This window comes from Streptomyces uncialis (genome assembly GCF_001905345.1).
Classification (GTDB): Bacteria; Actinomycetota; Actinomycetes; order Streptomycetales; family Streptomycetaceae; genus Streptomyces; species Streptomyces uncialis.
This window is the reverse complement of the sequence record NZ_LFBV01000008.1, coordinates 230,687-287,250: the sequence shown is the minus strand read 5'-3', so window position 1 is coordinate 287,250 and position 56,564 is coordinate 230,687. Positions and strand designations below refer to the sequence as shown.

The following is a 56,564-nucleotide window of genomic DNA, read 5'->3' as shown; positions in this document are numbered from 1 at the left end:
TCCTCTTCACAGTCGGCCCGTTGACCCCCGGAGCATCCGTATTCTCGGGATCATGGCCGCACTCGCATACTCGCTCATCGCCACCGACCTCGACGGCACGCTGCTGCGCGCCGACGATTCGCTCTCGCCGCGTACCCGCGCGGCCCTGACCCGCGCGGTCGCTGCGGGCGCGGCCCACATCGTGGCCACCGGGCGGCCCGTCCCGCAGGTCGTCCCCGTGCTGCGGGAGCTGGGACACCGGGGGCTCGCGGTGTGCGGGCAGGGCGCGCAGCTGTACGACGCCGGATCGGGCCGGATCGTGTGGTCGGTGACCCTGGACCGGGAGATCGCCGAGGTCGCGCTGGGCAAGGTGGAGGCCGAGGTGGGCAGCGTCCTCGCGGCGGTGAACCAGGACGGCACCGACGGGCTGATGCTGATGGAGCCCGGGTTCACCGTCCGTCATCCGACGCTGTCCGGGGAGCGCGCGGGGCATCGTGACGAGCTGTGGGACCGGCCGCTGACCAAGGTGCTGATCCACCACCCCGAGCTGGCCGAGGACGAGCTGGCGGCGGCGGCCCGGACCGTTGTCGGCGATCTGGTGACCGTCACCATGGCCGGTCCCGGCGCGGTCGAGCTCCAGCCGCTGGGCATCACCAAGGCCACCGCCCTCGCGAGGGCCGCCGATCTGCTCGGCACCGGGCCCCGGGACACCCTCGCCTTCGGGGACATGCCCAACGACATCCCCATGTTCCTGTGGTCCGCCCACGGAGTGGCGATGGCCAACGCCCATGACGAGCTGAAGGCCGTCTCCGACGAGATCACCGGCTCCAACGAGGACGACGGCGTGGCGGCGGTGCTGGAACGGCTCTACGGGGCCGCGCCCGTACGGACCTGATCCGGCCGGAATCCGATACGCCGGGTGACACGTGTGCGGTCCCGGCGGGCGCCGGTCCGCGCGGGACCGGGACCCCGGGGCGGGGCGGGTCGCGGTTGCGGTGCCCACCGGACGGACGGGGGCGGTGACCAGGGACTCCGGTGCGGATGGGAACCTTGTCCCCGGGTCGGCGGTTCCCGTCTTTCCCTGGGTTTCGTGTGTGTCTCCGGTGAAATCGGATGAGCTGATCAAAAACCTACCGGCATTGATCGCGTGGTGCCCCGCACGGTCGGGCGGGGGCTCACAGTGATCGAAAGGGGACCGGATACGCTGACTTGAGTGATAGCGGCGACACATCGACAAACCGTGTGTACGACCTCGTGACCGTCAGCAGACAGGAGACCCCCTCGTGACCGTCGTCGGGCCTTTCGGGCTGAGCGTGCGGGACCAGGCTCTCGAAGCCGATGTCCAGGCCGGATTGGCTGCTGTCGAGGAGGGGCTGCTCGAAGCCACCAAGAGCGAGGTGCCCTTCATCACCGGGGCCGCCCAGCACCTGGTGCGTGCCGGGGGCAAGCGCTTCCGGCCCCTGCTGGCGATGCTCGCGGCGCAGTTCGGTGACCCGTACGCGCCGGGTGTGGTGCCCTCGGCCGTGGTCGTGGAGCTGACGCATCTGGCGACGCTCTACCACGACGACGTGATGGACGAGGCGGACGTACGGCGCGGGGTGCCCAGCGCCAACAGCCGCTGGGACAACTCGGTGGCCGTGCTCACCGGCGACTTCCTGTTCGCCCGCGCGTCCCACATCCTGGCCGACCTCGGGCCCGAGGCCGTCCGTATCCAGGCCGAGGCGTTCGAACGCCTGGTCACCGGTCAGATCCTGGAGACGGCCGGCCCGCGCGACGGACGGGACCCCGTCGACCACTACCTCGATGTGATCGGCGGCAAGACCGGGTCGCTGATCGCGGTCGCCGGCCGCTTCGGGGCGATGATGTCGGGCGCCGACGACACGGTCGTCGACGTGCTCACGCAGTACGGGGAGCGGCTCGGGGTCGCGTTCCAGCTCGCGGACGACGTCCTCGACATCGCGTCCGACTCCCATGAGTCGGGCAAGACGCCCGGCACGGATCTGCGGGAGGGCATTCCCACGCTGCCCGTGCTGCGGCTGCGGGAGCGGGCCGCGCGGCTCGGGCACGCGGAGGATCTCGCGCTGTGCGCGTTGCTGGACTCCGATCTGAGTGACGACGCGCGCCATCGTGAGGCGCTGACGCGGTTGCGGGCGCATCCCGCGCTGGAGCAGGCCCGGCGGGACACCGTGCGGTACGCGCAGGACGCTCGGGCCGCGCTCGGGCCCTTGCCGGAGTGTTACGCGAAGGCGGCGTTGGTGGAGCTGTGCGATGCGGTGGTCCACCGCGCGGGCTGAATCCCCTTCGCGGGTCGCCTTCGCTTGCGCTTCCGAGGTCCCTCCGGCTGGACGAACTTCGTTGCTGTGCCGTCGTTCGTCGTTTTCGCGCAGTTCCCCGCAGGTCGCCTTCGCTCGCGCCTCCCAGGTCTGTCCGGGTGGGCGTACTTGTTCCCTGTGCCGTCGCTCGTGGGGTGCGCAGTTCCCCGCGCCCCTGGATGCTGCCCCTGTTCGTCGTTCTTCGGGTGCGGGCCGGTTCTCGTTTTCGCGCAGTTCCCCGCGCCCCTTTGGGGCGCGTTCTGCTTGTTCTTCGGGTCGGTGCCGGTCGGGATTCTCCGTCCTCAATCCGACACGCTCGGTAACACGTCCAGTGGTCCTACTGAAGAGCATCGGAGTCTGCGGGCAGAGAGTCCCGCCCGCCCCCTCCCGCAGCAGCGCGACTGCGCGAGGAGAGGGGTGCCCCGTCAGGGGCGCGGGGAACTGCGCAAGGCGAGGGCAGACCCGCACTCGAAGAGCGACCGCGATGGGGCAGCACCTCAGGGGCGCGGGGAACTGCGCGAGCACCCAAGGGCCACCCGCAGCCGAACGGGAACCGCAAGGGGCGCGACCTAAGGGGCGCGGGGAACTGCGCACCCCACGAGCGACGGCGCAGGGGCAAGTACGTCCAGCACCGGAAACCTCGGGGGCGCGAGCGAAGGCGACCTGCGGGGAACTGCGCAAGAACGAGGGCGACCCGCACCGAAGAGCGACCGCGATGGGGCAGCACTTAAGGGGCGCGGGGAACTGCGCGAAACCACCGAGCGACGGCACCGGAACAAGTACGTCCAGCCGGACAGACCTGGGAAGCGCGAGCGAAGGGCGACCTGCGGGGAACTGCGCAAGAACGAGGGCGACCCGCACCGAAGAGCGACCGCGATGGGGCAGCACCTCAGGGGCGCGGGGAACTGCGCAACCCACGAGCGACGGCACCGGAACAAGTACGTCCAGCCGGACAGACCTGGGAAGCGCAAGCGAAGGCGACCTGCGGGGAACTGCGCGAGCAACCAAGGACCACCCGCAGCCGAACGGGAACCGTAAGGGGCGCGACCTCAGGGGCGCGGGGAACTGCGCGAAACCACCGAGCGACGGCACCGGGAACAAGTACGTCCAGCCGGACAGACCTGGGAAGCGCGAGCGAAGGCGACCCGCGGGGAACTGCGCACCCACCGAGCGACGGCACGGGGAACCGGGGTGAACCAGGTCCGGCGGAGCCACGTGTGAGGGGTGGGCGCGCTCAGCCGGGTGGATCTCCGCTTGGGCCGACCGTGAAGGGGGAACCGGTCCCTTCGCCACACGCCGCAGGCAGACGCCGCAGTCGTCAGCCTCGAACGGGGAGGTTTACTGATATGAACGTACTTGCCAATCGCCGCCGCACCGTGATCACGGTCGGCTCCCTCGCCGCCGCCACCGCGCTGGGCGTCACCGTCACGGTCCTGCCCGCGACAGCGGACAGCGGCGCCCGGGACACCGGGAGCCATGGCCTCACCCACGGCGACAGGCATGCCGTCGGCCACGGCAAGGGTGCCTCGTCAGGGGCGGGCACCACAGAAGGTACGGTTACCGCCGCCGGTACGAGTACCGTCCTCGCCGCGTCCCTGCGCGGGGCCAACGAGGTGCCGCCCGCCAGCGGCGCGGCCGTGGGCGACCCGGACGGAGGCGCCCTCCTGTTCCTGCGGGTCAAGGGCGACAAGGTGTCCGTCGCGGTGAAGTGGCACGGCGTCACCCCGCCCACCGCGCTGCACATCCACGACGGGGTCAAGGGCGTCAACGGAGCCATCGAGGTCGACTACACCCCGCTGCTCGGCGCCGCCAGGGGCAACAGCCTGACCGCCACCGTCACCGTCACGGACCGGACGGTGCTCCAGCGGCTGAGGGACGACCCGGCCGGCTTCTACGCGAATCTGCACACCGCCGAGTTCCCGGGCGGGGCGGTCCGGGGCCAGCTCCACAAGGTCACCGCCGGCGTCGACTTCCGGCACGCCCCGGACAGCTTCCAGGCGTCCGTCGTCAAGGGCGAGCAGATCTACCGTTGCGAGCGTAACCGCGCCGGTGGCCACAGCTTCGCGCAGCGCGATGTGCGGGCCGTGCTCGACGGCCGGATCGGCCACACCTTCACCCGGCCCGGCTCCGGGACCCCCCGGTGGGTCGCGCGCGACGGCAGCGCCGTCACCGGCGAGGTCGTCGGCCGGACGCCGAACGGCGCCGCGAACATCCCCGAACTGGACCTCAGGGCAAAGAAGTCGGGCAAGAAGCAGGGGCTGCTCGCCACCACCGCCGAGATCCTCCGGCTCAACACGACCGGCGGCGTCGCCCCGGCGGGGAGCTGCGTGCCCGGCACGGTCAAGGGGGTCCCGTACGGCGCGGACTACGTCTTCGTCCAGCGCTGACGGCGTCCCGGGAGCCGACGCGCGGCCCTGGGGCGGGCCTTGCACACGCACACGGGTGGTGTCATCCCCTACGGGAGAGTGAACGTGGTACCCGTGGATGTCATACCTCGGCAGTACGGGAAGTTGGCTCCGAGGTCTGACGCCCCGGGGCATGGGATTTGGTCTCATGGAGAGGAGCACTCCTGAGCACCCGGGTGAGAATGGCGGCGCGGGGTGGACCCATCAGGGGTACGGAAGGTCGTCGCCGGACCACGGAGGTAGGGCACACATGGCACCGTACGAATCCGAGAAGACTCCCGTCGAGGGCGCAGCAGGCTCCGCGCGGGCCGCACGACCCCGCGCGGGGCGCCGCCGGGCGGCACGGTACGCCGTCCCGGTGACGGTCGTGGGGGTGGCGGTGGCGACCATCGGCCTCGTCCCCGCGCTCGCCGACTCGGGCGACCCGGACCTGCCGGAGATCAGCGCGCAGCAGCTCATCGAGAAGATCGCCGCGTCGGAGACCGAGCAGCTCTCGGGCACGGTGAAGATCAGTACCGATCTCGGGCTGCCGAGCATCGCGTCCGGGGCCCTCGGCTCCTTCGCCCCCGAGGGCGAGGGGAGCTCGACGGCCGATCCGCAGGCCAAGCTGCTGGAGCTCGCGCAGGGCACCCACACCCTGCGGGTCGCGGCGGACGGCGCGGAGCGCGCCAAGCTGTCGGTGCTGGGCGAGGCGTCCGAGTACAGCCTCATCCGCAACGGCGGGGACGTATGGGCGTACGACAGCGGGTCGAACGAGGTGTTCCACGCCAAGGGCGGGGCCCATGAGAGCGCGGGGAAGGACCGCGCGCAGAAGGACAAGCGGCAGAGCAAGGCCGACGACCTCCCGGCCACGCCCAAGGCGTTCGCCGACGAGGTGCTGAAGGCCGCCGGGGACACCACCTCGGTCACCGTGGACGGCAGCACGCGTGTCGCGGGCCGGGACGCGTACAAGCTCGTCGTCAAGCCGAAGGCGTCGGGTTCGACCGTCGGGTCGATCCAGCTCGCGGTCGACGCGAAGAACGGCACCCCGCTGAAGTTCACACTGGTCCCCGCGGCCGGTGGCAGCGCGATCGTGGACGTCACCTTCACCAAGGTCGACTTCGCCAAGCCGGCGGCCTCGACCTTCGACTTCACCCCGCCCAAGGGCGCCGAGGTCACCGAGGCGGACGGCCTGGCGGACGCCAAGGACGCCCCCAAGGACAGGCCGAAGGGCGGGGACGCGCCGAAGTTCGACGGTCTCCCGCTGCCCGGCATCGGGGACGCGGCCACGGCCGACGGCGCCCGGACGAAGGTCATCGGCTCCGGGTGGAACGCCATAGCCGAGATCAGCACACCCGGCGGGGCGGCCCTGCCGTCCGGCGGGGAGGACGTGCCGGGCGCGGCGGGCCAGTTCCTCGACTCCCTCGGGGACAAGGTCTCCGGGAAGTTCGGTTCCGGCACGGTCTACTCGACCCGCCTGGTGAACGCCCTGGTCACCGACGACGGCAAGGTGTACGTCGGCGCGGTCACCAAGGACACGCTGCTGAAGGCGGCGGAGGGCGCCCGCTGACCCCTCCGGGGTCCGGGCGGATCTGATCGACCCGGAGGTCCGGGGCGGACCGTTCGCGGCCCGCCCCGCACCACCCGGCGAGCCCGCACGGCCGGGTCCGGGCGCCCGGCGGTTCCCGTCCCGGTACCCAGGACAGACGGGGGCGCACCGGCCCCGTACACACGGGGTCGGGGGCCCGAGGAGGTCGGGTAGCGTCGGCCGGGGGAGGTGGGCCACTGTGGCGGAAACCGACGACGGCCGGGCGGTCATCACGACCAAGGGGCTGACGAAGCGGTACGGCCGGGGACAGCTCGCGGTCGACGGACTGGACCTCAGCGTCCCCGAAGGCAGCGTCTTCGGCTTCCTCGGGCCCAACGGCTCCGGGAAGACCACCACCATCCGCATGCTGATGGGCCTGATCGAGCCGACCACGGGCACCGCCGAGGTGCTGGGCAGCCCGATGCCCCGCGCATCCCGCACGGTGCTCCCCCAGGTGGGCGCCCTGATCGAGGGCCCCGCGCTGTACGGATTCCTGACCGGCCGCGACAACCTCGTCCGCTACGACTCCGCCGACCCCACCGCCGACCCCCGCACCCGCCGCGCCCGGGTGGAGACCGCCCTTCAGCGGGTGGGACTCACCGCCGCCGCGGGGAAGAAGGCGCGTGCCTACAGCCTCGGGATGAAACAGCGGCTCGGGCTCGCGGCGGCCCTGCTGCGCCCCCGCCGGCTGCTCGTCCTCGACGAGCCGACCAACGGTCTCGACCCGCAGGGCATGCGGGAGATCCGCGCGCTGGTGCGGGAGCTGGCCTCGGACGGGACGACGGTGTTCCTGTCCTCCCATCTCCTCGACGAGATCGAGCAGGTGTGCACCCACGCGGCGGTGATGGCCCGGGGCCGGCTGATCGTCCAGGGCCCGGTGGCCGAGCTGGCCTCCGGTGTCCGGGGCAGACTCGTCGTCACCACCCCCGACCCGGCCGACGCCGCCCGGCTGCTGAAGGAGCGGGGCCTGGTCGATGTCGTCGTCACGGACAACCGCGTCACGGCCGAGCCTCCCGACGGTGAACTCGCCGAGGTGTCCCGGGCCCTGGTGGAGGCGGGCGTACGGGTACGGGGCTTCGCCGTGGAGCGGGCCTCGCTGGAGGACGCGTTCATGGCGCTGACGGGGGAGGGCTTCGATGTCGCGCAGTGAGACGGCCGGCGCGGGGGAAGCCCGTGCCGGAGCGGATGGCGTGGACGCGGGGACGGATGGCGTGGGAACGGGTCCCGTAGGGCCGGGTGCCGCCGGTGTGCCGTCCGCCGCCGGTCGTGAGCCGCGGTGGACCTGGACGTTCGGGCTGTTCCGGTCCGAGCTGGTGATGACGTTCCGGCGCTGGCGGACGGTCGCGCTGCTCGGGGTGCTCGCGGCCGTACCGCTCCTGGTGGGCATCGCCGTGCGGATCGAGACCGGCGGTGGTCCGGGCGGGGCGGGCGCGGGCCCGGCCTTCATCGCGCAGGTCACGAACAACGGGCTCTTCCTCGTCTTCACCGGGCTCGCCGCGACCCTGCCGTTCTTCCTGCCGATGGCCGTCGGGGTGGTGGCCGGGGACGCCGTCGCGGGCGAGTCCGGTGCGGGCACCCTGCGGTATCTGCTGGTGGCCCCGGCCGGCCGGACCAGACTGCTGCTGGTCAAGTACGCCGCGGTGCTCACGTTCTGCCTGGTCGCGACGCTGGTGGTGGTGGTGTCGGCGCTCACCGTGGGGGCGCTGCTGTTCCCGCTCGGTGATCTCACCACCATCTCCGGGACCCGGATCAGCTTCGGTGAGGGGCTGGTGCGGACCGCGCTGATCGCGGTCGCCGTCGCGCTGTCGCTGGTCGGGATCGCGGCGCTGGGGCTGTTCGTGTCCACGCTGACCCACAGCGGTATCGCCGCGATGGCGACGACGGTGGGGCTGCTGATCACGGTGCAGATCCTCGACCAGATACCCCAGTTGCACGCGATACAGCCGTACCTCTTCTCGCATCACTGGCTGTCGTTCGCGGATCTGATGCGGGAGCCGGTGTACTGGGACGACCTGGTCCGCAACGCGGGACTCCAGGCGGTGTACGCGGCGGTGTTCGGGTCGGCGGCCTGGGCGAGGTTCACGGCGAAGGACGTCACGGCGTAACGCCACACCCGACGCCCCCCGTTACGGCACCCGGCACACCGAACCACCCGGCACACCGAGCACCCGAACCGCACGCCCGCGACCCGCGACCCGCGCCCCGGGCGCCCCGTGCCCCTCAGCCCATCCCGCCTCAGACCATCCCGGCTTCCTTGAGCATCTCCTGGGTCTTCTTGAGCGAGTCCAGCCTGCCGAGGTCGATCTTCGGGGCGTCTAGGGACTTCAGCGACGGAAGGAGGTCCTTGACGGGGGAGGTGACGCCCTCGGCGAGCGGGTACTCCTTGGTCTTCCCGGCGAAGTACTTCTGCGCCTCCTTGCCGAGCAGATAGTCGACGGCCCGCCCGGCGGCCGCGTTCTGCCCGCCGTCCTTGAGGACACCCACGCCCGCCGTGTTGATCAGGGCGCCCGGGTCGCCGCCCGGCAGGAAGTGGATCTTCGAGTGGACCTTGCCGCCGCGTGCCTCGATCGCGGCGTGCTGCTCGTACCAGTAGTAGTGGTTGATCAGGCCGAGGGCGATCTCGCCGGATTCCACGCCGTTGAGGATCGCGTCGTTCTTCCCGTACGGGCGGGCGCCGTTGGCCTTGAGGTCCTTGAGCCACTTCAGGGTGGTCCTGTCGCCCTCCAGGACGCGCATCCCGGTGACGAACGACTGGAAGGACGCGTTGGTGGGCGCGTAGCCGACCTTGCCCTTCCACTTGGGCCCGGTCAGCTCCTTGACGCTGTCCGGGGCCGCGTCGGTCTGTCGTGCGTCGTACGCGATGACCCGCGACCGGCCGGAGACGCCGATCCAGTCGCCCCCGCTGCCGCGGAACGCGGAGTCGACCTTCTCCAGCGAGGCCCGGGGCAGTTCGGCGAGCATCCCGGCGCGCGACAGCGCGCCGAGCGCGCCCGCGTCCTGCGAGAAGAACAGTCCGGCCCGGGTCCGGTGGCCCTCCTTCAGGATGCGGGCGGCCAGTTCGGCGCTGTCGCCGTAGTGGATCTCGACCTTGGTGTTGGTGGCCTTCTCCAGCTTGGCGACGATCGGGGCGACCAGTTTCTCGTCGCGCCCGGAGTAGATGACCAGCTTCTCGGCGGCCCGCACCTTGGGGTCGGCCTTCCGCTCCTTCTTGTCGCCCGAACCGCTGCCGGACCCGCCGCAGGCGGCGAGCGCGGGCAGCAGCAGCGCGGACAGCGCGAGCGTGCTGCCGCGATGGGTGGGGGGACGGCGCATGAAGGACCTCCGGGCCGGCCCGGGGCCGGGGGTCTGGGCGGCCGCCGGGGGCGAGTTGGGACGTCCCATCAATAGGGTGAGCCTTGTTTAACTGTCAATTGCTGGCCAAGTAACAGTCAAATCACGACAGCGGTGCGCTCCCGAGCGGGGGAAGAGCAGGGGAAGTTGGACGCTGAGTTGTATCGACCCGGGCTCTGAGTGTGATTCGCGAGCCCTGGGGCTTGATAGTGGGGGCGCCCGCCCTGGCAGTTCCGCGAGGGTCACCCGGGGCGGCGATACGGAAATCTCCCACCGGACGGTGACACAAGGGTATCCCGTGCCCGAATCCCCGCCGTGCCCGAATCCCAGCCAGGGCCGACCGCCCCATCGGAGCCGACCGCCCCGCCGGAGCCGACCGCCCCGGTGGCGGACCGTCCTCCCGGACCCGAGGTCCCGCCAGGGGGCCGACCGCCCTGATGGACGGCCGGCCCCCGGCCGGGACGGCGGGGCGCCGCGTGTTCGCACGGCGCACCCCCGTCCACGTGGCCTGCGCCGCGGGCCGGGGGGCGGAGCCCTGCCCGGCCGGCGGGCCCGTGCCACGGGACCCGATGACGCCCTGACGCCCGACAGCCGGTGCCCGGCACCTGACGTCCGACCTCCGACGTCCGACGCCCGGGACCGGACATCCGGCGCCCGGCCGCCGCTGCTACGAGGAGAGCGTCCAGAGCGTGTGCGCGAGCGCGTCGCTGTTGCGGTCCAGGGCGGTCGTGGAGACGTTCGCCGTGGTGTCGCACGCGCGGTGGTAGCAGCGGTCGAACGCGACGCCGGAGGTCCCGCCCCACTTGGCGGCCTGGGCGGCCGACTTGACGTACCCGGCGCCCGTGAAGAGCCCGCCGACCGGGATGCCGACGTTCTTGAACGGGGCGTGGTCCGAGCGGCCGTCGCCCTCGGTCTCGATCTCGGTCGGGACGCCGAGCCCGGCGAAGTAGCCCTTGAACGTCTGCTCGATGACCGGGTCGTCGTCATAGACGAAGTAACCCGGGTTGGGGGAGCCGACCATGTCGAGGTTGAGGTAGCCCTTGATCCGGGTGCGGTCGGCCGCGGACAGCCCGTTCACGTAGTTGCGGGAGCCCACCAGGCCCAGCTCCTCGGCGCCCCACCACGCGAACCGCAGATGCTTCGTGGGCCGGAACTGCGCGCGGGACACGGCCAGCGCGGTCTCCAGGACCGCCGCCGAACCGGTCGCGTTGTCGTTGATCCCGGCACCCGCGGTCACACTGTCGAGATGGGCGCCCGCCATGATCACCTGGTTGGGGTCGCCGCCCGGCCAGTCGGCTATCAGGTTGTACCCGGCGCGCCCGCCGGAGGTGAAGGTGCGGATGCTCGTCGTGTACCCGGCCGCGTCCAGCTTGGCCTTGACGTAGTCGAGCGAGGCCCGGTAACCCGGCCTGCCGTGGGCGCGGTTGCCCCCGTTGGCCGTGGCGATGGACTGGAACTGGTTCAGATGACCCGTCAGGTTCGCCAGCGGGATGTCCGGGGCCGCCGCGACCTTCGGCGCGGCGGTCGGACCGGTGACGAACCCGCTGGTGAGAAGGGTGGCACCGGCGGCGAAGGCGGCTATGAGCGCCCGGCGTCGTACGGTGCGACGGGTGAGGGTGGCGGTCATGTGGGGGGCTCCGGATTCCGTGGGGGGAACTGAGGAGCCCGATGGTCAGCGGAACATGAGATTCCATCAAGAGCGCTATTTGGACACTGGTGTTCGGATAACGGGAATCGTTCGATAGTCGAACGTGCGGCGATCCGGTGCCGGGGCGCGGACCGTCAGCTCACGCAGAACTCGTTGCCCTCGGGATCGCTCATGACGACCCACTCACCTCCCGGTTCCTTCACCCGCGTCAGTACGGTGGCGCCGCGATCCGCCAGCCGGGCCACTTCCGCCTCGCGTTCACCGGCCGCCGGGTGCACGTCGATATGTAGCCGATTCTTGACGGTCTTCACCTCGGGCACCCGCTGGAACAGCAGTCGCCGTCCCAGCCCCGTCCCGCTCGCCTCGTCGTAGGGGTCGTCGGGGTGCCGCACCGCGACGAGGTCCCGCCAGGCCCGCCGCCCCCAGCGCTCGACGGTCAGCTCCTCGGGGGCGTGTCCGGCGGCCAGCAGCCCCTCGATGAGCGCGTTGTTGTCCTCGATCACGTAGCCGAGGGCGTCGGCCCAGAACTCCGCCTGTGCGTGCGGGTCCCCGGCGTCGATGACGAGCTTCCAGTGCAGGGTGCGTGAAGTCATGTAACCAGTTATAGAGGTTACGGTAGGGAGCCGCAAGCGCCTGACGGGTACGGGGTGTTGGAGCCGCCGCGGGAGTGTGGGGGTGGCCTGAGTGGCGCAGGTCACACGCGTCCATGTCACATCCTGACGCGCCGTTCCGTCGAAGAGGTGTAACCCGATGACGACGGCGCAAGGAGTGCACCATGAGTGCTCGTTTGAACCTCTTCGGCAACCAGCTCGCTGGCAAGTTCGTGCAGCAGCTCAGCGCGGCGGGGAAGGTGATAACGGACTCGACGCTGCCGGCCGCGACACAGGAACTGGTGAAGATCCGCGCCAGCCAGATCAACGGCTGCGGATTCTGCACCGACATGCACACCAAGGAGGCCACGCACGCGGGGGAGACCGCCACCCGCCTCCACCTGGTCGCGGCCTGGCGCGAGGCCACGGTGTTCACCGACGCCGAGCGCGCCGCGCTGGAGCTGGCGGAGGAGGGCACCCGTATCGCCGACGCGGCGGGCGGTGTCCCGGACGAGGTCTGGGCGAACGCCGCCAAGCACTATGACGAGGAGCAGCTGGCCGCGCTGGTGGCCCTCATCGCCATCATCAACGCCTTCAACCGCGCCAACGTCATCGTCCAGCAGCCCGCGGGCAGCTACCAGCCCGGCCAGTTCGGGTGACGGCGACCGCTTGAGAATTCCGGCACACGGTACCCGGCCGGGGGCGCACCCGCCTCCCGGCCGGGGCCCGCTCCCGCACGGGGCCCGCCTGTGCCCCGTGCGCGTACGGGGCCCGTGGTGCGGTGGGGCGGCGGTCGGGGCGCCGCACTCCGGGCGCCGCCGCAGGTCAGGGCCCGGCGTGGGACGAACATGCCGTCTCCAGGTATCTCCCCTTCGTGATCATGTCACCGGTCTGTGACAGCCGGGTTCTGGAACGAATACGCGGGGAGCCGTCCGGCTCACCGCCGCCTCATAGTGATCGAGCGACCACCGAGCGGCCGAGACCGATTCGGCCTCGACCACCGATCACCCAAGGGGATTTCATGTTCCGCGACCGTCGCAAGTCCTTCCTCGTCTCCGCGGCCCTCGTGGGCGGCGCCATGCTGCTGACGGCGTGCCAGGACACGGCCAAGGACAACGGCGCGCGGGATTCGTCGTCCGCCGCTTCGGCCGGGAGCGAGGCCGCCGAGTCCGGCTCGTCGGCCGCGGAGAGCGGTGCGGGCGGCGACAAGGGTGCCGACTCGACGGACAAGGGTGCCGAGGAAGCGCCGGGCTCCGGTGCCGACATGGGCGACGGGGAGCGGCAGCCGGTCACCGAGGACCAGGGCGGTTCCGGTGTCGACACCGGCGACGGGGAGCGGACGCCGGTCGGGCAGAGCTGCGGCACCAACGACATCTCCTGGAGCACCAGGGCCGAGAGCCAGGCCGGCGGATACATCCTGATCATCGCGAAGGCGAAGCCGGGGATCACCTGTGACCTGGCGGCCGCGCTCCCGGTCGTGGCGTTCGGTTCCGACGGCACCGAGGCGGGCCCCGCCGAGCAGTCCGCAGGCCGGCAGATCACGCTGACCGGGGGCACCACCGCCTACGCCGGGCTGAACCCGAAGACCACCACGGAGGACGGTGGCAAGGAGCTGGAGCACATCATCGTCAGCGCCGCCGACGACGACCCGAACCCGGTCTCCCTGCCGGTCGGCACCATCACCGTCGACAAGCCGGTCGTCACCAACTGGCACACCGCCCCGTCCGACGCCGTCCCCGTCAGCTGAACAGCCCCCGGCGCATGAAGCCCGCCCGCTCGCCCGCCCGAACGCGCGGCCCCGTCCCGTCCCGACGGGGGCAACGGCCGGTCCCGGAGCATCTGGCCTGATGACGGACCCGCCGACCGGACCGGCGGAACCGATGCCCGGCGGAACCGATCCGCGGCGGAGCCGGTTTCCGATCACGGGAACAGCTTTGCTAGCGTCCGGCCTCGTGAACGACAGCGTGTACGTGGGCAATGCGGGCAAGGATGCGGCACTGGACCGGGGATGGCTCCTCGGACACTTCAAGGATGTCGGTGACCCGCGCCACAGCGAGGCCGTGGAGATCAAATGGGGCGTCCACCCTCCGGGCGACGAGCGCTCCCAGTGGGTGGAGGGCGAGGAACGCGTCGCTCTTCTGGTGCTCATCAGCGGCCGGTTCCGGGTCGAGCTCCCCGGTCGCAGCGTGCTTCTGGAGCAGCAGGGTGACTACGTCGTGTGGGGGCGCGGAGTCGACCACTCCTGGATCGCGGAGGAGGAGTCGGTGGTGCTGACCGTCCGCTGGCCGTCGGTACCCGGCTACGCGGTGCCGGAGAAGCCCGAGGCCTAGGTCCGCGCTCCCGGCACGTGACGACTTCACCTGCCCGGACAGCTTGAGCGTCCGTACGCCCGCTGCGTACGCGGCTTCCAGGTCACGCCTGCTGCGGCCTGCGGCGCGGCCAGGTCCAGGCGGAGCGCAGGATGAAGGCCAGGAGCAGCACCTCCAGTCCGATGGAGAGGCCGTAGAAGTAGGAGTAGGTCCAGGACTCCCCTGCCGCGTTGAACAGCGAGACGGGGATGTAGAGCGCTGCTACGACGAGGTTGATGCCGCGGTTGACACGGGCGGGCAGTGTCACGGAGAGCAGGATCATGAGGATCGGGACGGCCATGAGCGTGAGCGCGACGGCGACAAAGGTCGGACCGGTGTCGAACTCGTGGACGGTGCCGGCCAGGAGGTCGTCGATGAAACCGGGCTTGTACAGGGCGAGGTAGTCGACGTAGATGTAGAGGAACATGAAGCTGGTCCATGCCGCCGCGAGCTTGGCCCGCACGGGCATGCGCGGATCTTCCAGCGTGCTCCGGGGCGGCGGATTCTCCGGTGCGGTACGGGATCGAGGCGTTCTCATCGCAATGCTCCCTTGCTCGATCGGGTGGTGCTTCCACCTTCACGGATGCCGGCGGCGGCCACATCAGCCGCGGAGCCTGATTCGACCTGGCCATCGGCACAGCCGGGCTCTTGTACTTTCGGCGGATACACCGAGCACGCGGGCCGCCTAGGCTGATCAGATGGCCACCAACGCACTCCGCTCGCTGTGGGCCGAACCCCGACCCGCGAATGCCCCGGGCCGGAGGCCGCGGGACTGGGCCCTGGTCGCGGTACTGAGCTGCTGGTCCCTGCTGGAAGCGGTGCTTCGCCAGGACCTGGCGCCACGCCCGCTGCTGCTGCTCGCGGTGCCCGCGGTCCTCGGACCCCTGCTGTGGCGGCGCACGCACCCGCTCGTCGCGGTCGCGGTCTCGTTCGGCACGCTGACGGTCGTCGACATCGTCAGAATCCTCACCGGGTCGCAAGGCGCCCTGCTGAACAGCATCTCCGCGGCGCTGATCCTGGCCTACGCCCTGTTCCGGTGGGGCTCCGGCCGGGAAGCCGCCGGCGGCCTCGGCGCCATCCTGCTCTGGCTGGCCCTCACCAACATCGCCGACACCACCAGCCTGGCGGATTCGGTCGCGGCATACGGGTTCTTCCTGTTCGCCGCAGCGCTCGGCGCCGCGATCCGCTACCACACGAAGATCCTCATCCGCGACATCGACCAGGCCAAGGCCCGCGAACGCGAACAGCTCGCCCGTGAACTCCACGACACCGTCGCCCACCACGTCTCGGGCATCGCCATCCAGGCCCAAGCGGGACGTGCCGTCGCGGCCTCCCGCCCCGAGCGTGCCGTCGAGGCCCTGGCTGTCATCGAGGACGCGGCGACCCGCACCCTCACCGAGCTGCGCGCCATCGTCGGCGTACTCCGCGACACACAGGACACCGAGTTCGCGCCGCAGCCCGGCATGGCCGAGGTCGAGCAGCTCGCCACCGATGGCCGGACGCGTCCCTGCGTCGAGGTGACGCTGTCCGGCGAGTTCGACGGCCTCAGCCCGGCGGTCGGGGCCGCGGTCTACCGCCTGGCCCAGGAGTCCGTCACCAACGCCCGACGGCACGCCCGCCAGGCGACCCAGGTCACCGTCGCCGTCACAGGCGACGCCGACCACGTACGGCTGACCATCGACGACGACGGCTCCGCCGCCGGCCGCCGCGCCCCGGCAGGCTACGGCCTCGTGGGCATGCGGGAGCGCGCCTCACTGCTCGGCGGCACCTTCCACGCGGGCCCCGCCGCCGAGCGGGGCTGGCGGGTGGAGGCGGTCCTGCCCCGAACCGGGACGCCACGATGAGCATCAGGGTCCTCATCGCCGACGACCAGCCCATCGTGCGCTCCGGGCTGACGATGCTGCTCGACGCCCAGCCCGACATCGAAGTGGTCGGCGCCGCCGCCGACGGGCGCGAGGCAGTCCGCCTGGCGCTCCAGCTGCGCCCCGACGTCGGCCTGTTCGACATCCGCATGCCGCTGATGGACGGCATCGAAGCCACCCGACGCCTCGCCGGCCCCGACGTCCCCGATCCCCTGCCGATCGTGGTCATCACCACCTTCGATCTCGACGAGTACGTCCACGGGGCGCTCAAAGCCGGCGCCCGCGGGTTCCTGCTCAAGGACGCCGGACCCGCCCTGCTGACCCAGGCCGTCCACGCCGCCGCCGACGGAGACGCACTGATCGCACCCAGCGTCACCGTCCGACTGCTCGCAGCGTTCGCCCGCGCACAGACCCCGCCACCCAGGCAGCCGATGGAACCGCTCACCGCCCGCGAGGAGGAAGTCCTCGTGCCGGTAGCCCAAGGCCGCACCAACAATGAGATCGCCGACGAGCTCCACATCACCCCGAGCACCGTCAAGGCCCACCTCGCCGCCCTCATGCGAAAGCTCGGCGCCCGAAACCGCGTCGAGGTCGCCATGTGGGCCCACGAGACCGGCCGCATCTGACGCCGCAAGGCTCCCGCCGCCGTTTGCCGCCCCCCACAGCGTCACCAAGCGGCTCGCGCCCATATCGACCAGCCTGGGTACGCCACTCCTCCGGTCCGTTGCTGTTCGAACGGCTCGGCCTGGAACACGCTGCGGGTTCGGGACCGTCCGGTATGGGGACACCGTCGGCGTCCCCGTTGCCCGCTCGTGAGGTGTGTGCCTCCCGCCGGGCCGGGGGAGCGGGTCTAGCCCCCGCTGCCGGACGGGCCTTCGACGGTCCGGTCGGTGACGTACGTGCCCCGGTGCGGCACGGTGAAGACGTATCCCTCGTCGCGCAGGAACCGGACCGCGTTGCGCGCCGTTTCGCGGGCCACGCCGTACTCCTGGACCATGTCCGACTCCGACGGGATCTTCCTGTTCACGGCCAGGGTGCCCCGCTCGATGTCGGCGATGATCCTCGCCGCGATCTGCCGGTAGACCGGAACCGGTGAGCCGTGGTCAATCGCGCCCTCTGTCATGCGCCAAACCATAGGTGAGGCGGTACGTACAGCTGTCGATGTGTACGCCTATGGCCAGAGGTAGACGAGTGCAGACAAGGGTGAGTACTGTCGGACATGAAAACGCCCCGGCAGCCGCTTAGGACCGGCTGCCGGGGCTCCGAACGACCAGCTTTCAAGGAGCTGACCGAACATGCGTGATGTTATCGCCCATGCCCTCGTGCGGGTGCTCGACCTCATCCTGTCGACGCGGCGTACCGGGCCGGGGCGGCACTCCGCCGCCCATTTCGCCGCGCGCGACGTACGCGATGTGGCGGAGGAGGTGGCCGCCGACCCTGGATCGGTGTGGCGGCGTCCTTGGCCCGGACCCTCCTCCGCCCAGGCACGGGCCGTCTTCCGGGCGGAGGAGGCGCGCGGCCTCGACCCCGAGCGCCGGGAACGCTTCTTCGCGACCGCCTGGGCCGAACTCGGCTACGACTACCCGTATGCGGCCGACGGGGTGCACCAGGTCCGGACGGGGGTGGCTGCGTGACGCGTGACGCGCTGACCGGCCGGGTTTCCGAGCCCCCGCGCGAACAGTGCTGTGTATGCGGGCGCTGGACGGCGGCCCCCGTGGTGATCGGGTACGGGAGGGTGGGCTGCGGTGACGCGGTCACGCATCATGTGTGCCCCGAGCACGTCCATGTCGCCGCCTCAGGGTCGTGCGCGGCGGAGCATTCCGCGTACCGTCCGCCGGAGTTGCCGCGCGTGATGTCCGGGGCGACGTAACCGTTTATGGTGGTTACATGACGAATGAGGCAGGTGCGGGACCGGTCGGGCTCAGGCTGGGTGACCGGCGGCGGACGCCCGGCCTCACCCTGCACTCGCACGGAGGGACCTCGTTCCGCTTCGACCCCGGCGCCCTCTGCCTGGAACTGCTGCTCACCGGGGGACCGGGGTGGCTCGCGCGGTTCGAGGTGCTGCACGAGCCCGCCGACCTGGCGCGGTGGGCGGTACTGAGCCGACTGCCGGACGGGCTCGACCTCACCGTGGACGAGGACGAACTGGCCGCCGCCCGTACCGTACGGGACGCGCTCCACGTGATCGCCGCGGACCGGGCGCACGGCCGGACGCCGGACCCGGCACGGCTCGCACAGGTCAGCGCCGCCGCGGCCGTCCCCCCGCTGGGCGTCCGCTTCACCCCGGACGGGGGACGGGCCTGGGCGCCGGGGGCCACGGGCGGACAGCTGCTGTCGACCGTCGCCCGGGACGCCGTCGAACTGTTCGGCGGACCGCACGGGGACCGGGTCCGGGAGTGCGCCACGGACAACTGCGCCCTGCTGTTCGTGGACACGTCGCGGCCGGGACGGCGGCGCTGGTGCTCGATGGAACGGTGCGGCAACCGGCACAAGGTCCGCACCCACCGGGCCCGCCCGGCGGACCCGAACGCGGGGACCTGAACGCGGGGGACCCGAAGGTGGGGGACCCGAACGCGGCCGACCCCGGTGACGGCCGGACGGTGCCCGGTAAATGCGTGGCATTCGTCTGGGCGCCGTTGTTACTGTCGCGGGGTTCCTTCGATGTGTTCTGGGTCCTGTGTGCCCGAGGAGAGATCTATGTTTCGGCTCGCGCCGCGCGCGCCTCGCGGCACCGTCTAGCTGTAGCTAGTAGTCCGTCCTCGTGACGCCGTCCTCTCTCCGACGGTGACCGGACGGGACGATCTCCGGTGCTCTGAATCAGCCCACGTCTCCGCCCGCGCGTATGTCGCGGTGCCCGGGGGCGGGTGTCTTCGTCGAGGCCGCTCGGCCTGCTCTTGCTGTCATCGCAGACCTCCCAGCAAGGAGCACCCCGGGTGTCCAGCACCTGCAAGACTCTCTCCAGCACTCCACCGAACATCCTGACCGGCACTTTCGTCTGCCACCGGCGGCAGGTGAAGTCATGCGCCCGATGAGCAGGGAAGAGGTGCGCGGCGCGATCGTGAACCTCGACCGAACCGGGAGCAAGGTACGACTGCCGGCCTGGTTCGACGACGCCCCATGGCATCGGATCGACTACCTCGGGTGGCGGGATCCGCGCGCCGCGAAGTGTGCCTACCTCGTCACGGAGGCCGACGGCCAGGCGTTGGGGGTGCTGCTGCGGCAGGCCCCGAACCATGCGGACGGATCGCGCGCGATGATGTGCGACCTGTGCCGGTCCAGCCGCCGGTTCAACGAGGTCTCACTGTTCACCGCCCGGCGCCCGTCCCGCGACAAACGCGAACGCCTGAACACCGTCGGTCTTCTCCTGTGTACCGATCTCGACTGCGCGGTGAAGACGCGTACCGAGCCGACCCGCCATGCCTACGATCCCCCGGGCGACGACATCATCGCCGCGCGCCGCGAAGGCGTGCGTTCGCGCGCGATCGCCTTCATACGTTCGGTGCCCGACGCCGAACGAACCGCACGCCGCAGAACGTGAGGTGATCCGGAGAGGGAGGACGACGAGGTCTTCGGGCAACACGGTCGCGGCCGGCGAACTCCGACCCGTACACGTACCCGGTCCGCACCCGAGGCGCGACAGCTGTCACCGGGGCGGGAGGTCTGGCACCGGGATTTCCGGGCAGGCGCGGCGGAAAGCTGTGGGCGTCCGACCCCTTGACGGACGGCTGCCGGTCACCCGGGAGGGCACGTGGCGAAGAAGGACCTGACAACGGACGCGGCGAAGGACCGCGAGAAGTGGCTGGCCCGTTTCCAGGTGCGGCTGGCCATGCAGCCGGGCGTGGACCGGGCAGTGGTGCTCCAGGCGGTGAAGGAGGTCACGGCGCACTGCGCGGATACGGGAGAGCAGCCGCGGGCCGCGTTCGGCGACCCGGACGCCTGTGCCGTACAGGCTGCCGCGCGGCTGGTACCGGCGGACCGGGCGGCGCGGGAGAGGCGGCAGGGTGCCGCGGTGGACAGGCTCGGCTCCGTGCTGAAGAAGGGCCGGGAGATCACCGGTCTGTGACCGGTCGGAGCGACGCCCGCCACGGCGTCCGCCGCTCGTCTCCCCGCAGCACGCCCGCCTCAGCCGTTTCCGTTCGGGGGACGGTCACCGTGACCGTCCCCCGAAGCTCCCCTTTCGGGCCAGCGCCCTCCGGCCTGCCGATACGGGATTCGGAAACCGGAACAGGCACAGGCACTCAGCGGTGCGACGGGGTCACGAGGGAACCGGGATCCGGGGAACCCGGGATGCCCGGGACGATCTGCTCCACGGTGACGATCTGCTCGGCGGGGGAGCGGACCGGGCGTTCGGCGCGGCGTACCCCGTGGATCGCGAGGGCGAGGCCGACCAGGACCATCACCACCGGCACGAACAACGCGGAGCGGAACGCGTCCAGCCGGGCGCCCGGATCGTCGCCCGCGCCGGCCGAGGCGATCCCGTACACCGCCGTCACCGCCGAGATGCCGATGGCCGAGCCGAACTGCACGGAGGTGTGCAGCAGTCCACCGGCCAGCCCCTGCTCCTCCGCGTCGATACCGTCGGTCGCCGCGATGGTCAGCGGCCCGTACGCCAGCCCGAAGGCGACCCCCGCGAGCAGCAGCGTCGGGAGCATCGCCGTGTACGACCACTCCATACCCACCGGCAGGAACATCACGTACGCGAGGACCGCGGCGACGAAACCGCCGAGGATCACCCGGGCGTTGCCGAAGCGTTCGACCAGCTTCGGGGTGAGCGTCGGCGCCAGGATCGCGTCCACGCCCATCACGACCAGCGCCACCGCGGTCTGGAGCGAGGACCAGCCGCGCAGCTCCTGGAGGTAGAGGGTCAGCACGAACTGGAAGCCGAAGAAGGCCCCGACGAAGAGCAGCGCCCCGAGGTCCGCGCGGACCATCGGCGCCTTGCGGAAGATGCCCAGCCGCACCAGCGGATCGCTGCTGCGCCGCTCGACCGCGATGAAAGCGCCCAGCAGCAGCGCCCCGGTGGCCAGCGCGCCCACGGTCAGCCGCCACCCGTCGAAACCGTGCTCCAGCCGTACGATCCCGTACGCGGTGAGCAGCATCGCCCCCGCGGCCGTCACCGCGCCCAGCGCGTCGAAGCCGGCCGGTCCGCCGGTGCGCACGGGCACCGGCTGCACGGGGATCAGCCGGACCGCCGCGATCAGCAGCGCGCCGGCGAGCAGGACCGGTGCGAAGAACACCCAGCGCCAGCCCAGTTCCGTGAGCAGACCGCCGATGACGAGCCCGAGCGAGAAGCCCGCGGCGGCGGTCCCGGCGAAGATCAGCAGGGCCTTGTTGCGTGCGGGGCCCTCCTCGTACGACGTGGTGATCAGGGACAGCGCGGCGGGGGTCATGAACGCGGCGGCGACACCGGTCACGAAGCGGGCGACGACCAGCATCCAGCCCTCGGTGGCGAAGCCACCGAGCCCGGAGAAGAGCAGGAAGACGGTGAGCCAGAAGAGGAACATCCGCCGTCTGCCCAGCAGGTCCGCCGCTCTGCCGCCCAGCAGGGTGAAGCCCGCGTAGCCCAGTACGTAGCCGCTCACCACCCACGCCGCGGTGCCTGTGCCGAGTCCTAGATCGGCGCGGATCGTGGGGATCGCCACGGCGAGCATCGCGACGTCGATGCCCTCCAGGAAGATCGTTCCGCAGAGGACGAGCAGCAGTGCCCAGGCGCGGGTGCCCATACCGGTGCCTGTACCGGCGCCCGTACCGGTGCTCATGCTCGTGGCCATGACGAGGCTCCTTCACAGAGGTCGCGCGAGATCGGTCGGTTACCGGAGTGAGGGTCGGTTCCCCATCGGAGGTCGGTTCCCTCTTGTAACCAAGGCGATCCTGCGGCATGCTCGGCCAGCATGGAAGAAGGCACTTCGAAGTCACCGAGTAACCCCGGCGGCACCGTGGCCGTGGCCGGCGCGTCAGGCGTGGACGGGTCCGGCGCACCGGTCGTGGACGGGTCCGACGCGGACTGCTTCGACCCGTTCCAGTGGGACACCCGTGAGGACTGCGAGGTACGGCAGATCCTCGACCGGATCGCGGACAAGTGGTCCCTGCTGGTGATCGCGCTCCTCGACAACAGGACGCTGCGGTTCACGGAACTGCGGCGGGAGATCGACGGCATCAGCCAGCGGATGCTGACGGTGACGCTGCGGCAGCTGGAGCGGGACGGACTGGTCCACCGGACGGTTCACCCCGTGGTGCCGCCCCGGGTGGAGTACGGGCTGACGTCGCTGGGGTGCACGTTGCACGAGACGATCCAGTCCCTGGTGAACTGGACGGAGGCGCATCGGGCGGAGATCGCGGCGGCGCGGGCCGCGTACGACGCGCGGGCGGTCGGTTGAGGGGCCGTCCGGCCCGTCCCCCGTGGGGTCCTCCCACCTGGGCGGGTCGCCTTCGCTTGCGCTTCCGGGGTTCCTCGGCTCGGCGCACTTGTCCCCGCGCGGGTCGTTCGTGGGTGCGCAATTCCCCGCGCCCCTCGATGCTGCCCCGGTCCGGTGTCCGTCGGGTGCGGGCCTGTCTTCGGTTTCGCGTGGTTCCCCGCGCCCCTTTTGGGGCTCCGGGTGGGCGTAGGTGCCTCCGTTGCGGAGTCATTATTTTGGCTCGCGGACACAATTTCTGCCGTCCGATTTGCAGACCTGCCAATACCCCCCGTCGTACGGAATTCTGGTCCAGTATTCTTGGTAGTCACGGGAAAGTCCGACAGCTATGAAAGGGTCGCCGTCAGAATCCTCTATCGTGGTTTTAAAAACGCCTTCTGTGTTCCTGTACTCGGCTTGTATGTTCCACTCGCATGTCATTTCTTGGGACACGCCGGTCACTCTGAGGCCCCCCGGTGTCTGGCTCGCGCCGAGGTCTATCCTGTGATGGTTGAAGTACGGCTGCTGATTGTGCTCGTCTTCGCTGTCGGAGATCATTGCTGGGGGGTTCGGTTCGCTCAGTTCAAAATTTACGGAAGAAACCGAAGAATTTCCCTGGGTGATGAAGTGAATGATCGTCACCGTTTTTGGTTTGGTGCATCTGACTTTCTTGGCGTGCATGTTCGTTATGCTGACGGGTGACTTTTTTTCGCTGAAGAACGTCATGGAATGCGTCATGTGTGATGATTCCAGCTTCGCTCCTATCGAGTCCAGGTACCTCCTCGCCGCTCGGCTCTCGACAAGGCTGTGGCGATCGCTGGGGCCGAATGCGGCCAGCTTCCGCCTTTCCTCTTCCGTCAGCAGGCGATCCAGTACATATATCGGCCAGTCGCCGGGGTCCTCCTCCCTGATACGGATGACGAAAGGAGGGGTGGTCTTCTCCTTGGAGTCCTCCAGCTTCTTCTCGGCCGATTTTTGTGCTCGCACAGCCGGTTCGGTGAGCCAGACGTCGATGGCGGCGGCCACGAACACACCGGCGAGGGCGGCTGCGATCCCATAAGCCCAGCGAGCGGCGATCTTCCCTTGGCTCCGTCCGGAGTCCACCCCGTCCGGGTCGATGATGTCTGCCAGATAGTCGCGTGTGCGTGCCCCGCTGCCTGGTACGTCGGCAGCTGGAACAGGTGCGGTGGCGTTCCGGCCGCCCGCGGTGTCGGGCTCATGAGGTACGGGGGAAGCAGTTCCCGGCGCGGATGCCGGGACTTGTGACGGGGCAGACGGCGTCGTTCCGGCGTCAGGAGCCGTCGGCGGTGTGCCGGGAACGGGTCCTTCGCCGGGAGGTGGCGTGGTGGAGCCATGGCGTTGAGACATCCGGTTCCCCCGCTCCAACGGCTAGGTGCCCGAGACTGCCATGCGTCGAACGACGTGTCATGAGGACAAAACGCGCAGGAACGGGAGCGCGGGGTTCCGCCGGTACCGGTATTCCGTGCGGGCTTCGGCGCGAGTGCGATCGCTCGGGCGGTTCAGGTACGGCGGGTGAGGGTGTTCTGGGCGGCGAGGAGCCTGCGGTTGTTGCGGGCCGTGCGGATCGCGTCCCAGGTCAGCAGTGACAGCGCGGCCCACACCAGGGCGAAGCCGAGCCAGCGTTCCAGCGGCATGGCCTCCTTGAAGTACAGGACACCCAGCAGGAACTGGAACATCGGCGCCATGTACTGGAGCAGCCCCAGCGTGGACAGCGGGACCCGGATCGCCGCGGCCCCGAAGCAGACCAGCGGTACGGCGGTCACCAGGCCGGTCGCCGCGAGCAGCGCCATATGGCCGAAGCCCTCGCTGCCGAACGTCGACTCACCGCGTGCGCCCAGCCACAGCAGATAGCCGAGCGCCGGCAGGAACAGGACCGCGGTCTCGGCGGACAGCGACTCCAGCCCCCCGAGCCCCACCTTCTTCTTCAGCAGCCCGTACACCGCGAACGAGAACGCCAGGCACAGCGAGATCCATGGCGGCCGGCCGTAACCGATGGTGAGCACGACGACCGCGGCGGCACCGGTGCCCACCGCCACCCACTGCCAGCGGCGCAGCCGCTCCTTGAGCAGCAGCACGCCGATCGCGATGGTGACCAGCGGGTTGATGAAGTACCCGAGCGACGCCTCGACCACGTGGCCGGCGTTCACCGACCAGATGTACACGCCCCAGTTGATGGTGATCACCACCGCCGCGCCGACGAGCATCGCCAGCTGACGGGGGCTGCGTATGAGCTCCCCGGCCCACGCCCAGCGGCGTACGACGAGCAGGCCCAGGGCGACGAAGGCGAGCGACCACACCATGCGGTGGGCCAGGATCTCCGCCGCCGCGGCGGGCTTCAGCAGCGGCCAGAAGAGGGGGACGAGCCCCCACATGGCGTACGCGGTGACGCCGTTCAGCAGGCCGAAACGGTGCTCGCCGTGGGCGTCCCTCGGGGTGCCCGGGGACGCGCCGGTCGACGCCCCCGGTCCGGCCGTCGCAGCGGCTCCCGCCTCCGTCGCAGCCATGGCTCCCCCTCGTACCGGATGCGCGTGCGAACGGCACGCCTCCAAGAAGGTAGCGCCGACTCCCCCGCCCTGTCATGCCCGTACCGCGATACGGTCATGACACCCCGTGAGCCGTCCTCGCGTCGCCTTCGCTCCCGCTCCCCAGGTCCGTCCGGCTGGGCGCACTTGTTCCCTGTGCGGGTCGCTCGTGGGGTGCGCAGTTCCCCGCAGGTCGCCTTCGCTCGCGCTTCCCAGGTTCGTCCGGCTGGGCGTACTTGTTTCCTGTGCGGGTCGCTCGTGGGGTGCGCAGTTCCCCGCGCCCCTGGGTGCTGCCCCCTTGCGGTCGCTTTTCGGGTGCGGGGCCGCCCTCGTCTTCGCGCAGTTCCCCGCGCCCCTGAAGGGGCACTCCTCTCCTCGCGCAGTCGCATGGCTGCGGGAGGGGGTGGGCGGGAATCTCTGCCCGCAGACTCCGATGCTCTTCAGTCGGGCAAGAGGGACGTCGTACCGAGCGCGTTGGAGCGAGGACGGAGAATCCCGACCGGCACCGACCCGAAGAACAAGCGGATGGCGCCCCAAAGGGGCGCGGGGAACTGCGCGAAACCCACGAGCGACGGCACAGGAACGAAGTACGTCCCGCCGGACGGACCTGGGAAGCGCAAGCGAAGGCGACCCGCGGGGAACTGCGCACAACCACCGAGCGACGGCACAGGAAACAGGTGCGCCCCCGGGGACGAACCCGGGGGCGCGAGCAAAGGCGACCTGCGACCTGCGAAGGCCACCTGCCAAGGGATCAGCCGACGACCGTCCAGGTGTCGCCCCCCGCGAGCAGCCCCGCGAGGTCCCCCTTCCCGTGCTGCTCGACCGCGGACTCCAGCTGGTCCGCCATCAACGTGTCGTACACCGGCCGGTCCACCGACCGGAACACCCCGATGGGGGTGTGGTGCAGCGTGTCGGGATCGGCGAGCCGCGACAGCGCGAACGCGTTCGTCACCGACGGACTGTGCGCGTCATGCACCAGCACCTGATCCGCGTTCTCCTCCGTGACCTCCACCACCTGGAGGTCACCGGTCAGCTGATCGCGGACGACACCCTTCGCGCCGTCCACCCCGAACCGGATCGGCTGCCCGTGCTCCAGCCGGATCACGGCCTCCTCGGCCTGCTGCCGGTCCTTGAGGACCTCGAACGCGCCGTCGTTGAAGATGTTGCAGTTCTGGTAGATCTCCACCAGCGCCGTACCGGGATGCGCCGCGGCCTGCCGCAGCACACTCGTCAGATGCTGGCGGTCGGAGTCCACCGTCCGCGCCACGAACGACGCCTCGGAGCCGATCGCCAGCGACACCGGGTTGAAGGGCGCGTCCAGCGACCCCATCGGCGTCGACTTGGTGATCTTGCCGACCTCCGAGGTCGGGGAGTACTGGCCCTTCGTCAGACCGTAGATCCGGTTGTTGAAGAGCAGGATCTTGAGGTTGACGTTGCGGCGCAGCGCGTGGATCAGATGGTTGCCGCCGATGGAGAGGGCGTCACCGTCACCCGTGACGACCCACACGCTCAGGTCCCGCCGCGAGGACGCGAGGCCCGTCGCGATGGACGGCGCCCGGCCGTGGATCGAGTGCAGCCCGTAGGTGTTCATGTAGTACGGGAAACGGGAGCTGCACCCGATCCCGCTGACGAAGACGACGTTCTCCTTCGCCAGGCCCAGCTCCGGCATGAAGCCCTGGACCGCCGCGAGGACCGCGTAGTCCCCGCACCCGGGGCACCAGCGCACCTCCTGGTCGGACTTGAAGTCCTTCATGGACTGCTTGGCCGTGGCCTTCGGCACCAGGGAAAGGGCCTGGATGCCGCCTGCGCCGTCCGTGGTGGTCTCAGCCATCGATGGCCTCCTTGAGAACCGTGGCGAGCTGCTCCGCCTTGAACGGCAGTCCGGTCACCTGGGTGTAGGACCGGGCGTCGACCAGGTACTTGGCGCGGACGAGGGTGGCGAGCTGGCCGAGGTTCATCTCGGGGATCACCACCTTGTCGTAGCGCTCCAGGATCTCGCCCAGATTCGCCGGGAACGGGTTGAGGTGCCGCAGATGCGCCTGCGCGACCTGCTCACCGGCCGCCCGCAGCCGCCGTGCCGCCGCCGTGATCGGCCCGTACGTCGAACCCCAGCCGAGCACCAGCAGCCGCGCCTCGCCGGACGGGTCGTCGACCTCCAGGTCGGGGACCGCGATCCCGTCGATCTTCGCCTGCCGGGTGCGGGTCATGAAGTCGTGGTTGGCCGGGTCGTACGAGATGTTGCCCGTGCCGTCCTGCTTCTCGATGCCGCCGATCCGGTGCTCCAGACCGGGCGTGCCGGGGATCGCCCACGGCCGCGCCAGCGTCCGCGGGTCGCGCTTGTACGGCCAGAAGACCTCGGTGCCGTCGTCCAGCGTGTGGTTGGGGCCCTGCGCGAACTGGACCCGCAGGTCCGGCAGCTCCTCGGTCTCCGGGACCCGCCACGGCTCGGAGCCGTTGGCGAGGTAGCCGTCGCTGAGCAGGAACACCGGGGTGCGGTACTCCAGCGCGATCCGCGCGGCCTCGATCGCCGCGTCGAAGCAGTCCCCCGGGGTCCGCGGCGCCACGATCGGCACCGGCGCCTCGCCGTTGCGGCCGTACATCGCCTGGAGGAGGTCGGCCTGCTCGGTCTTGGTGGGCAGCCCGGTGGACGGGCCGCCGCGCTGGATGTCCACGATCAGCAGCGGCAGCTCCAGGGAGACCGCGAGCCCGATCGCCTCGCTCTTGAGCGCGACACCCGGACCGGAGGTCGTGGTCACCCCGAGCGAACCGCCGAAGGCCGCGCCGAGCGCGGCGCCGATGCCCGCGATCTCGTCCTCGGCCTGGAACGTCCGCACACCGAAGTTCTTGTGCTTGGACAGCTCGTGCAGGATGTCGGAGGCGGGAGTGATCGGGTACGACCCGAGGTACAGCGGCAGATCCGCCAGCTGCCCGGCCGCGACCAGCCCGTACGACAGGGCGAGGTTGCCGGAGATGTTGCGGTACGTGCCCGCGGGGAACGCCTTCGTCGCCGGGGCCACCTCGTAGGAGACCGCGAAGTCCTCGGTCGTCTCGCCGAAGTTCCAGCCCGCGCGGAACGCCGTGATGTTCGCCTCGGCGATGTCCGGCTTCTTCGCGAACTTCGTCCGCAGGAACTTCTCGGTGCCCTCGGTCGGCCGGTGGTACATCCAGGACAGCAGTCCCAGCGCGAACATGTTCTTGCTGCGGCCCGCGTCCTTGCGGGACAGGTCGTACTCCTTCAGCGCCTCCACGGTCAGCGTGGTCAGCGGCACCGGGTGCACGCTGAAGCCGTCCAGCGAGCCGTCCTCCAGGGGGGATGTGTCGTATCCCACCTTCTGCATGGCCCGCTTGGTGAACTCGTCCGTGTTGACGATGATCTCCGCGCCGCGCGGCACGTCGGCGATGTTCGCCTTCAGCGCGGCCGGGTTCATCGCGACCAGGACGTTCGGCGCGTCGCCCGGGGTCAGGATGTCGTGATCGGCGAAGTGCAGCTGGAAGGACGAGACCCCCGGCAGGGTGCCTGCGGGGGCACGGATCTCGGCGGGGAAGTTCGGCAGCGTCGACAGGTCGTTGCCGAAGGACGCGGTCTCCGAGGTGAAGCGGTCACCGGTGAGCTGCATACCGTCCCCGGAGTCACCCGCGAAGCGGATGATCACCCTGTCCAGTCGGCGGACTTCCTTCTCACCACCTGGTTGGTCCGGCGTCGGCAGACGCTGCCCGCCGACATGTTCGACGGCGGTCCCGTCGGCCGGTTCGGCTGGGCTACTGACCTGGCTGGTCACTGAACTGGACCTCCCTCGGGGCGGCTCTTCCAGGTGGGCCGGGTGGCCGACCTACCCCGCCCATACCCTACGTCGGTAAGGGTCACCTTCCCTCGGCCGTTCGTATGATGGACGCGTTCGTGAGATGCGCATGATGGCTGATATGGCATGGCGACCCGGCTCTCCATGATCACTCGTGGCCCCGATTCCCGGCGGGGCGACGCTCCCGCCTCGTCTCTTCGTGTCCCCGACAGAGTGTGGGGCGATCAAGAATTGAGATACGTGAGGACCGCTAGAACACGCCGGTGATCCCCGTCACTCGGCGACAGCCCCAGCTTCAGGAAGATGTTGCTGACGTGCTTCTCCACGGCACCGTCGCTCACCACGAGCTGCCGGGCCACCGCGGAGTTCGTCCGGCCCTCCGCCATCAGCCCCAGCACCTCCCGCTCCCGGGGGGTCAGCCCCGCGAGCACGTCCTGCTTGCGGCTGCGGCCCAGGAGCTGCGCCACCACCTCGGGGTCCAGGGCGGTGCCGCCCTGGGCGACCCGGACCACCGCGTCCACGAAGTCCCGGACGTCCGCGACCCGGTCCTTCAGCAGATAGCCCACACCGCGGCTGGAACCCGCGAGCAGCTCCGTCGCGTACCGCTCCTCCACGTACTGGGACAGCACGAGGACGCCCAGGCCCGGGTGTGCCTTGCGGAGCCGGACCGCCGCGCGGACACCCTCGTCCGTGTGGGTCGGCGGCATCCGGACATCGGCCACCACCACGTCCGGCAGCGCGTTCTCGGCGGCGAGCTCCGTGATGGTCTTGATCAGTGTCTCCGCGTCGCCCACGCCCGCGACCACGTCGTGGCCCCGGTCGGTCAGCAACCGGGTCAGTCCTTCCCGGAGCAGCACCGAATCCTCGGCGATGACCACTCTCACCCTTGCCTCCACGCTTTGGCCCCCCACCCTGAGCTGAATCCCGTCGGTCGGGTCCAGCATCCCAGGTGGCCAACAGTGGCGGTTCGCCTCCACGGGTCGCCTTCGCTTGCGCTTTCGAGGTTCCTTGTGCTGGGCGTACTCGTCCCCGCACAGGTACGTCCGTGGATGCGCGGTTCCCCGCGGGTCGCCTTCGCTTGCGCTTGCGAGGTCTGTCCGGCGGGACGCACTTCGTTCCTGTGCCGTCGCTCGTGGGGTGCGCAGTTCCCCGCGCCCCTGGGTTTCCTGTGCTGGGCGTACTTGTTCCCGTGCGGGTCGTTCGTGGGTGCGCAGTTCCCCGCGCCCCTTTGGGGCGCTCCTTCAGGCGGCCTTTCGGGTGCGGGACCACCCTCCCCGCGCAGTCGCAGGACTCACGTAAGGGGGTGGGCGGGAATCTCTGCCCGCAGACTCCGATGCTCTTCAGTAGGACCAGTGAACGTCCGACCGAGCGCGTTGGAGCGAGGACGGAGAATCCCGACCGGCCCCGACCCGAAGAACCAGCCGGATGCGCCCCAAAGGGGCGCGGGGAACTGCGCAAAGACGAGAACAGGCCCGCACCCGACGAGCGACAGCAGGAGGCAGCATCCAGGGGCGCGGGGAACTGCGCGAAACCACCGAGCGACGGCACAGGAACAAGCGCGTCCACCCGGACAGACCTGGGAAGCGCAAGCGAAGGCGACCCGCGGGGAACTGCGCACCCACCGAGCGACGGCACAGGAACGGAGTACGTCCAGCCGGACAGACCTGGGAAGCGCAAGCGAAGGCGTCACGTGCGCCAGGGGAGTTCCGCCGTGACCCGGGTGGGGCCCGCGACGGGGGAGTCGACGACCAGGACGCCGTCCACCGCGCCGAGGCGTTCCGCCAGCCCCGCGAGACCGGACCCCGCACCGACCTCCGCGCCGCCCACGCCGTTGTCCGTGACCTGGAGCAGCAGCCGGTTCTCCACCCGCCAGACGTCCACCGTGGCCCGGGTCGCCCCACTGTGCTTGCTGACGTTCTGGAGGAGTTCCGAGACGGTGAAGTACGCGATCCCCTCGATCGCGGGCGCCGGACGCTGCGGCAGATCCACCTCGACCTGCACCGGGACCGTGCACCGCGAGGCCACCGAGGACAGGGCGGCGTCCAGTCCGCGGTCGGTGAGGACGGCCGGGTGGATGCCCCGGGCGAGGTCCCGCAGCTCCTGGAGCGCGGTCTTCACCTCGCCGTGCGCCTCGTCCACCATGCGGGCCGCCGCGTGCGGGTCCTCGTTCAGCTTCTCCTTGGCGAGGCCGAGGCCCATCGCGAGGTTGACGAGCCGGGCCTGGGCCCCGTCGTGCAGGTCGCGCTCGATACGGCGCAGATCGGCCGCCGCCGTATCGACCACGACACCCCGGTCCGACTCCAGCTCGACCACCCGGTTGACCAGCTTCGACGGGCTCAGCAGGCCCCAGACCAGCAGCCGGTCCACCATCGTCAGGCCCCGGATCAGCCACGGGGTGGCCAGCGTCAGCGCCAGCCCGATCCCGGCGGTCACCGCCAGCTCGAACGGGTTGTTCAGATACACCGAGCGGTTCTCGTCACCGAAGAGCTGGATGCCGTCCTGGCCGACGTACGTGGGGAACACCCAGTACCAGAGCGGGTACGTCAGCAGGGCCCAGCCGAGGGACCAGAAGGTCACCGACACCGTGAAGGTCACGATCGACCAGGGCATGTGCAGCACCATGTACAGCAGGTTCCGCCAGGAGGAGCCGCTCTTGAAGACCGCGCCGACCCATCCCATGAAGCCCGGCTTCGCGGCGCGCAGCGGCTCCGCGCTCCCGATCTCCATGCCCAGCAGGGCCCGGGCCCGGGTGCGCTCCATCGCGGCGAATCCCCGGGCCGACGCGAGCGTGGCCGCCAGGAGCGGGACGCCGAGGAACGTGATCAGCAGTCCGGCGCTCAGCGAGAACATCGTCACCGCGAGGGTGAACGTGATGACGCTGATCGGGAGACTGAGCAGGGTGAAGCCGAACTCGCGCCACATCCGCGCCGCGAACGGCGCGCGCAGCCCCGCCGGAAGCAGATGCCGTGCGCCGGACCCCGCCCCGCCGAACCCGGGCCGGCCCTGCCGCCCGTAATCCTGTCCGTACTCCGTGGCCATCTTCGTCGTCCTTCTGCTCGTCACGCCGGACCGGCGCGGTTCCCATCGGCCCACCCGGACCACCGGCTGTCCGTCCGTGCTTCCAGCTTCCCGGCCCCGGCCGGGCGGGACCATGCGGCAGGTCTCCGTCTCCGCCCGGGGGTTTTCCCTACCCCCGGGCCCACCTCCGGGCCGGCGGGCTGCCCGCTCCCCCTATCCCTTCCGCTCGGACGGGGGGTCCGCGACCCGGTCGCGCCACGGCAGCTCCGCCGTGACCGTGGTCGGGCCGCCGACCGGGGAATCGACCATGAACAGGCCGTCGACCGCGCCCAGCCGGTCCGCGAGGCCCGCCATCCCGGTGCCCCCTTCGAGGCTCGCGCCGCCCTGGCCGTCGTCCTCGACCTGGATGAGGAGGCGGTCCCCCGAGCGCCAGACCTCCACCGAGGCGGAGCGGGCGCGGCTGTGCTTGCTGACGTTCTGGAGGAGTTCCGAGACGGTGAAGTACGCGATGCCCTCGATCGCGGCGGCCGGGCGGCCGCCCATGTCGGTCGTCACCCGGACCGGGACCGTGCAGCGGGTGGCCACCGAGGACAGGGCGGCGTCCAGCCCGCGGTCGGTGAGGACGGCCGGGTGGATGCCCCGGGCGAGGTCCCGCAGCTCCTGGAGCGCCAGCTTCACCTCGCCGTGCGCCTCGTCGACCATCAGCGCGGCCGTGTCGGGGTCCTCCAGCAGCTTCTCCTTGGCGAGGCCGAGGCCCATCGCGAGGTTGACGAGCCGGGCCTGGGCCCCGTCGTGCAGGTCACGCTCGATACGGCGAAGATCGGCCGCCGCGGTGTCCACCACGACCCCCCGGTCCGACTCCAGCTCGGCGATCCGCCGCTCCAGCTCGTCGGAGGGCGAGAGCAGGCCGCGCACCATCATCCGGTCGACATCCGTCAGCCAGCGGGCCAGATACGGCAGCAGCGGCCACAGCACCAGCAGCGACACCAGCGCCAGCGCGAACGTCAGCACACCCCACGGCAGTCTGATGACCGCGTAGAGCGCCGCCCGCCAGGCCACCGGGTCCGCCAGCATCGTCCGCAGCCGCACCAGGTACGGCCGCCCGCGCAGCGGCAGCGGGCTCGGCTCCTCCACCCGCACCCCCAGCAGGACCCGCGCCCGGGTCCGCTCCGCGCGGCCGAGCCGCCGCGAACCGGCCAGACTCGCCGCGAGCAGCGGCAGACCGATCACCGTCACGGCGAGCCCGGCACCGAGCGCCAGGGTCGTCACCGCGTAGACGAAGCCGAGCAGGCCGAACGGCAGGTTCAGCAGAAGATGCAGCGTCTCCCGCCGGGCCCATCGGTCCAGCGGGAAGCGCGGCGGGGGCGGCTTCTCCACCAGCTCCCCTCCGGCCCCTCGGTCCCCGGACACCCCGGGCCGGGCCCCCGGGGTACGGGACGCGCCTCTCGCGGCGGGCTGCCCTGCCGTCGGGCCCGGGCCGGAAGCCCTGCCCCCGCCCTCGGCGGATGCGGTCATTCGTGCGGTCATGTCCAAAGCGTGCCTGGTGGTGGGCCCCCGGCGCCATGAGGCGGACCGCCTTCCCACGCTGTGGATAACCCCACCATCCGCCCCGTCCCCCACCCCCCGGCCCGGCCACGACACCCCCCGCCGCACCCGCGCCACACCCCCCGCCGCACCCCCCGCCGCGCCTCCGCCGCACCCCGTGCCACCGCCCCCACCGCCCCCTCGCCGCACCCCCCGCCCCGAACGCGGTCCGGCCCCGCTCCGGCCGCGGCCCCGTGCCGGGCTGCTTACGGTCCCCTTAGCAGGGCCTAGACTCCCGTGCGTACAGAACGTCGAACATCGCGCACCGCACGCGCACCACCCGCTCCGCCGCCCGGCGTTCCGGGTCCGGAACGCGCCATCGGGCGCAAGATTCAGGGAGCGAGGGGCGGACGTGCCGGAACCGACCGTTCTCGCGGAGGGCTCGGAGAGCTACTTCCAGTCGTACTCCGTCGTAGGACTGCTCGCCGTCATCGGCGTGCTCTTCGTCGCCGTCGCCTTCGGCGCCGGACGACTGCTGCGCCCGGTCGTGCCGACACCGGAGAAACTTCTCACCTACGAGTGCGGTGTCGACCCCGTCGGCGACGGCTGGGCACACACCCAGGTCCGCTACTACGTCTACTCGTTCCTGTACGTGATCTTCGCCGTCGACTCGATCTTCCTCTTCCCCTGGGCCACCGTCTTCGCGGACCCGGGATACGGGGCGACGACCCTCGTCGAGATGTTCATCTTCCTCGGGTTCCTCGCCGTGGGCCTGCTCTACGCGTACAAGAAGGGCGTCCTGACATGGACGTGACCCCGCCCGCATCCGCCACCGCGCCGGGCCCCGTGCCGCTGCCCGAGCCCCGCAGGCTCGGCGCGCTCTCCCGGCTGGCCCCCGAACCGATGAAGGTGGTCCTCAACTGGGGCCGCCGGTACAGCCTGTGGGTCTTCAACTTCGGACTCGCCTGCTGCGCCATCGAGTTCATCGCCGCGTCGATGGCCCGCCACGACTTCATCCGCCTCGGGGTCATCCCGTTCGCCCCGGGCCCCCGGCAGGCCGATCTGATGATCGTCTCCGGCACGGTCACCGACAAGATGGCCCCGGCCGTGAAGCGGCTGTACGAGCAGATGCCCGAGCCCAAGTACGTCATCTCCTTCGGCGCCTGCTCCAACTGCGGCGGCCCGTACTGGGACTCGTACTCGGTCACCAAGGGCGTCGACCAGATCATCCCCGTCGACGTGTACGTCCCCGGCTGCCCGCCGCGGCCCGAGGCGCTGCTCCAGGGCATCCTCAAGCTCCAGGAGAAGATCGCCCGGGAGTCGCTGGGGGAGCGGTACGGCGTGACCGCCGGCCCGTCGGCCGCCGCGCTCCAGAGCGGTCTGACGCCGCCGCCCGCGCCGCCGGCCGCCGCCGCGGACGAGCGGGAGGGCGACCGATGACGGGCTGGCTGCCCGCTCCCGCCGAGGAGCTGTTCGGCCCCGAAGCCACGGCGGACGAGTCGTACGACCTGCTGACCGTCGACGTCCCCGCCGCCTCCTGGATCACCGCCCTGGAGACCGCGCGCACCACCCTCGGCTGCACGTACTTCGACTGGCTGAGCGCTGTCGACGAGGGCGGGACAGGATTCCGCGTCTCGGCGCACGTCGTCGCCCTCGGCCCGGTACGTCGGCTGCTCGTGCGCACCGCCGTCCCGCGTGAGGCCGCCGTACTGCCCTCGGCGGTCGGCGTGTACGCGGGCGCCGCCTGGCACGAACGCGAGACCCACGAGATGTTCGGCGTCGGCTTCGACGGCCACCCCGGCCTCGATCCGCTGCTGCTGCCCGAGACCTTCGAGGGACACCCGCTGCGCAAGGACTTCGTGCTCGCCGCCCGGGTCGTCAAGGCGTGGCCCGGCGCTAAGGAGCCCGGCGAGTCCGAGCACGGCGGGCCCAAGCGCCGCCAGATGCTGCCGCCGGGCGTCCCCGACCCCAACGAGTGGGGCCCCCTCAAGGGCCAGCTCCCACCCGCCCCGGCCCGTCCGGCCCGCGGCGCGGCGGGCCGCGCGGGCGGCGCCGCCGCACGCGCGGCCGGGGACCGACCGGTCCGCCGCGCGCGTACGGCCCCCGCGGGTACGGAGGCGGGTGCGGCTGCCGACGCGGGTGCTCCGGCCACCGGCGCTACGGGTACGGGTACACCGGCGTCCGGCGACCCGACCGGTACGCCGACTTCCGGTACCGGTACGGACACCGGGGCGGGTACGGCGTCCGAACCCGGGGCCCGGCCCGCCCGCAGGGCACGTTCCGTCTCCGGCGGCTCCGCGTCCCAGCGTCCCGAGGCCGCCCCGGCCCCGGACTCCGCCCCGGCTCCCGACTCCGGTTCGCCGCAGACCTCGGCGCCCACGGCCTCCGGCGACAGCGCGGCGGACACCTCCGCCGAGTCCGCCGCCCCGGCCGCAGCCCCCCGAACCGGCAGCCCCGACGCGCCCTGGCACCACGCGCGGCCCGCCTTCGACGCGTCACGCCCCACCGGCGACAGCCCACCGGCCACGGAACCCGGGACCACCGAACCCGGGACCACGGAACCCAAGACCACGGAACCGGCCGCCACCGAACCCGAGGTCACGAAACCCGAGGCCACGAAACCGGACAGCGGGTCCCGTACCGAGGACAAGGCGGACGACAAGGCGGACGACAAGGCGGAAGCCAAGGCGGACGACAAGGTCACGGACCCGGACACGAACGCAGCCCCGGACGCGGACACGAACAACACCCCGGCCCCGACCCCGGCCCCGACCCCGAACCCGGACCCGAGCATGGACCCGGACACAGCCACGGACGACGACACCCCTGGAGGTCCGCAGTGAACGACGCGCTCGACGTCGCCCTGCGACTCCTCGTCGTCTTCGCCGTCTTCCTCGTGCTGCCGCTCGTCGTCGGACAGGCCGAGCACAAGGTGATGGCCCATATGCAGGGCCGCCTCGGCCCGATGTACGCGGGCGGGTTCCACGGCTGGGCCCAGCTCGTCGCCGACGGCGTCAAGTTCGCCCAGAAGGAGGACATCGTCCCGGCGCGGGCCGACCGCAAGGTCTTCCAGCTCGCCCCGGCCGTCGCCCTGCTGCCGTATCTGCTCGTCCTCCTCGCGATCCCGATCGGACCCGGTGAGGGCGCCGTCGGCGAGGTGATCGACGCGGGCATCTTCTTCGTCCTCGCGGTCATGGGCGTCAGCGTCCTCGGCTCGCTGATGGCGGGCTGGGCGTCCGCCAACAAGTTCTCCCTGCTCGGCGGACTGCGCACCGCCGCCCAGCTGCTGTCGTACGAGCTGCCGATGCTGCTCGCCGCCGCGTCCGTGGCGATGGCCGCCGGTACCGTCTCGCTGCCGGGAATCGTCGCCGCGTTCGAGTGGTGGTGGCTGCCCTGGCAGATCGTCGGCGCGATCGTCTTCTTCGTGGCCGGACTCGCGGAGCTGCAACGTCCGCCGTTCGACATGCCGGTCGCGGACTCGGAGATCATCTTCGGCGCGTACACCGAGTACACCGGACTGCGGTTCGCGCTGTTCCTGCTCGCCGAGTACGCCGGGATCGTCGTCCTGTGCGGGCTGACCACCGTCCTGTTCCTGGGCGGCTGGCACGGTCCGCTCGGCGCCGACGGGCTCGGCTGGGTGTGGACCCTGCTGAAGACCGCCGTCCTCGCGTTCGTCGTCATCTGGCTGCGCGTGACCTATCCCCGACTGCGGGAGGACCAGCTCCAGCGCCTCGCCTGGACCACGCTCGTCCCCCTCGCCCTCGCCCAGATCGCCCTCACCGGCGTCGTCAAGGTGGTGATGTGACACCCATGTCCGAGTCGCTTCCGCCGCGCAGGTTCCCCGGGTCCGGCCTCGCCAAGGGCCTGGCCGTCACCCTGCGGACGATGACCCGCAGGACGGTCACCGCGCAGTACCCCGATGTCCAGCCCGAACTGCCGCCCCGCACCCGGGGCGTCATCGCGCTGTTCGAGGAGAACTGCACGGTCTGCATGCTCTGCGCCCGCGAATGCCCCGACTGGTGCATCTACATCGACTCCCACAAGGAGACGGTGCCGGCCGCCGCCCCCGGCGGACGCGAGCGCAGCCGCAATGTGCTCGACCGGTTCGCCATCGACTTCTCGCTCTGCATGTACTGCGGTATCTGCATCGAGGTGTGCCCGTTCGACGCGCTGTTCTGGTCGCCGGAGTTCGAGTACGCCGAGACGGACATCCTCGAACTGACCCATGAGCGGGACAAGCTCCGCGAGTGGATGTGGACCGTCCCCGCGCCGCCCGCCCTCGACCCCGCCGCCGAGGAGCCCAAGGAACTGGTCGCCGCCCGTAAGACCGCCGACAAGTACGCGGCGGAGGCCGAAGCGGAGGCGCAGGCGGCTGCGACGGCGACGGCAGCGGCCCAGGCCACGCCCGAAGCCCCGCCGACCGCCCCCGGCACCCCACCGGCCGCCCCCGAAGCGCCGCCGGCCGGGTCCGGCAAGGCCGCCCCCGACGACACGGCCCCCGGACCGGAGGGAACCCCGTGATCCCCATGTCCCCGACCCTGGCGGCCCCCCTCGCCGCCGGGAGCTCCGGATTCCTCTCCCCGACGGGCGTCGAGATCGCGTTCCTGCTCGTCGGCGTCGTCACCCTGGGCGCCGCGATCATCACCGTCACCACCAAGCAGCTCGTGCACGCCGCGCTGTGGCTGGTCGTCGCGCTCGGCGGGATCGCCGTGGAGTACCTGCTGCTCACCGCCGAGTTCATCGCCTGGGTACAGGTCCTGATCTACGTCGGTTCCGTCGTCGTCCTGCTGCTCTTCGGGCTGATGCTCACCCGGGCGCCCATCGGCCGCTCCCCGGACGCCGACTCGGGCAACCGGTGGGTCGCCCTCGCGGTCGCCGTCACCGCCGCCGTCGCGCTGGTCTGGGTCGTCGTGGACGCGTTCCGCACCACCCGGATGGACCTCGACACCGTCCAGGGCTCCACCGACGTCATGGGCGAGAGCCTCTTCCAGAACTGGGTGCTCCCCTTCGAGGCCCTTTCCGTGCTGCTGCTGGCGGCCCTGGTCGGCGCGATCGTGCTGTCCCGCAAGAGGGCCGCCGACCGCTCCGACGGCCCCCCGCCCGCCCCGGCACGCCGCGGCAGCCCGTCCGGCCCCACCCGGCCCGGCGGCACCCCGCCCACTGGTGGCACCCCGGGCCGCCCCGGCGCCCAGCCGCCCGCCGACCGGACGGAGACCGGCTGATGCATCTCGCCTACCCCGCGGTGCTGTCCGTCCTCCTCTTCTGCACCGGCCTGTACGGCGTGCTGGCCCGCCGGAACGCGATCCTCGTGCTGATGTCCGTCGAGCTGATGCTCAACGCCGTCAACCTGAACCTCGTCGCCTTCGACGTATGGCTCAGCGAGGCCGCCCGCGACACCCTGCACTCCGGCCAGGCCCTGACGCTGTTCACCATCGCCATCGCCGCCGCCGAGATCGGCATCGGCCTCGCGATCGTCCTCACCGTCTACCGCAACCGCGGCACCTCCGACATCGACAAGCTCCGCGACACCGCCGAGCACGGCGACGGGCCCGGCGACCCCGACGGCACCACCGCCACGGCACCCAGGACAGAGGCCGCCGCGTGACCACCACGACCCTCGCCGTACTCGTCCCCCTCCTGCCGTTCCTCGGCGCCGTCGCCGGGCTGCTCCTCGGCCGCACCGCCCCCGGCTTCGTCCGCCCGCTCGCGATCCTGCCGACGCTCGCCGCGCTGGCCCTCGCCGTCCTCGTCGCCGTACGGCAGGGCGGCGACCGGACCATCGAGGCGGCGACCCAGCTCACCCCCACCGGCTCCGTCCCCATCGAACTGGCGCTGCGCCTCGACGGCTTCGCCGTCCTCGTCGCCGTCCTCGTCGGTGCCGTCGCGACCTGTGTGCAGCTCTACTCGACCGGATATCTGCGCGACGACCCCCGCTACCCCTCGTACGCGGCGCTCGTCTCCCTCTTCACCTCCGCGATGTTCCTCGTCGTCTACTCGGGCGATCTGATGGTGCTGCTGGTGGGCTGGGAGATCATGGGCATCTGCTCGTACTTCCTGGTCGGCCACTACTGGGAGACCCCCGAGGCCCGCGCCGCCTCCCTCAAGGCGTTCCTCGTCACCAAGCTCGGTGACGTCCCCTTCCTGATCGGACTGTTCGCGCTCGCCGCGGACGCCGGGTCGTTCCGGATCAGCGCCGTCCTCGACACCGTCGCCGACGGCGGGCTCGACCACCCCACGGTGATCGCGCTGCTGCTGCTCGCGGGTGTCGCGGGCAAGTCGGCGCAGTTCCCGCTGCACACCTGGCTGCCCGACGCGATGGCGGGACCCACCCCCGTCTCCGCGCTGATCCACGCCGCGACGATGGTCACCGCCGGGGTCTACTTCATCGCCCGGCTGCTGCCCGTCTTCGCCGCATCCGGCGCCGCCCTTGTCGTCCTCGCCGTGATGGCGACCGTGACGATGATCGGATCGGCGCTCGCCGCCCTCGCCCAGGACGACATCAAACGCGTCCTCGCCTACTCCACCATCGGCCAGCTCGGCTACATGACCGGCGCCCTCGCCGTCGGCGACCCCGGCGCGGCCGTCTTCCACCTCCTGTCGCACGGCGCCTTCAAGGCGCTGCTGTTCCTCGCCGCCGGAGCCGTCATCCACGCCGCCGGTACCAACTCGCTGGCCGCCATGTCCCGGATGGGCGGCCTGCGCACCCGTATCCCCGACGCCTACTGGACGATGACCGTGGCGCTGCTCGCGCTCGCCGCGATCCCCCCGTTCAGCGGCTTCTTCTCCAAGGAAGCCGTCCTCGTCGGCGCCGAGCACGCCGCCCACGGCGATGTCGCGGGCGTCCCCACGGCCGCGGGCTGGACCGTCCTCACCGCCGGTCTGCTGACCGCCCTGCTCACCGCCGCCTACGCCGCGCGGCTGTGGCTGCTCGCCTTCCGGGGCCGCGGCCCTGAGGCCGCCGACCACGGCCGGCAGCCGCTCGCCATGACCACCGTCCTGTGGGTCCTCGCGATCCCCTCCCTGGGCTTCGGTCTGGCCGTGGGCGTACTGCCCGAGTGGTTCGGCGGCGAGTCCCTCACCCCGACGCTCACCACCTCCGTCCTCGGCACGGGCGCCGCCCTCGTCGGCGGCCTCCTGATGTACGGGGCCTGGCGGCACACCTCCGCGGTCGCCGCCCGGACCCCGATGGGCGCCGTCGTCGCCCACCCCGACGCGGACGGCGGACATGTCGAGGCCGAGGCCATCGCCCTGCACCCGCGCGCGTACGGCGACATCGCCGGAGCGTGCGACCCCGCCGACCCCGGACGGCTGCTGCTCGGTCCGCTGCACCGGCACGCCGCCTCCGGCTTCCACCTCGACGCCGTGTACACCGTGCTGTTCGTCCGCCCTGTGAAGGCGGCGGCCGAACTCGTCCGCTTCCTGGACCGCGAGGTCGTCGACACCTATGTCCGCGGCGCGGGCGCGCTGCCCCGCTGGCTCGGCACCGCCGTACGACGGGCCCAGACCGGCAATGTGCAGACCTATGTGAGCGCGCTGTTCGCGGGGACCGTCCTCCTGGCGGTCGCCGCCGTCCTCGTCGCCACCGCCGGAGCGTGAACCGCAGTGATCGAGATCAACGAGACCGTGATGCAGTTCCTTCTGGCGTTCGTCGTCGCCGCCCCGCTGCTGGGCGCCGCCGCCGCGCTGCTCCCGGCCCCGCCGGGTCTGCGGGGCAGCTCGCCCGACCAGGCGGTCCTGCGGCACGGCGTCACCGTGACCGGTGCGGTGCTGGCCGCCGCGATCGTCCTCACCCTCGGCTTCGACCATGACCGGCCGTCACGGATGCAGGCCACGACCGACGTCAGCTGGATCGCGGCACTGGACGTACGCCTCCACCTCGGCATCGACGGCATCTCGCTCCCCCTGCTCGTCCTCACGGCGCTGCTGACCTTCCTGTGCGCCGTGTACAGCTACTACCACCCGCCCGCGGGCCCGTCCCCGAAGGCGTTCGTCGCCCTTGTCCTGGTCCTGGAGTCGGGCACGCTCGCGACCTTCGCCGTCCTCGATCTGATCCTGTTCTTCCTGGCCTTCGAGATGGTCCTCATCCCGATGTACTTCCTGATCGCCCGCTGGGGCGGCGCGGGCAGGCAGGCGGCGGCCTGGAAGTTCATCCTCTACACCCTGCTCGGCTCGGTCGTGATGCTGCTGGGCCTGCTCCTGATCGGTCTCAGGGCGGGCACCTTCGACATGGTGGCACTCGCCACTGAAAACGGCCGCTCGCTCAGTACGTCCGTGCAGGTCGTCGCGGTGCTGGCGATCGGGATCGGGCTCGCGGTGAAGGCCCCGATGTGGCCCTTCCACAGCTGGCTGCCCGACGCCCACACCGCCGCCCCGACCGTCGGATCGGTCCTGCTGGCCGGGGTCCTGCTGAAGATGGGCACCTACGGATTCGTCCGTGTCCTGCTGCCGGTCGCCCCGGACGGCATGCACCTCTTCGCGCCGTACCTCGCCGCGTTCGCCGTCGTCGGGATCATCTACGGCTCACTCGCCTGTCTCGCCCTCGCCCGGCCGGGCGCCAAGGGCGACCTCAAGCGCCTCATCGCCTACTCGTCCGTCGGGCACATGGGCTTCGTCCTCCTCGGGATCGCCACCCTCACCCCGACCGGCGTCAACGGCGCCCTCTTCGCGAACATCGCGCACGGTCTGATCACCGGCCTGCTGTTCTTCCTCGTCGGCGCCCTCAAGGACCGCACCGGTACCACCGACCTGGACTCCCTCGCCCAGGACACCGGCGCCGCCCTGTACGGCAAGGCGCCCCGGCTCGGCGGACTCTTCGCCTTCGGCGCCGTCGCGTCCCTCGGACTGCCCGGCCTCGCCGGGTTCTGGGGCGAGATGCTCGCGATGTTCGGCGCGTTCGACCCCGCCGACGGCCTCAACCGGCCCGCGTACCTCACCTTCATGGCCCTCGCCGGGTTCGGCACCCTGCTCACCGCCGCGTATCTGCTGATCGTGGTCCGCCGCGTCTGCATGGGCGCCCCCGCACCCGCTCCGGCCGCCACCGCTCCGGCCGCCACCACTTCGGCCGCCTCCGCCCCGGACACGCCCGCCCCGGACACGCCCGCCCCGGACACCTCCGCCGCGGGACCGGGACCCGCCGCCACCCGTACCCCCCTCACGCTCCCCGACGTACGCGGCTACGAGTACGCCGCCTGGTCCCCGCTCGTCGTCCTCACCGTCATCGCCGGACTCTGGCCCGCCCTGCTGCTGGGCCTCACCGACCCGGCCGTGCAGAAGCTCCTCTCAGGAGGCAAGTCGTGACCCTCGCCGCCCTGGAGGTCCCCGACGTCGTCCAGTCCGTCGACTGGATCGCGATCGCGCCCCCCGCCATCACGGCGGTCATCGGGCTGCTGCTCCTCGTCGCCGACCTCTTCGTCCCCGAGGGCCGCAAGCACCTCCTCGGCTGGGCCTCCGTCGCGGGACTCACCCTCGCCACGCTGTCCCTGCTGCCGCTGCTGGACGCCGACCGCGCCACGTTCTGCCGGCTGTCCGACGACGACGTGTGCAGCTACACCGCCGACCAGTTCACCCTCGCCGTCCAGCTCCTCGTCCTCGGCGGCGCGCTCCTCACCGCGCTGCTGTCGGTGACCGCCTCCCGCGACCACGCCGACACCCCCCGCGCGCGTGCCGTGCCCGGCGGCGAGTACTGGTTCCTGCTGCTGTCCTCCGCCGCGGGCGCCGCCCTGCTGCCCGCCTCCCGCGATCTCGCCACCCTGGTGGTCGCCCTTGAGGTGGCGTCCCTGCCCGCGTTCGCGCTGGTCGGCCTGAAGCGCGGCGACCGGATGTCCTCCGAGGCCGCCCTCAAGTTCTTCCTGTCCTCGGTCACCGCCACCGCCGTCACCCTGATGGGCGTCAGCTTCGTCTACGCCACCACCGGCAGCCTCTATCTGACGGAGATCGCCGACGGCCTCACGCGCGTGGACGGACAGTTCGACACCCTCGCGCGGACAGGTGTCGTCCTCACCCTCATCGGCTTCGCCTTCAAGACGGCCGCCGTACCGTTCCACTTCTGGGTCCCCGACACCTATGTCGGCGCGCCCCTGCCGATCGCCGCGTATCTGTCGGTCATCGGCAAGGCCGTCGGCTTCTCCGGGCTGATCCTCGTCACCGTCGTCGCGTTCCCCTCGTACGCCGACGTATGGGGCCCCGCGCTCGCCGTACTGGCGGCCCTCACCATGACCATCGGCAACGCGGCGGCGCTGCGGCAGAACGTCACGCGCGCGTACAGCGCGGTACGCCTGCTCGCCTGGTCCTCCGTCGGCCAGGCCGGGTACCTCCTGGTCCCGATCGCCGCGGCGGCCTACGCGAAGGACGGCGAACGCGCGGTCGGCTCCACCGTGTCGTACGCCCTGATGTACGCCGCTGTGAACCTGGGCGCCTTCGCCGTCGCCGCGCTGGTCGCCCGGACCCGGCCCCTCAACCGGCTCAGCGATTACCGGGGCCTGTACGCGGAGCGCCCGCTGGCCGCCCTGGTCCTCGCGTTCTTCCTGCTGTGCCTCGCGGGGCTGCCGCCGGGCATCATCGGGCTCTTCGCGAAGGTCACCGTCTTCTCGTCGGCGGTGGACGCGGGCCTCGGCTGGCTCGCCGTGATCATGGCCGTCAACGTCGTCATCGCCCTGTACTACTACCTCCAGTGGACCGCGCTCCTGTTCCGCGCCCCGGAGACCGCGGAGGGCACGGAGACGGTGAAGGCCGCCGGGCCCGCGGGGTCCGCGGGAGCCGGGAAGGTCGCCGCTGGCACCGCACCGGCCGTACCGGCCGCACCGGACGGGTCATCCGTCAGCCCGGACGTGGCGACGGTCCCGGGGACACCGGGAGCGGGTGCCGCCCCCCGGCCGGGGCTCCCCGTCCCCCCCGCCCTCGCCGCGGCCATCGCCCTGGCGGCCGTTCTGGCCGTCGTCCTGTCCGGCGCGCCGCAGCTCGTCCTGAGGTTCTCCGACACGGTCCTCTTCTGACCCCACGACCCGGGGGCGGAAGCGCCACTCCCGCACCGCGGCCGAGCTCTCTCTTCAACTTTTGGCGATGTCAAAGAAATTTGACATCGCCAAAAGTTAAAGAAGCCACAGTGCGGGACGGCGCTTCCCTCCCCCCGGCCGCACCCGCCGCCGGGCCGGGGTCACCCGGTCGGCCGACCCCGGCGGGCGCGAGCACAAGGGAACTAGTCCCGCCCGCCTGGCGTTGACCAGTACGGGAGGGTCCACTGGACCGTAGGAAGAAGTACCGGCAGCGGCACCACCGCTGCGGAGCACCAAGGAGCAGAGGGTTCCCCTGCCGCACCACCAGGAGGGCTGACTGTGCACCGCCGGCACAACGGGCTGAAGACCGCCGTTCTTCTCGGAGGACTGTCGGCGCTCATCATCGTCATCGGCAGTCTCTTCGGGCGTACGGGCCTGATCGTCGCCGTCGTCGTGGCCCTGGGCACCAACGCGTACGCGTACTGGAACAGCGACAAGCTGGCCCTGCGCGCGATGCGGGCCCGCCCGGTCAGCGAGTTCGAGGCCCCGGCGCTGTACCGCATGGTGCGCGAGCTCTCCACCCAGGCCCGTCAGCCGATGCCCCGGCTCTACATCTCACCCACCGAGGCGCCGAACGCGTTCGCGACGGGCCGCAACCCGCGCAACGCCGCCGTCTGCTGCACGGAAGGCATCCTCCGGCTGCTCGACGAACGCGAGCTGCGCGGCGTCATCGGGCATGAGCTGAGCCATGTCTACAACCGCGACATCCTCATCTCCTCGGTCGCCGGCGCCCTCGCCTCCGTGATCATGTTCCTCGTCAACTTCGCCTGGCTGATCCCGTTCGGCCGCTCCGACAACGACGACGGCCCCGGCATCTTCGGCATGCTGCTGATCATGCTGCTCGGCCCGCTGGCAGCGTCGGTCATCCAGCTGTCGATCAGCCGCTCCCGCGAGTACGAGGCCGACGCCTCCGGCGCCCAGCTCACCGGGGACCCCCTGGCACTCGCCAGCGCCCTGCGGAAGCTGGACGCGGGCACCAAGCAGCTGCCCCTGCCGCCCGAGCCCAGGATCGAGACGGCGAGTCATATGATGATCGCCAACCCGTTCCGGCCGGGCCGGGGCCTCTCCAAGATGTTCTCCACACATCCGCCGATGGCCGAGCGCATCGCCCGGCTCGAACAGATGGCAGGTCGACATCAGTGAAGACAATCCTCAACATCATCTGGCTCATATTCAGCGGCTTCTGGCTGTTCCTCGGCTATATGTTCGCCGGTGTGCTGCTGTTCATCACGATCATCGGCATCCCCTTCGCCCTGGCGTCGTGGCGGATCGGCTTCTACGCCCTGTGGCCCTTCGGCCAGACCGTGGTCGAGCGGCCCACCTCGGGCGCCGCGTCCTTCGTGGGCAACGTCCTGTGGCTGATCCTCGCGGGCTGGTGGCTGGCCCTGGCCCATATCGTCACGGGCGTCATCCAGTGCGTCACGATCATCGGCATCCCGCTGGGCCTCGCCAACTTCAAGCTGATCCCGGTTTCCCTGATGCCGCTCGGCAAGGAGATCGTCAGCACCGACCAGCCCTTCGCCGGCCGCTGGTGACCCGCCCGGGACCCGGCGCGTCCGCGTTGTCAGTGGCGGATGGCAGCATGAAGTCATGCCCGACACCGAGGACTTGCTGACCCGTCTCGCAGACAGGGCGCGCACCGATCCCCCCTGGGGCTGGAGCGCCCCGCCCGCCCCGGCCGACCCGGGGACGCTCGCGCGCGCGGAGGAAGCCCTCGGCTTCGCCCTGCCACCCCTGCTGGCCGCCCTGTACACCCGGGTGGCCGACGGGGGATTCGGCCCGGAGTACGGTCTGCTGCCCCTGCTGGAGGGCTCCGCCGGAGGCGAGCCCCCTGCGGTGGGCCAGTACCTCGCCGCGCGGGCCGACCCCGAGTGGCCCTGGCCCGCCGGGGTACTCCAGATCGCCCACTGGGGCTGCGGCATGTACGCCTGCGTCGACTGCACCGACGAGGCCGCCCCCGTCCTCCTCTACGAGCCGAACGGCGGCAACCCGGAGTACGCCTGGTTCTCCGACAGCCCGAGCCTCGCCCGCTGGCTCCAGGACTGGCTGGACGGCACCGGCTGGTACGACGGGGACGAGAGCGACATGGACCTCCCCGCCTGGCCGGACTACGCCCACCGCGTCAGGTCCCCGGCAGCTACCGTACCGACCCCTGGGAAGCCCGCAGCGGGCCCCTGAGCCCCCGGGGACCACCGACCCGGCCCCGGGGGACCACCGGCTCGACCACCGAGCTACGCGGCCCCACGGCCCAGTCCGTAGTCGCCCACCTCAGCGCGGCGCCCGCCACCCGGCAGGCGCTGCACGAGGCCCGCCGATCAAGGACCTCCGGACCGCCGCCCCGCCTACCGGTAGTTCACGAACTGGATCGCGAAGTCGAACTCCTGGCCCTTCAGCAGGGCGATGACGGTCTGGAGGTCGTCCCGGCTCTTCGAGCTGACCCGCAGCTCTTCGCCCTGGACCTGCGCCTTGATGCCCTTGGGGCCCTCGTCACGGATGAGCTTCGCGACCTTCTTCGCGTTCTCCTGGGAGATGCCCTCCTGGATCGAGGCGGAGAGCTTGTACTCCTTGCCGGACAGCTGCGGCTCGCCGAGGTCGAGCGACTTCAGGGAGATCCCGCGCTTGACCAGCTTGGTCTGGAAGACATCGAGGACGGCGTTCACCCGGTCCTCGGAATTGGCCTGCATCAGGATCTTGTCGCCGGACCAGGCGATCGACGCCCCGACGTTGCGGAAGTCGTAGCGCTGCGAGATCTCCTTGGCGGCCTGGTTGAGGGCGTTGTCGACCTCCTGCCGCTCGACCTTCGAGACGATGTCGAAACTGGAGTCGGCCATGTCCTGTGGCTCCTTGTATCGGGGTGCGTAGAGGCGGCCGTGGAACGCGGACCGCATCCGTAAAGCCTAGCCACCGCCCCCGCGTCGGGTGCCGCTCAATCGAGTGGCGGAGCACCCCCGGGCATCGGGTATCGTTTACGTCGTTGCCAGGGAGCGGACCGCAAGATCAGCTCCTCAGCGACATCCCAGGCGGTGTGCCCGAGCGGCCAAAGGGAGCAGACTGTAAATCTGCCGGCTCAGCCTTCCCAGGTTCGAATCCTGGCGCCGCCACATCGAGTAACCCCCTTCCGACGCGGAGACGCGTCGGAAGGGGGTTACTTGTTTTCCAGGACCCGGTCATGACCCCGCCGCGAGCCGTACCGACGGCCGACGGGCCGACGGACGGCCCGAACGGCCGCCCCCCGGGTCACCCGGTCAGGCGGCCGGGCACTGCTTCCATGCCAGGTGGTAGACCGTGTTGACGCTGCCGTCGGTGGAGTCCATCGTCATGAAGCTGGTCTTCGAGCGGTCGGACGCGCCGAGCTGCACCCGGAGCTCCGTGTTGACGCTGCGCTGCGCACCGCAGGGGGCCCAGACGAGCTGCGCCCAGTCGGTGGTGTCGGTGGCCTGCCAGTCCTCCGACATCGGACCCGTGAACGTGTGGGTCCGGGAGTTGGTGCTGGACGAGCCCTGGAAGTAGTACGACGCCTTCTCGACCGCCGTGACGCCCGGCTGGAGCGACGCGAAGCCGCGGTAGTCGGCGCTGGTGATGGCGTACGTGAAGCCGTGCGGGACGTTCACGAGCAGGCTGAGCTGACAGCTCTTCCGGAAGGCGGTCGGCGACGAGGCGCCGCCCGCGGTGGCGAGGTAGTCGCTGTACGTCACGGTGAACGCCGTGTTGTCCGGCGAGGTGGCGACAGCGGCCGTTCCGGCGCGGCAGCCGGAGCCGTTGACGGTCACCACGTCGACGGTGACCTTGTCCGGGGGCGCGGCGCTGGAAGCGCCTGCGCTCTGCGCCGGGACGACCGCCGCGAGAAGTGCGGCGACCGCGCTGGAGACGAGCAGTCCGCGAGCCATGGGTTCTCCTGTCCGTGTTACATCGGTCCGCCTGAGCACCGGCGGGATGCCGGGGGCGGTGGGGTCGGGGTGGCCGCCCGCGGGAGGCGGGCGGCCGGTCTGCCCTTGAGCACGTGCGGGTGGCGCGGGAAACCCGTCGGCACCCAGGTGCTCCGGTCGTCCGTCAGTGGCCGCCGCGTCCCGGGGCGGCCCCTGACGGAGTCCCGGTGCTCCCGGTGCTCACGGCGTGGGGCACCGCTGCCATGCCAGGTGGTAGACGGTGTCGAGGCTGCCGTCCGTGGAGTCCATCGTCATGAAGCTGGTCTTCGTCCGGTCCGAGGTCCCGGCGTTGACGCGCAGCTCCGTGTTGATGTTGAGGTTGCGCTTGACCCCGCACGGCGCCCACACGAGGTTGGCCCACTCGGTGGTGTCGGTGGCCTGCCAGTCGTCGACCAGCGGGCCGCTGAAGGTATGGCTGCGGGACGCGGTGGCGGGGGAGCCCTGGAAGTAGTACGACGCCTTCTCGACCCCGGACGCGCCCCGCTCCAGCGACGCGAAGCCGCGGTAGTCGACGCCCATGACCGCGTACGTGAACCCGTTCGGGACATGCACGATCAGGTTGAGCTGGCAGTTCTTGCGGAAGTCGGTCGGCAGCGAGGGGCCGCCCGCCTTGGCGAGATAGTCGCTGTACGTCACGGTGAAGGCCGTGTTGTCGGGGGACACGGCGATCGCCGCGGTCCCCGTGGGACAGCCGGAGCCGTTGACGGTCGCGACCTCGATCACGATCTTGTCCGGGGAGCCTTGATGGTCGATACGGAGGAGCCTGCGCCCTGCGCGGGCATCGCCGCCGCGAGCAGCGCGGCGACCGCCGCGCCGGATGCGAGCAGTGCACGAACCATGTTTCTCCTGTCCAATGCCATGCCCCATGACGGCGCGGCAGGGCGCCACCATGCGGGTGGGGGGTGGATCGCGGCGTTCCGCGCGCTGGACGCGGGGGCGGCCGCCGGGTCTCGAACGGGCCCGGTCCCGCCAGGCACCGCGGCTCGCAGCATGCCCGGCGCGCATGGGAGGGCGATGAGGGACGTGAGAGAACGTTTAGGCGTGTACGCGTCAACTGCTGAACATGGTTCAGGGCTACGGTCGTGAGCTGCGCGTACGTGAATGTGTGTGCGGTTCGCCGGGGCCGGTGCAAGGGCGGAATCCGGCCGAAGTGCGCAGCCGCCCGTAGCGTGTCACCCGCACGGGGGACGGGGCGGCCCGGCGGAGTTGTCAGTGGTCCGGGGCACACTGGGGGTATGTCCTCGCGCCGCAGAGTCTGCCCCGAGTGCCGCCGCGAAATCGCCGTCGTGGCCGGTCGCTTCGCGCGCCATGACCCGCCCGGGGCGCGGGGCGCCGGTTCCCTGCTGTCGTGTCCCGGCTCGCGCAGACAGGCCCAACTCGGTGCGACCCAGCCCCATCTGGACGGGTACGTGCTCCCGGACTTCCCCGGTCAGCTCCCGCTCTTCTGACCCCGCGCGGGCCGGTACGGGCCGTCGGTCAGTTGCCCGCCACGGCCTTCACGGCGACGGCGACCGGTGTCGGCCCCGCGACGAGCTCCAGCGTCAGCCCAGCGGTCGCCGGAGTGTCCAGCAACTCCGCCAGTACGGCGGCCACATCGTCACGGGAGACGCCGCCGCGGCCCGTGGACGCCTCCAGGCGCACCCGTCCGGTGCCGGGGTCGTCCGTGAGCGCGCCCGGGCGCAGCACGGTCACGTCCAGGCCCGCGCGGGCCAGTACATCGGTGTCCGCCGCGCCCTTCGCCCGCAGGTACACGTCGAACACCTCGTCGCCCCGGTGCCCGGGGTCCGCGCCCATCGACGAGACGACCAGGAAACGGCGTACTCCGGCCCGCTCGGCGGCGTCCGCGAACAGGACCGCCGCCGCGCGGTCGACGGTGTCCTTGCGGCCGGCTCCGCTGCCCGGGCCCGCGCCCGCGGCGAAGACCGCGGCGTCGGCGCCGGCCAGGTGTGCGGCGACCTCCTCGACGGGTGCCGACTCCAGGTCGCAGACGAGGGGTTCGGCGCCGGCCGCACGGAGGTCGTCGCCCTGTCCGGGGTGCCGGACGAGGCCCGCGACCTCGTCCCCCCGGGCGGCGAGCAGACGCTCCAGCCGCAGCGCGATCCGACCGTGTCCTCCAGCGATGACAGTACGCATACCCCGACGGTACGCCTCCGGCCCGGCCTCCCGCAGGTCGCCTTCGCTCGCGCCTCCGGGTTTCACTCCTGGGCGTACCTGTCCCTGTCCGGGCCGCCTCCCGCGCGCCCTGGGTCTCCTGTGCTGGACGCACTCCGTTCCCGTGCCGCCGCTCGTGGGGTGCGCAGTTCCCCGCAGGTCGCCTTTGCTCGCGCCCTGGGGTTTCCCACCTGGTCGTACTTGTCCCTGCGCGGGCCGTCCGTGGGTGCGCAGTTCCCCGCGCCCCTGGATGCTGCCCTCTTGCGGTCGCTCTTCGGGTGCGGGTTGGCCCTCGTCTTCGCGCAGTTCCCCGCGCCCCTTTGGGGGCGCCCCTTGCGGTTCCCGTTCGGGTGCGGATGGTCCTTGGTTGCTCGCGCAGTTCCCCGCGCCCCTTTGGGGCGCCCAACTGGGGCTGGCGATCCGGCTGCGGGCTGCATCAACCGGGGTCGGGGTTCAACCCTCCTCCCCCTGCACTCGCGCTGCTGCGGGAGGGGGTGGGCGGGAATCTCTGCTCGCAGACTCCGATGCTCTTCAGTCGGGCAAGGTCACGTCGTACCGAGCGTGTCGGATCGAGGACGGAGAATCCCGACCGGCACCGACCCGAAGAACCGGCCGGATGCGCCCCAAAGGGGCGCGGGGAACTGCGCACCCCACGAGCGACGGCACAGGAACGGAGTCCGCCAGGCACACGAAACCCAGCGGGCGAGGGGCGGGGGCCGGACCTCAGGGTGGTGGTGGCGCGTCCCCGGTACGGGCCTGGCGGGGGAGGTCGAGCGCCACGGCGGCAGCCGAGTCGCAGTACTCCCGCACCGCACTGGTCCGAGCCACCACCCGCCCCCGGTGGACCACGATCCGGCTGTAGGCCAACGACAGCACCCCCGCCAACCGCTCCCCCCGCACCGCGAGCAACTCCGCCGGAAACCCCGCCTCCACCCGCACCCGCGGCAACCCCATCGCCCCCCGCGCCGCCGAGCACACCGCGTCGTACGCCTCCTCCGGCCGCAACCCGTGCCGCGACGCCAGCAGATACGCGGCCTCCAGCGGATCACCCCGCCCCACCGGGTTCCCCACGTCCCGCAGCGCCCCGCTGCCCGCCGCCACCCGCACCCCCGCCGCCCGCAGCAACCGCACCGGCGCCGTCTCCCCGCGCTGCGCGCCCCCGCAGCGCCCCTGCGGCAGACACACCACGGTGACCCCGGCCGCCGCGAGCCGGTCCGCAACCCGCCCCGCGGCCTGCTCGGGCAGCCGCGCCAGCCCGCCGCAGGGGCCGACGCTCACCCCGGGCCGCAGCCCGCCCGCCATCGCGGCCAGCCGCGCGAGCCGCGCCGGATCGTCACCGTCGGTGTGCAGATCGACCGCGCAACCGTGCTCCGCGGCCAGTTCGAGCACGGCTTCCACGTATCCCGTCGGATCGGGGTCGAGGTCGGGGCAGCCGCCCACCACCGACGCGCCCATCTTCACCGCGTCCCGCAGCCCGGCGAGCCCGTCCGCGCCCGCGGCGCCGGTCAGCAGCCGGGGCATCGCCACCACCGACAGATCGGCGAGCCCCCGCAGCGACCGCCGCGCCTGGAGCACCGCCTCCAGCGCCCCGAGCCCCGGCACGTCCCCGATCCGCACATGCGCGCGCAGCGCCGTCGCCCCGTGCCCGAGCTGGAGCAACGCGGCCTCGGTGGCCCGCCGCTGGATGTCCTGCACGTCGTACGACTCGGGTCCGTCCGTGTCCGCGGACAGGGCGGTGTCGCTGTGCGCGTGGGGCTCCGCGGGCGCGGGGAGCAGCAGATAGCCGCCGAGATCGACCCGGGTGGCGCCGGTGGTCAGGCTGCCGGTCGTGCCCACCGCCTCGATACGGCCCCCGCCGAGCCGTACGTCCACGGTCCTGCCGTCCACGAGGCGGGCGCCGCACAGCAGCAGTCCCGCGCTGTCGGCCGCCTTGCCGTCGTCGCCGCCGGAGGGCCGGTGGGAACCGGACGACGGCTGCTGCGGCTGGCTGTCGGACATCGCGCTCCTGGGTGCTCGGCTTGCCTGATCACACAGCGTGAGTCGAGCCTAGGACGAGGGCCGGGCCGCTTCACGGAGGAGCGAAATAGTCGTACTGCTTGTGGTGCGCGCCAGGGTCCCCGTTCCCCGGACCGGGCCGCCGACCTGCGCACCCGTCCCGGCGGGCGTCGCGCGGGCACCCGGTTCCGGGAGCTGGAACGGGGCGGCCGGGCGCGGTACGGGCGGGCCGCGTGAGGCGCGGCAGGGCCTGGGGGAAAGGGCCTTCTATCCCCCTCGCCGCACTGCGTGAAACGGATTTGGGCGAACGGTGGGCGAGCGTGTAATGTCTTCATCGCTCGCCCCAATAGCTCAGTCGGTAGAGCGTCTCCATGGTAAGGAGAAGGTCAACGGTTCGATTCCGTTTTGGGGCTCTGGTGTGTGAGGTTCCTCTCCCTCGGGTGAGGCCCCGCAGCACATCTCAGCGGTGTAGCTCAGTCGGTAGAGCAAGCGGCTCATAATCGCTGTGTCACCGGTTCAAGTCCGGTCACCGCTACTGTAAGTAGCCGATTGCGGGGTCGGTCCTTCGATCGGCTACTCTTTCATGCGTTAGTTCATTTCGTCTCAATCCGTTCGTCAAGGAGCACTCACGTGGCTGCCACCGACGTCCGCCCGAAGATCACGCTGGCCTGCGTGGAGTGCAAGGAGCGGAACTACATCACCAAGAAGAACCGGCGTAACAACCCGGATCGACTGGAGATGAAGAAGCACTGCCCGCGTTGCAATGCGCACACCGCGCATCGCGAAACGCGATAACACCAAGGCTCGTTCGCGAGGCCGTCCCCACTCGCTGGGGGCGGCCTCGCGGCGTTGTGCCCACCAGAAATCTGACAAGTGCGGCTCCGCGGTGATCATCGGCGCGTACCGCACGGGAAACCAGGAGGTGCCGGGCTCATGGCGCTCGACCAGTCCTTCGTCGGCCGGAGTTACCCGCCCACCGAGCCGTACGAAGTGGGCCGGGAGAAGATCCGGGAGTTCGCCGAAGCGGTCGGGGACCCCAACCCCGCGTATCTCGACCCGGCGGCCGCCAGGGCCCTCGGGCACGCCGATGTGATCGCCCCGCCGACCTTCGTCTTCGCGATCACCTTCAAGGCCGCGGAGCAGGTCATCCAGGACCCGCAGCTCGGCCTCGACTACAGCCGGGTCGTGCACGGCGACCAGAAGTTCGCGTACAAGCGCCCGGTACGGGCCGGGGACCGGCTCTCGGTCACCAGCACCATCGAGGGCGTCAAGTCCCTCGCGGGCAATGACATCCTGGACATCCGTGGCGAGGTCCATGACGCGGCCGGCGAGCATGTCGTCACCGCCTGGACGAAGCTCGTGTCCCGCGCGGCCCAGGAGGCGTGACCATGACGAACAGCACCAAGGCACCCGCCTACGACGACGTCGAGGTCGGTACGGAACTGCCCGCGGCGGCCTTCCGGGTGACCCGCGACACCCTCGTCCGCTACGCGGGCGCGTCGGGCGACTTCAACCCGATCCACTGGAACGAGCGCTTCGCGAAGAGTGTCGGCCTCGCCGATGTCATCGCGCACGGCATGTTCACCATGGCCGAGGCGATCCGGGTGGTCACCGACTGGACCGGCGACCCCGCTGCCGTCGTCGAGTACGGCGTCCGCTTCACCAGGCCGGTCGTGGTCCCCGACGACGACAAGGGCGCCACGATCGAGGTGACCGCGAAGGTCGCCGTCAAGCTGGACGACCACCTGGTCCGCGTCGACCTCACGGCCACCTCCGCCGGCCAGAAGGTCCTCGGCATGTCCCGCGCAGTCGTCCGCCTCACCTGAACGACCCGCCTTCGCTCGCGCTTCCCAGGTCCGTCCGGCTGGCCGTACTTGTTCCTGTGCGGGGCGGACGTGGGGTGCGCAGTTCCCCGCGGGTCGCCTTCGCTCGCGCTTCCCGGGTCTGTCCGGGTGGGCGTACTTGTCCCTGTGCGGGTCGTTCGTGGGTGCGCAGTTCCCCGCGCCCCTGGATGCTGCCCTCTTGCGGTCGCTCTTCGGGTGCGGGTTGGCCCTCGTTTTCGCGCAGTTCCCCGCGCCCCTGAAGGGGCGCCCACCTGGGGCTGTTCTCAAGCTGCGGGTGTGGTCAGGCTGCGGCTGTCATCAGCCCGGGGTCGGGGTTCAAACCACCCTCCTCGCGGACTCGCACGGCTGCGGGAGGGGGTGGGCGGGAATCTCTGCCCGCAGACTCCGATGCTCTTCAGTCGAGTCACGGAACGTCGTACCGAGCGTGTCGGATCGAGGACGGAGAATCCCGACCGGCACCGACCCGAAGAACCGACCGGATGCGCCCCAAAGGGGCGCGGGGAACTGCGCGAAAACGACGAGCGACGGCACAGGACCGAAGTACGCCCACCCGGACAGACCTCAGAAGCGCAAGCGAAGGCGACCCGCGGGGAACCGCAAAACCACCGAGCGACGGCACAGAATCAAGCGCGCCCAGCACAGGAAACCCAGGCGGGGGCAAGCAAGGCAGGGCCACAGGCCGGTGCCCCTGCCAAGGGCGCCCAGGTGCGGACCGTACGCTGGGAACCGTGCCCGAACTCCACGACACCCCCCTGGCCCCGCTGACCACGTTCCGCCTCGGCGGCCCCGCCGACCGGCTGATCACCGCGACCACCGACGCGGAGCTCATCGCAGCCGTCCGCGCCGCCGACGACTCCGGCACCCCCCTGCTGCTCATCGGCGGCGGCAGCAACCTGGTGATCGGGGACAAGGGCTTCGCCGGTACCGCCGTCCGGATCGCGACCACCGGCTTCGCCCTGGACGGCGACCGGCTGGAACTCGCCGCGGGCGAGGTCTGGACGGACGCCGTCGCCCGGGTCGCCGCCGCGGGCCTCGCCGGGATCGAATGCCTCGCCGGCATCCCCGGCTCCGCAGGCGCGACCCCGATCCAGAACGTCGGCGCGTACGGCCAGGAGGTCTCCACGACGGTCACCGAGGTCGTCGCGTACGACCGCCGGGCCCGCGGGACCGTCGTCCTCGACAACGCCGCGTGCGCCTTCTCCTACCGGCACAGCCGGTTCAAGGCCGACCCCGAGCGGTACGTCGTCCTGCGTGTCCGCTTCGCGCTGGAGGACGCGGACGGCCTGTCCGCGCCCGTCCGGTACGCCGAGACCGCCCGGGTCCTCGGCGTGGAGGTGGGGGACCGGGTGCCCCTGGACCGCGCCCGCGACACCGTGCTGAAGCTCCGCGCGGGCAAGGGCATGGTCCTCGACCCCGAGGACCACGACACCTGGTCCGCCGGATCGTTCTTCACCAACCCGATCCTCACCGAACCGGAGTTCGCCGCGTTCCGTGAGCGCGCCGCCGCCCGGCTCGGTCCGGACGCCGTCCCGCCCGCGTACCCGGCGGGCGAGGGCCGGACGAAGACGTCCGCCGCCTGGCTGATCGACCGCGCCGGGTTCACCAAGGGCTACGGCACGGGGGCCGCCCGTATCTCCGGCAAGCACACCCTCGCCCTCACCAACCGGGGCGCGGCGACCACCGAGGACCTGCTGACCCTGGCCCGCGAGGTGGTCACCGGGGTCCGGGACGCGTTCGGCGTCACCCTCGTCAACGAACCCGTCATGGTCGGCGTCGAACTGTAGAACCCGCCAGAACAGCCAGGGCAGCCCGAACAGCAGGCGGACAAGCCGGGGGGCGGGCCCCGAACAGGACCCGCCCCCCGCCACACACCCCGCCGAAAGCCCTCCCGCCCCGGGCCGGAGCCCAGGAGGACCGCCCGGCGCCCCCCGCGCCCCCCGCGCCCCCCGCGCCCCCCGCGCCCCCCGCGCCCCCCGCGCCCCCCGCGCCCCCGCGCCCCCGCGCCCCCGCGCCCCCGGGGCCCCAGGCCCCCGCCCCGTCCTCACACGCCGCGCGACGCCCTCGCCGCGACCGCCGACACCCACAGCATCGCGGTGAGCGCCCCGACCGCCAGCGTCAGCGTCCCGGCCGTGCCGCCCGCCATCGCCCAGCCGTTGCCGAGCAGCAGCGCCGTCCCCGCGACCAGCGACAGCACGGCCTCGGCGGACCGGCCGGCCCGGCGGAAGTGCCGCACCAGGACGTAGTTCGCCGCGATCAGCGAGAAGAACGCGACCGACCCG

52 protein-coding genes, 3 tRNA genes and 1 pseudogene (1 of these 56 cut by a window edge) are annotated in these 56,564 nt (G+C 71.4%); 37 read left to right on the top strand and 19 right to left on the bottom strand.

The genetic code is table 11. The annotated features are described in order from the left end of the window. Window positions 1-49: 49 nt before the first annotated feature. The 6 genes from AB852_RS27815 (at window position 50) to AB852_RS27790 (ending at window position 8,368) form a co-directional block, all read left to right on the top strand. Entirely contained in the window at window positions 50-874 is an 825-nt protein-coding gene (locus tag AB852_RS27815; protein WP_073793089.1) for an HAD family hydrolase, read from the top strand. Between the two features lie 388 nt (window positions 875-1,262). Further along, a complete protein-coding gene (locus AB852_RS27810; protein WP_073792951.1) occupies window positions 1,263-2,273 on the top strand; it encodes a polyprenyl synthetase family protein in 1,011 nt (336 codons plus the stop codon). Window positions 2,274-3,637: 1,364 nt separating this feature from the next. Beyond that, window positions 3,638-4,678 carry a CHRD domain-containing protein gene (locus AB852_RS27805; RefSeq protein WP_079184968.1) on the top strand — a complete coding sequence of 347 codons (1,041 nt, stop codon included), beginning with the start codon at window positions 3,638-3,640 and terminating at the stop codon, window positions 4,676-4,678. Between the two features lie 268 nt (window positions 4,679-4,946). After that, window positions 4,947-6,245, top strand: a complete 1,299-nt coding sequence (locus AB852_RS27800; protein WP_073792950.1) for a LolA family protein — start codon at window positions 4,947-4,949, stop codon at window positions 6,243-6,245. 217 nt (window positions 6,246-6,462) lie between these two features. Beyond that, complete coding sequence (locus tag AB852_RS27795) at window positions 6,463-7,413, top strand: ABC transporter ATP-binding protein (RefSeq protein WP_073792949.1); 951 nt, start codon at window positions 6,463-6,465, stop codon at window positions 7,411-7,413. After that, window positions 7,400-8,368, top strand: a complete 969-nt coding sequence (locus AB852_RS27790; protein ID WP_079184967.1) for an ABC transporter permease — start codon at window positions 7,400-7,402, stop codon at window positions 8,366-8,368. The genes AB852_RS27795 and AB852_RS27790 overlap by 14 nt, the downstream gene beginning before the upstream one ends. 130 nt (window positions 8,369-8,498) lie before the next feature. Here AB852_RS27790 and AB852_RS27785 read toward each other — a convergent pair whose 3' ends face one another. The 3 genes from AB852_RS27785 to AB852_RS27775 all read right to left on the bottom strand — a co-directional run bounded on the left by AB852_RS27785 (window position 8,499) and on the right by AB852_RS27775 (window position 11,834). Next, window positions 8,499-9,575, bottom strand: a complete 1,077-nt coding sequence (locus tag AB852_RS27785) for an iron ABC transporter substrate-binding protein (protein ID WP_073792948.1) — start codon at window positions 9,573-9,575, stop codon at window positions 8,499-8,501. Between the two features lie 685 nt (window positions 9,576-10,260). Beyond that, window positions 10,261-11,220: a M28 family metallopeptidase gene (locus tag AB852_RS27780; RefSeq protein ID WP_073792947.1), complete on the bottom strand. Its 960-nt coding sequence runs from the start codon at window positions 11,218-11,220 to the stop codon at window positions 10,261-10,263. A gap of 155 nt (window positions 11,221-11,375) precedes the next feature. Then, a complete protein-coding gene (locus AB852_RS27775) occupies window positions 11,376-11,834 on the bottom strand; it encodes a VOC family protein (protein ID WP_073792946.1) in 459 nt (152 codons plus the stop codon). A gap of 182 nt (window positions 11,835-12,016) precedes the next feature. Between AB852_RS27775 and AB852_RS27770 the strand changes: the two genes are divergently transcribed. The 3 genes from AB852_RS27770 to AB852_RS27760 all read left to right on the top strand — a co-directional run bounded on the left by AB852_RS27770 (window position 12,017) and on the right by AB852_RS27760 (window position 14,161). Then, on the top strand, window positions 12,017-12,490 hold the full coding sequence (locus AB852_RS27770; RefSeq protein WP_073792945.1) for a carboxymuconolactone decarboxylase family protein: 474 nt from the start codon (window positions 12,017-12,019) through the stop codon (window positions 12,488-12,490). Window positions 12,491-12,852: 362 nt separating this feature from the next. Continuing rightward, window positions 12,853-13,578, top strand: coding sequence for a DUF4232 domain-containing protein (locus AB852_RS27765; RefSeq protein WP_073792944.1), 726 nt, complete (start codon window positions 12,853-12,855; stop codon window positions 13,576-13,578). Window positions 13,579-13,783: 205 nt separating this feature from the next. Beyond that, window positions 13,784-14,161 carry a cupin domain-containing protein gene (locus AB852_RS27760; protein WP_073792943.1) on the top strand — a complete coding sequence of 126 codons (378 nt, stop codon included), beginning with the start codon at window positions 13,784-13,786 and terminating at the stop codon, window positions 14,159-14,161. Window positions 14,162-14,243: 82 nt separating this feature from the next. Here AB852_RS27760 and AB852_RS27755 read toward each other — a convergent pair whose 3' ends face one another. Continuing rightward, window positions 14,244-14,648 carry a DUF6326 family protein gene (locus AB852_RS27755; RefSeq protein ID WP_218623287.1) on the bottom strand — a complete coding sequence of 135 codons (405 nt, stop codon included), beginning with the start codon at window positions 14,646-14,648 and terminating at the stop codon, window positions 14,244-14,246. A 229-nt stretch (window positions 14,649-14,877) separates the two neighbouring features. Here AB852_RS27755 and AB852_RS27750 point away from each other — a divergent pair, with 229 nt between their 5' ends. Together AB852_RS27750 and AB852_RS27745 are read left to right on the top strand one after the other, a co-directional pair. Further along, the gene (locus tag AB852_RS27750; RefSeq protein WP_073792941.1) at window positions 14,878-16,023 is read left to right on the top strand and encodes a sensor histidine kinase; all 1,146 of its coding nucleotides are present in this window, start codon (window positions 14,878-14,880) and stop codon (window positions 16,021-16,023) included. After that, window positions 16,020-16,667: a response regulator gene (locus AB852_RS27745; protein ID WP_073792940.1), complete on the top strand. Its 648-nt coding sequence runs from the start codon at window positions 16,020-16,022 to the stop codon at window positions 16,665-16,667. The genes AB852_RS27750 and AB852_RS27745 overlap by 4 nt, the downstream gene beginning before the upstream one ends. A 224-nt stretch (window positions 16,668-16,891) precedes the next feature. Here AB852_RS27745 and AB852_RS27740 read toward each other — a convergent pair whose 3' ends face one another. Then, on the bottom strand, window positions 16,892-17,164 hold the full coding sequence (locus AB852_RS27740) for a GntR family transcriptional regulator (protein WP_073792939.1): 273 nt from the start codon (window positions 17,162-17,164) through the stop codon (window positions 16,892-16,894). Window positions 17,165-17,336: 172 nt separating this feature from the next. Between AB852_RS27740 and AB852_RS27735 the strand changes: the two genes are divergently transcribed. The 4 genes from AB852_RS27735 (at window position 17,337) to AB852_RS27720 (ending at window position 20,104) form a co-directional block, all read left to right on the top strand. Further along, window positions 17,337-17,675 carry a hypothetical protein gene (locus AB852_RS27735; protein WP_073792938.1) on the top strand — a complete coding sequence of 113 codons (339 nt, stop codon included), beginning with the start codon at window positions 17,337-17,339 and terminating at the stop codon, window positions 17,673-17,675. A gap of 253 nt (window positions 17,676-17,928) precedes the next feature. Next, window positions 17,929-18,582, top strand: coding sequence for a CGNR zinc finger domain-containing protein (locus tag AB852_RS27730; protein WP_079184966.1), 654 nt, complete (start codon window positions 17,929-17,931; stop codon window positions 18,580-18,582). Between the two features lie 478 nt (window positions 18,583-19,060). Beyond that, a complete protein-coding gene (locus tag AB852_RS27725; protein ID WP_073792937.1) occupies window positions 19,061-19,579 on the top strand; it encodes an FBP domain-containing protein in 519 nt (172 codons plus the stop codon). Between the two features lie 210 nt (window positions 19,580-19,789). Further along, entirely contained in the window at window positions 19,790-20,104 is a 315-nt protein-coding gene (locus tag AB852_RS27720; protein WP_073792936.1) for a hypothetical protein, read from the top strand. A gap of 175 nt (window positions 20,105-20,279) precedes the next feature. Here the strand turns inward: AB852_RS27720 and AB852_RS27715 are convergent, their stop codons facing one another. Beyond that, the gene (locus AB852_RS27715; protein WP_079184989.1) at window positions 20,280-21,764 is read right to left on the bottom strand and encodes an MFS transporter; all 1,485 of its coding nucleotides are present in this window, start codon (window positions 21,762-21,764) and stop codon (window positions 20,280-20,282) included. A 168-nt stretch (window positions 21,765-21,932) separates the two neighbouring features. Here AB852_RS27715 and AB852_RS27710 point away from each other — a divergent pair, with 168 nt between their 5' ends. Continuing rightward, window positions 21,933-22,418 (top strand): winged helix-turn-helix transcriptional regulator, encoded by a 486-nt coding sequence (locus tag AB852_RS27710; RefSeq protein WP_073792935.1) that lies wholly within the window; start codon window positions 21,933-21,935, stop codon window positions 22,416-22,418. 249 nt (window positions 22,419-22,667) lie between these two features. Here the strand turns inward: AB852_RS27710 and AB852_RS39335 are convergent, their stop codons facing one another. From AB852_RS39335 to AB852_RS27675, 7 genes are all read right to left on the bottom strand, one after another. Then, a complete protein-coding gene (locus AB852_RS39335; protein WP_143201290.1) occupies window positions 22,668-23,459 on the bottom strand; it encodes a hypothetical protein in 792 nt (263 codons plus the stop codon). Window positions 23,460-23,953: 494 nt separating this feature from the next. Continuing rightward, the gene (rarD, locus tag AB852_RS27700) at window positions 23,954-24,958 is read right to left on the bottom strand and encodes an EamA family transporter RarD (RefSeq protein ID WP_079184965.1); all 1,005 of its coding nucleotides are present in this window, start codon (window positions 24,956-24,958) and stop codon (window positions 23,954-23,956) included. Window positions 24,959-25,727: 769 nt separating this feature from the next. Further along, on the bottom strand, window positions 25,728-26,807 hold the full coding sequence (locus tag AB852_RS27695) for a 2-oxoacid:ferredoxin oxidoreductase subunit beta (protein ID WP_073792933.1): 1,080 nt from the start codon (window positions 26,805-26,807) through the stop codon (window positions 25,728-25,730). Continuing rightward, window positions 26,800-28,755 carry a 2-oxoacid:acceptor oxidoreductase subunit alpha gene (locus tag AB852_RS27690; RefSeq protein WP_073792932.1) on the bottom strand — a complete coding sequence of 652 codons (1,956 nt, stop codon included), beginning with the start codon at window positions 28,753-28,755 and terminating at the stop codon, window positions 26,800-26,802. Before AB852_RS27690 ends, AB852_RS27695 begins: the two co-directional genes overlap by 8 nt. Before the next feature lie 245 nt (window positions 28,756-29,000). Next, the gene (locus tag AB852_RS27685; RefSeq protein ID WP_281257843.1) at window positions 29,001-29,660 is read right to left on the bottom strand and encodes a LuxR C-terminal-related transcriptional regulator; all 660 of its coding nucleotides are present in this window, start codon (window positions 29,658-29,660) and stop codon (window positions 29,001-29,003) included. 802 nt (window positions 29,661-30,462) lie between these two features. Further along, complete coding sequence (locus AB852_RS27680) at window positions 30,463-31,815, bottom strand: sensor histidine kinase (RefSeq protein ID WP_073792931.1); 1,353 nt, start codon at window positions 31,813-31,815, stop codon at window positions 30,463-30,465. 192 nt (window positions 31,816-32,007) lie between these two features. Continuing rightward, window positions 32,008-33,321, bottom strand: coding sequence for a sensor histidine kinase (locus AB852_RS27675; RefSeq protein ID WP_079184964.1), 1,314 nt, complete (start codon window positions 33,319-33,321; stop codon window positions 32,008-32,010). 409 nt (window positions 33,322-33,730) lie between these two features. Here AB852_RS27675 and AB852_RS27670 point away from each other — a divergent pair, with 409 nt between their 5' ends. The 13 genes from AB852_RS27670 (at window position 33,731) to AB852_RS27610 (ending at window position 46,547) form a co-directional block, all read left to right on the top strand. Further along, entirely contained in the window at window positions 33,731-34,132 is a 402-nt protein-coding gene (locus AB852_RS27670) for an NADH-quinone oxidoreductase subunit A (protein WP_073792929.1), read from the top strand. Beyond that, complete coding sequence (locus tag AB852_RS27665) at window positions 34,123-34,758, top strand: NADH-quinone oxidoreductase subunit B (protein ID WP_073792928.1); 636 nt, start codon at window positions 34,123-34,125, stop codon at window positions 34,756-34,758. The genes AB852_RS27670 and AB852_RS27665 overlap by 10 nt, the downstream gene beginning before the upstream one ends. Further along, window positions 34,755-36,161 carry an NADH-quinone oxidoreductase subunit C gene (locus AB852_RS27660; protein WP_073792927.1) on the top strand — a complete coding sequence of 469 codons (1,407 nt, stop codon included), beginning with the start codon at window positions 34,755-34,757 and terminating at the stop codon, window positions 36,159-36,161. The genes AB852_RS27665 and AB852_RS27660 overlap by 4 nt, the downstream gene beginning before the upstream one ends. Continuing rightward, a complete protein-coding gene (locus AB852_RS27655) occupies window positions 36,158-37,123 on the top strand; it encodes a complex I subunit 1/NuoH family protein (protein WP_073792926.1) in 966 nt (321 codons plus the stop codon). Before AB852_RS27660 ends, AB852_RS27655 begins: the two co-directional genes overlap by 4 nt. 5 nt (window positions 37,124-37,128) lie before the next feature. Beyond that, window positions 37,129-37,839, top strand: a complete 711-nt coding sequence (locus tag AB852_RS27650; RefSeq protein WP_073792925.1) for a NuoI/complex I 23 kDa subunit family protein — start codon at window positions 37,129-37,131, stop codon at window positions 37,837-37,839. Between the two features lie 5 nt (window positions 37,840-37,844). Further along, on the top strand, window positions 37,845-38,540 hold the full coding sequence (locus AB852_RS27645; RefSeq protein ID WP_073793083.1) for an NADH-quinone oxidoreductase subunit J family protein: 696 nt from the start codon (window positions 37,845-37,847) through the stop codon (window positions 38,538-38,540). Then, entirely contained in the window at window positions 38,540-38,923 is a 384-nt protein-coding gene (nuoK, locus tag AB852_RS27640; RefSeq protein ID WP_073792924.1) for an NADH-quinone oxidoreductase subunit NuoK, read from the top strand. Before AB852_RS27645 ends, nuoK begins: the two co-directional genes overlap by 1 nt. Beyond that, window positions 38,920-40,914: an NADH-quinone oxidoreductase subunit 5 family protein gene (locus AB852_RS27635; protein ID WP_073792923.1), complete on the top strand. Its 1,995-nt coding sequence runs from the start codon at window positions 38,920-38,922 to the stop codon at window positions 40,912-40,914. Before nuoK ends, AB852_RS27635 begins: the two co-directional genes overlap by 4 nt. Window positions 40,915-40,944: 30 nt before the next feature. Further along, window positions 40,945-42,615, top strand: a complete 1,671-nt coding sequence (locus AB852_RS27630; RefSeq protein ID WP_073793082.1) for a complex I subunit 4 family protein — start codon at window positions 40,945-40,947, stop codon at window positions 42,613-42,615. Next, window positions 42,612-44,309, top strand: coding sequence for an NADH-quinone oxidoreductase subunit N (locus tag AB852_RS27625; protein ID WP_107499367.1), 1,698 nt, complete (start codon window positions 42,612-42,614; stop codon window positions 44,307-44,309). Before AB852_RS27630 ends, AB852_RS27625 begins: the two co-directional genes overlap by 4 nt. 339 nt (window positions 44,310-44,648) lie before the next feature. Continuing rightward, window positions 44,649-45,512 carry a zinc metalloprotease HtpX gene (gene htpX / locus AB852_RS27620; RefSeq protein WP_073792922.1) on the top strand — a complete coding sequence of 288 codons (864 nt, stop codon included), beginning with the start codon at window positions 44,649-44,651 and terminating at the stop codon, window positions 45,510-45,512. Continuing rightward, entirely contained in the window at window positions 45,509-45,904 is a 396-nt protein-coding gene (locus AB852_RS27615; RefSeq protein ID WP_073792921.1) for a YccF domain-containing protein, read from the top strand. Before htpX ends, AB852_RS27615 begins: the two co-directional genes overlap by 4 nt. 55 nt (window positions 45,905-45,959) lie before the next feature. Continuing rightward, window positions 45,960-46,547, top strand: coding sequence for an SMI1/KNR4 family protein (locus AB852_RS27610; protein WP_073792920.1), 588 nt, complete (start codon window positions 45,960-45,962; stop codon window positions 46,545-46,547). 164 nt (window positions 46,548-46,711) lie between these two features. Here AB852_RS27610 and AB852_RS27605 read toward each other — a convergent pair whose 3' ends face one another. Beyond that, window positions 46,712-47,200, bottom strand: a complete 489-nt coding sequence (locus AB852_RS27605) for a YajQ family cyclic di-GMP-binding protein (protein WP_073792919.1) — start codon at window positions 47,198-47,200, stop codon at window positions 46,712-46,714. Window positions 47,201-47,388: 188 nt separating this feature from the next. On the opposite strand from AB852_RS27605, the gene AB852_RS27600 reads away from it, so the two are divergent. Then, window positions 47,389-47,470: transfer RNA gene (locus tag AB852_RS27600), tRNA-Tyr, on the top strand. A gap of 144 nt (window positions 47,471-47,614) precedes the next feature. Here AB852_RS27600 and AB852_RS27595 read toward each other — a convergent pair. Next, window positions 47,615-48,256, bottom strand: coding sequence for a DUF4360 domain-containing protein (locus AB852_RS27595; protein ID WP_073792918.1), 642 nt, complete (start codon window positions 48,254-48,256; stop codon window positions 47,615-47,617). A 219-nt stretch (window positions 48,257-48,475) separates the two neighbouring features. Next, window positions 48,476-49,134 (bottom strand): annotated as a pseudogene (locus AB852_RS27590) (DUF4360 domain-containing protein). 396 nt (window positions 49,135-49,530) lie between these two features. On the opposite strand from AB852_RS27590, the gene AB852_RS27585 reads away from it, so the two are divergent. Next, window positions 49,531-49,743, top strand: coding sequence for a hypothetical protein (locus AB852_RS27585; RefSeq protein ID WP_073792917.1), 213 nt, complete (start codon window positions 49,531-49,533; stop codon window positions 49,741-49,743). Between the two features lie 28 nt (window positions 49,744-49,771). Here AB852_RS27585 and AB852_RS27580 read toward each other — a convergent pair whose 3' ends face one another. Further along, complete coding sequence (locus tag AB852_RS27580) at window positions 49,772-50,428, bottom strand: NAD(P)H-binding protein (protein ID WP_073793081.1); 657 nt, start codon at window positions 50,426-50,428, stop codon at window positions 49,772-49,774. 741 nt (window positions 50,429-51,169) lie between these two features. Further along, window positions 51,170-52,444 carry an amidohydrolase family protein gene (locus AB852_RS27575; RefSeq protein ID WP_073792916.1) on the bottom strand — a complete coding sequence of 425 codons (1,275 nt, stop codon included), beginning with the start codon at window positions 52,442-52,444 and terminating at the stop codon, window positions 51,170-51,172. A gap of 337 nt (window positions 52,445-52,781) precedes the next feature. Between AB852_RS27575 and AB852_RS27570 the strand changes: the two genes are divergently transcribed. The 6 genes from AB852_RS27570 to AB852_RS27545 all read left to right on the top strand — a co-directional run bounded on the left by AB852_RS27570 (window position 52,782) and on the right by AB852_RS27545 (window position 56,069). Further along, window positions 52,782-52,854 (top strand) — tRNA-Thr (locus tag AB852_RS27570). 49 nt (window positions 52,855-52,903) lie between these two features. After that, window positions 52,904-52,976 (top strand) — tRNA-Met (locus AB852_RS27565). 95 nt (window positions 52,977-53,071) lie between these two features. After that, on the top strand, window positions 53,072-53,236 hold the full coding sequence (gene rpmG / locus AB852_RS27560) for a 50S ribosomal protein L33 (RefSeq protein WP_003948671.1): 165 nt from the start codon (window positions 53,072-53,074) through the stop codon (window positions 53,234-53,236). Window positions 53,237-53,374: 138 nt separating this feature from the next. Then, complete coding sequence (locus AB852_RS27555) at window positions 53,375-53,827, top strand: MaoC family dehydratase N-terminal domain-containing protein (protein WP_073792915.1); 453 nt, start codon at window positions 53,375-53,377, stop codon at window positions 53,825-53,827. Between the two features lie 2 nt (window positions 53,828-53,829). After that, entirely contained in the window at window positions 53,830-54,267 is a 438-nt protein-coding gene (locus AB852_RS27550) for a MaoC family dehydratase (RefSeq protein ID WP_073792914.1), read from the top strand. 746 nt (window positions 54,268-55,013) lie between these two features. Then, complete coding sequence (locus tag AB852_RS27545) at window positions 55,014-56,069, top strand: UDP-N-acetylmuramate dehydrogenase (RefSeq protein ID WP_073792913.1); 1,056 nt, start codon at window positions 55,014-55,016, stop codon at window positions 56,067-56,069. A 257-nt stretch (window positions 56,070-56,326) separates the two neighbouring features. On the opposite strand, the gene AB852_RS27535 is transcribed toward AB852_RS27545, so the two are convergent. After that, window positions 56,327-56,564, bottom strand: partial view of a DUF998 domain-containing protein gene (locus AB852_RS27535; RefSeq protein WP_073792912.1) — the final stretch only. It continues 473 nt past the right edge of the window; the window shows 238 of its 711 coding nt (coding positions 474-711); the start codon falls outside the window, past its right edge; its stop codon occupies window positions 56,327-56,329.

Bases quoted from the DNA above. Each gene is read 5' to 3' on its own strand.
- AB852_RS27710 (WP_073792935.1), top strand. From the start codon at position 21,933: ATGGAAGAAGGCACTTCGAAGTCACCGAGTAACCCCGGCGGCACCGTG.
- AB852_RS27780 (WP_073792947.1), bottom strand. From the start codon at position 11,220: ATGACCGCCACCCTCACCCGTCGCACCGTACGACGCCGGGCGCTCATA.
- AB852_RS27575 (WP_073792916.1), bottom strand. From the start codon at position 52,444: ATGTCCGACAGCCAGCCGCAGCAGCCGTCGTCCGGTTCCCACCGGCCC.
- AB852_RS27550 (WP_073792914.1), top strand. From the start codon at position 53,830: ATGACGAACAGCACCAAGGCACCCGCCTACGACGACGTCGAGGTCGGT.
- AB852_RS27730 (WP_079184966.1), top strand. From the start codon at position 17,929: ATGACGAATGAGGCAGGTGCGGGACCGGTCGGGCTCAGGCTGGGTGAC.
- AB852_RS27745 (WP_073792940.1), top strand. From the start codon at position 16,020: ATGAGCATCAGGGTCCTCATCGCCGACGACCAGCCCATCGTGCGCTCC.
- AB852_RS27650 (WP_073792925.1), top strand. From the start codon at position 37,129: ATGTCCGAGTCGCTTCCGCCGCGCAGGTTCCCCGGGTCCGGCCTCGCC.
- AB852_RS27660 (WP_073792927.1), top strand. From the start codon at position 34,755: ATGACGGGCTGGCTGCCCGCTCCCGCCGAGGAGCTGTTCGGCCCCGAA.
- AB852_RS27740 (WP_073792939.1), bottom strand. From the start codon at position 17,164: ATGACAGAGGGCGCGATTGACCACGGCTCACCGGTTCCGGTCTACCGG.
- AB852_RS27605 (WP_073792919.1), bottom strand. From the start codon at position 47,200: ATGGCCGACTCCAGTTTCGACATCGTCTCGAAGGTCGAGCGGCAGGAG.
- nuoK (WP_073792924.1), top strand. From the start codon at position 38,540: ATGCATCTCGCCTACCCCGCGGTGCTGTCCGTCCTCCTCTTCTGCACC.
- AB852_RS27805 (WP_079184968.1), top strand. From the start codon at position 3,638: ATGAACGTACTTGCCAATCGCCGCCGCACCGTGATCACGGTCGGCTCC.
- AB852_RS27800 (WP_073792950.1), top strand. From the start codon at position 4,947: ATGGCACCGTACGAATCCGAGAAGACTCCCGTCGAGGGCGCAGCAGGC.
- AB852_RS27765 (WP_073792944.1), top strand. From the start codon at position 12,853: ATGTTCCGCGACCGTCGCAAGTCCTTCCTCGTCTCCGCGGCCCTCGTG.
- AB852_RS27595 (WP_073792918.1), bottom strand. From the start codon at position 48,256: ATGGCTCGCGGACTGCTCGTCTCCAGCGCGGTCGCCGCACTTCTCGCG.
- rarD (WP_079184965.1), bottom strand. From the start codon at position 24,958: ATGGCTGCGACGGAGGCGGGAGCCGCTGCGACGGCCGGACCGGGGGCG.
- AB852_RS27645 (WP_073793083.1), top strand. From the start codon at position 37,845: ATGTCCCCGACCCTGGCGGCCCCCCTCGCCGCCGGGAGCTCCGGATTC.
- AB852_RS27695 (WP_073792933.1), bottom strand. From the start codon at position 26,807: ATGGCTGAGACCACCACGGACGGCGCAGGCGGCATCCAGGCCCTTTCC.
- AB852_RS27555 (WP_073792915.1), top strand. From the start codon at position 53,375: ATGGCGCTCGACCAGTCCTTCGTCGGCCGGAGTTACCCGCCCACCGAG.
- AB852_RS27735 (WP_073792938.1), top strand. From the start codon at position 17,337: ATGCGTGATGTTATCGCCCATGCCCTCGTGCGGGTGCTCGACCTCATC.
- AB852_RS27665 (WP_073792928.1), top strand. From the start codon at position 34,123: ATGGACGTGACCCCGCCCGCATCCGCCACCGCGCCGGGCCCCGTGCCG.
- AB852_RS27715 (WP_079184989.1), bottom strand. From the start codon at position 21,764: ATGGGCACCCGCGCCTGGGCACTGCTGCTCGTCCTCTGCGGAACGATC.
- AB852_RS27630 (WP_073793082.1), top strand. From the start codon at position 40,945: ATGCAGTTCCTTCTGGCGTTCGTCGTCGCCGCCCCGCTGCTGGGCGCC.
- AB852_RS27675 (WP_079184964.1), bottom strand. From the start codon at position 33,321: ATGACCGCACGAATGACCGCATCCGCCGAGGGCGGGGGCAGGGCTTCC.
- AB852_RS27755 (WP_218623287.1), bottom strand. From the start codon at position 14,648: ATGCCCGTGCGGGCCAAGCTCGCGGCGGCATGGACCAGCTTCATGTTC.
- AB852_RS27580 (WP_073793081.1), bottom strand. From the start codon at position 50,428: ATGCGTACTGTCATCGCTGGAGGACACGGTCGGATCGCGCTGCGGCTG.
- AB852_RS27585 (WP_073792917.1), top strand. From the start codon at position 49,531: ATGTCCTCGCGCCGCAGAGTCTGCCCCGAGTGCCGCCGCGAAATCGCC.
- AB852_RS27610 (WP_073792920.1), top strand. From the start codon at position 45,960: ATGCCCGACACCGAGGACTTGCTGACCCGTCTCGCAGACAGGGCGCGC.
- AB852_RS27750 (WP_073792941.1), top strand. From the start codon at position 14,878: ATGGCCACCAACGCACTCCGCTCGCTGTGGGCCGAACCCCGACCCGCG.
- AB852_RS27770 (WP_073792945.1), top strand. From the start codon at position 12,017: ATGAGTGCTCGTTTGAACCTCTTCGGCAACCAGCTCGCTGGCAAGTTC.
- AB852_RS27775 (WP_073792946.1), bottom strand. From the start codon at position 11,834: ATGACTTCACGCACCCTGCACTGGAAGCTCGTCATCGACGCCGGGGAC.
- AB852_RS27680 (WP_073792931.1), bottom strand. From the start codon at position 31,815: ATGGCCACGGAGTACGGACAGGATTACGGGCGGCAGGGCCGGCCCGGG.
- AB852_RS27725 (WP_073792937.1), top strand. From the start codon at position 19,061: ATGCGCCCGATGAGCAGGGAAGAGGTGCGCGGCGCGATCGTGAACCTC.
- AB852_RS27785 (WP_073792948.1), bottom strand. From the start codon at position 9,575: ATGCGCCGTCCCCCCACCCATCGCGGCAGCACGCTCGCGCTGTCCGCG.
- AB852_RS27790 (WP_079184967.1), top strand. From the start codon at position 7,400: ATGTCGCGCAGTGAGACGGCCGGCGCGGGGGAAGCCCGTGCCGGAGCG.